Annotated in this window: 46 protein-coding genes and 1 pseudogene (1 of these 47 running past the window's edge); 28 read left to right on the forward strand and 19 right to left on the reverse strand. The window is 57.4% G+C overall.

The window, feature by feature from the left end; genetic code table 11:
• Positions 1 to 743 (reverse strand): TniQ family protein (locus YA0848_RS25820; protein WP_198731451.1); only part of this gene is annotated, 743 nt, incomplete at its 3' end.
• Between the two features lie 387 nt (positions 744 to 1130).
• Between YA0848_RS25820 and YA0848_RS25825 the strand changes: the two genes are divergently transcribed.
• Positions 1131 to 1334, forward strand: coding sequence for a hypothetical protein (locus tag YA0848_RS25825; RefSeq protein WP_184316050.1), 204 nt, complete (start codon positions 1131 to 1133; stop codon positions 1332 to 1334).
• A 587-nt stretch (positions 1335 to 1921) separates the two neighbouring features.
• Positions 1922 to 2041, forward strand: coding sequence for a transposase (locus tag YA0848_RS36770; RefSeq protein WP_184316056.1), 120 nt, complete (start codon positions 1922 to 1924; stop codon positions 2039 to 2041).
• Positions 2042 to 2303: 262 nt separating this feature from the next.
• On the opposite strand, the gene YA0848_RS25835 is transcribed toward YA0848_RS36770, so the two are convergent.
• Complete coding sequence (locus tag YA0848_RS25835) at positions 2304 to 3671, reverse strand: DNA-processing protein DprA (protein ID WP_184316054.1); 1368 nt, start codon at positions 3669 to 3671, stop codon at positions 2304 to 2306.
• A complete protein-coding gene (locus YA0848_RS25840) occupies positions 3671 to 5746 on the reverse strand; it encodes a RecQ family ATP-dependent DNA helicase (protein WP_184316048.1) in 2076 nt (691 codons plus the stop codon). Before YA0848_RS25840 ends, YA0848_RS25835 begins: the two co-directional genes overlap by 1 nt.
• A 646-nt stretch (positions 5747 to 6392) precedes the next feature.
• On the opposite strand from YA0848_RS25840, the gene YA0848_RS25845 reads away from it, so the two are divergent.
• Both YA0848_RS25845 and YA0848_RS25850 read left to right on the forward strand, forming a co-directional pair.
• On the forward strand, positions 6393 to 8246 hold the full coding sequence (locus YA0848_RS25845; protein ID WP_184316046.1) for a DEAD/DEAH box helicase: 1854 nt from the start codon (positions 6393 to 6395) through the stop codon (positions 8244 to 8246).
• Entirely contained in the window at positions 8243 to 8671 is a 429-nt protein-coding gene (locus tag YA0848_RS25850) for a hypothetical protein (protein ID WP_184316044.1), read from the forward strand. Before YA0848_RS25845 ends, YA0848_RS25850 begins: the two co-directional genes overlap by 4 nt.
• Positions 8672 to 9068: 397 nt before the next feature.
• Here YA0848_RS25850 and YA0848_RS25855 read toward each other — a convergent pair whose 3' ends face one another.
• Both YA0848_RS25855 and YA0848_RS25860 read right to left on the reverse strand, forming a co-directional pair.
• The gene (locus YA0848_RS25855; protein WP_184316042.1) at positions 9069 to 9935 is read right to left on the reverse strand and encodes an ImmA/IrrE family metallo-endopeptidase; all 867 of its coding nucleotides are present in this window, start codon (positions 9933 to 9935) and stop codon (positions 9069 to 9071) included.
• Between the two features lie 11 nt (positions 9936 to 9946).
• Positions 9947 to 10321, reverse strand: a complete 375-nt coding sequence (locus YA0848_RS25860; protein WP_130184101.1) for a helix-turn-helix domain-containing protein — start codon at positions 10319 to 10321, stop codon at positions 9947 to 9949.
• A gap of 214 nt (positions 10322 to 10535) precedes the next feature.
• On the opposite strand from YA0848_RS25860, the gene YA0848_RS25865 reads away from it, so the two are divergent.
• The 8 genes from YA0848_RS25865 (at position 10536) to YA0848_RS25900 (ending at position 17981) form a co-directional block, all read left to right on the forward strand.
• On the forward strand, positions 10536 to 11285 hold the full coding sequence (locus YA0848_RS25865) for a multiubiquitin domain-containing protein (RefSeq protein WP_184316040.1): 750 nt from the start codon (positions 10536 to 10538) through the stop codon (positions 11283 to 11285).
• A complete protein-coding gene (locus YA0848_RS25870) occupies positions 11260 to 12447 on the forward strand; it encodes a ThiF family adenylyltransferase (protein ID WP_184316038.1) in 1188 nt (395 codons plus the stop codon). The genes YA0848_RS25865 and YA0848_RS25870 overlap by 26 nt, the downstream gene beginning before the upstream one ends.
• Positions 12444 to 12887: a DUF6527 family protein gene (locus YA0848_RS25875; RefSeq protein ID WP_130184104.1), complete on the forward strand. Its 444-nt coding sequence runs from the start codon at positions 12444 to 12446 to the stop codon at positions 12885 to 12887. Before YA0848_RS25870 ends, YA0848_RS25875 begins: the two co-directional genes overlap by 4 nt.
• Positions 12888 to 13238: 351 nt before the next feature.
• Positions 13239 to 13835 carry a GNAT family N-acetyltransferase gene (locus YA0848_RS25880; RefSeq protein ID WP_184316036.1) on the forward strand — a complete coding sequence of 199 codons (597 nt, stop codon included), beginning with the start codon at positions 13239 to 13241 and terminating at the stop codon, positions 13833 to 13835.
• A gap of 40 nt (positions 13836 to 13875) precedes the next feature.
• Positions 13876 to 14688, forward strand: coding sequence for a hypothetical protein (locus tag YA0848_RS25885; RefSeq protein ID WP_130184106.1), 813 nt, complete (start codon positions 13876 to 13878; stop codon positions 14686 to 14688).
• A 351-nt stretch (positions 14689 to 15039) separates the two neighbouring features.
• A complete protein-coding gene (locus YA0848_RS25890; RefSeq protein WP_130184107.1) occupies positions 15040 to 15675 on the forward strand; it encodes a zinc ribbon domain-containing protein in 636 nt (211 codons plus the stop codon).
• A gap of 197 nt (positions 15676 to 15872) precedes the next feature.
• Positions 15873 to 16805: a hypothetical protein gene (locus tag YA0848_RS25895; protein ID WP_184316034.1), complete on the forward strand. Its 933-nt coding sequence runs from the start codon at positions 15873 to 15875 to the stop codon at positions 16803 to 16805.
• A 294-nt stretch (positions 16806 to 17099) separates the two neighbouring features.
• Positions 17100 to 17981: a hypothetical protein gene (locus YA0848_RS25900; protein ID WP_184316032.1), complete on the forward strand. Its 882-nt coding sequence runs from the start codon at positions 17100 to 17102 to the stop codon at positions 17979 to 17981.
• A gap of 295 nt (positions 17982 to 18276) precedes the next feature.
• Here the strand turns inward: YA0848_RS25900 and YA0848_RS25905 are convergent.
• A pseudogene (locus tag YA0848_RS25905) lies at positions 18277 to 18519 on the reverse strand (transposase); the annotation flags it as partial.
• A 632-nt stretch (positions 18520 to 19151) separates the two neighbouring features.
• On the opposite strand from YA0848_RS25905, the gene YA0848_RS25910 reads away from it, so the two are divergent.
• From YA0848_RS25910 to YA0848_RS25925, 4 genes are all read left to right on the forward strand, one after another.
• A complete protein-coding gene (locus YA0848_RS25910; protein ID WP_184316030.1) occupies positions 19152 to 20384 on the forward strand; it encodes a hypothetical protein in 1233 nt (410 codons plus the stop codon).
• A gap of 108 nt (positions 20385 to 20492) precedes the next feature.
• On the forward strand, positions 20493 to 21209 hold the full coding sequence (locus YA0848_RS25915) for a hypothetical protein (RefSeq protein ID WP_130184111.1): 717 nt from the start codon (positions 20493 to 20495) through the stop codon (positions 21207 to 21209).
• A 446-nt stretch (positions 21210 to 21655) separates the two neighbouring features.
• Positions 21656 to 22546, forward strand: coding sequence for an SIR2 family protein (locus YA0848_RS25920; RefSeq protein WP_184316028.1), 891 nt, complete (start codon positions 21656 to 21658; stop codon positions 22544 to 22546).
• Positions 22547 to 22839: 293 nt separating this feature from the next.
• Positions 22840 to 24051: an RES family NAD+ phosphorylase gene (locus YA0848_RS25925; RefSeq protein ID WP_184316026.1), complete on the forward strand. Its 1212-nt coding sequence runs from the start codon at positions 22840 to 22842 to the stop codon at positions 24049 to 24051.
• 814 nt (positions 24052 to 24865) lie between these two features.
• Here the strand turns inward: YA0848_RS25925 and pdxR are convergent.
• Entirely contained in the window at positions 24866 to 26362 is a 1497-nt protein-coding gene (pdxR, locus tag YA0848_RS25930; RefSeq protein WP_034101586.1) for a MocR-like pyridoxine biosynthesis transcription factor PdxR, read from the reverse strand.
• Positions 26363 to 26593: 231 nt separating this feature from the next.
• On the opposite strand from pdxR, the gene YA0848_RS25935 reads away from it, so the two are divergent.
• The 3 genes from YA0848_RS25935 (at position 26594) to glyA (ending at position 30094) form a co-directional block, all read left to right on the forward strand.
• Positions 26594 to 27847, forward strand: coding sequence for a benzoate/H(+) symporter BenE family transporter (locus YA0848_RS25935; protein WP_034101585.1), 1254 nt, complete (start codon positions 26594 to 26596; stop codon positions 27845 to 27847).
• A complete protein-coding gene (locus YA0848_RS25940) occupies positions 27847 to 28752 on the forward strand; it encodes a YggS family pyridoxal phosphate-dependent enzyme (protein WP_232925186.1) in 906 nt (301 codons plus the stop codon). The genes YA0848_RS25935 and YA0848_RS25940 overlap by 1 nt, the downstream gene beginning before the upstream one ends.
• Before the next feature lie 76 nt (positions 28753 to 28828).
• Positions 28829 to 30094 (forward strand): serine hydroxymethyltransferase, encoded by a 1266-nt coding sequence (gene glyA, locus YA0848_RS25945; RefSeq protein WP_034101584.1) that lies wholly within the window; start codon positions 28829 to 28831, stop codon positions 30092 to 30094.
• A gap of 75 nt (positions 30095 to 30169) precedes the next feature.
• Here the strand turns inward: glyA and pbpC are convergent, their stop codons facing one another.
• The 8 genes from pbpC to YA0848_RS25985 form a co-directional block, all read right to left on the reverse strand.
• Entirely contained in the window at positions 30170 to 32467 is a 2298-nt protein-coding gene (gene pbpC, locus YA0848_RS25950) for a penicillin-binding protein 1C (RefSeq protein WP_184316024.1), read from the reverse strand.
• On the reverse strand, positions 32448 to 38264 hold the full coding sequence (locus YA0848_RS25955; RefSeq protein WP_184316022.1) for an alpha-2-macroglobulin family protein: 5817 nt from the start codon (positions 38262 to 38264) through the stop codon (positions 32448 to 32450). The genes pbpC and YA0848_RS25955 overlap by 20 nt, the downstream gene beginning before the upstream one ends.
• A 112-nt stretch (positions 38265 to 38376) precedes the next feature.
• Positions 38377 to 39309, reverse strand: coding sequence for a phosphatidate cytidylyltransferase (locus YA0848_RS25960; RefSeq protein WP_034101582.1), 933 nt, complete (start codon positions 39307 to 39309; stop codon positions 38377 to 38379).
• Position 39310: 1 nt separating this feature from the next.
• Positions 39311 to 39931 carry a lysophospholipid acyltransferase family protein gene (locus YA0848_RS25965; protein WP_034101581.1) on the reverse strand — a complete coding sequence of 207 codons (621 nt, stop codon included), beginning with the start codon at positions 39929 to 39931 and terminating at the stop codon, positions 39311 to 39313.
• A 9-nt stretch (positions 39932 to 39940) separates the two neighbouring features.
• The gene (locus YA0848_RS25970) at positions 39941 to 40384 is read right to left on the reverse strand and encodes a hypothetical protein (protein WP_040266648.1); all 444 of its coding nucleotides are present in this window, start codon (positions 40382 to 40384) and stop codon (positions 39941 to 39943) included.
• Positions 40374 to 41672 (reverse strand): phosphatase PAP2/dual specificity phosphatase family protein, encoded by a 1299-nt coding sequence (locus YA0848_RS25975; protein ID WP_169902291.1) that lies wholly within the window; start codon positions 41670 to 41672, stop codon positions 40374 to 40376. The genes YA0848_RS25970 and YA0848_RS25975 overlap by 11 nt, the downstream gene beginning before the upstream one ends.
• Before the next feature lie 2 nt (positions 41673 to 41674).
• Positions 41675 to 43429 carry a bifunctional alpha/beta hydrolase/class I SAM-dependent methyltransferase gene (locus YA0848_RS25980; protein ID WP_198712240.1) on the reverse strand — a complete coding sequence of 585 codons (1755 nt, stop codon included), beginning with the start codon at positions 43427 to 43429 and terminating at the stop codon, positions 41675 to 41677.
• 11 nt (positions 43430 to 43440) lie between these two features.
• Positions 43441 to 44064: a CDP-alcohol phosphatidyltransferase family protein gene (locus YA0848_RS25985; protein ID WP_034101577.1), complete on the reverse strand. Its 624-nt coding sequence runs from the start codon at positions 44062 to 44064 to the stop codon at positions 43441 to 43443.
• Between the two features lie 269 nt (positions 44065 to 44333).
• Here YA0848_RS25985 and hflK (YA0848_RS25990) point away from each other — a divergent pair, with 269 nt between their 5' ends.
• The 8 genes from hflK (YA0848_RS25990) to cfaB all read left to right on the forward strand — a co-directional run bounded on the left by hflK (YA0848_RS25990) (position 44334) and on the right by cfaB (position 53505).
• Positions 44334 to 46259, forward strand: a complete 1926-nt coding sequence (gene hflK, locus YA0848_RS25990; RefSeq protein ID WP_169867656.1) for a protease modulator HflK — start codon at positions 44334 to 44336, stop codon at positions 46257 to 46259.
• Between the two features lie 9 nt (positions 46260 to 46268).
• The gene (gene hflC, locus YA0848_RS25995) at positions 46269 to 47261 is read left to right on the forward strand and encodes a protease modulator HflC (protein ID WP_198712243.1); all 993 of its coding nucleotides are present in this window, start codon (positions 46269 to 46271) and stop codon (positions 47259 to 47261) included.
• Positions 47258 to 48292 (forward strand): protease modulator HflK, encoded by a 1035-nt coding sequence (gene hflK, locus YA0848_RS26000; protein ID WP_034115497.1) that lies wholly within the window; start codon positions 47258 to 47260, stop codon positions 48290 to 48292. The genes hflC and hflK (YA0848_RS26000) overlap by 4 nt, the downstream gene beginning before the upstream one ends.
• The gene (locus YA0848_RS26005; protein ID WP_047882293.1) at positions 48289 to 50175 is read left to right on the forward strand and encodes a cation-translocating P-type ATPase; all 1887 of its coding nucleotides are present in this window, start codon (positions 48289 to 48291) and stop codon (positions 50173 to 50175) included. Before hflK (YA0848_RS26000) ends, YA0848_RS26005 begins: the two co-directional genes overlap by 4 nt.
• Before the next feature lie 117 nt (positions 50176 to 50292).
• Positions 50293 to 50544, forward strand: a complete 252-nt coding sequence (bufA2, locus tag YA0848_RS26010) for a BufA2 family periplasmic bufferin-type metallophore (protein ID WP_034101572.1) — start codon at positions 50293 to 50295, stop codon at positions 50542 to 50544.
• Positions 50545 to 50610: 66 nt separating this feature from the next.
• A complete protein-coding gene (gene bufB / locus YA0848_RS26015; protein ID WP_169867655.1) occupies positions 50611 to 51456 on the forward strand; it encodes an MNIO family bufferin maturase in 846 nt (281 codons plus the stop codon).
• Positions 51447 to 52235, forward strand: a complete 789-nt coding sequence (locus YA0848_RS26020) for an HvfC/BufC N-terminal domain-containing protein (RefSeq protein WP_169867654.1) — start codon at positions 51447 to 51449, stop codon at positions 52233 to 52235. The genes bufB and YA0848_RS26020 overlap by 10 nt, the downstream gene beginning before the upstream one ends.
• Before the next feature lie 85 nt (positions 52236 to 52320).
• A complete protein-coding gene (cfaB, locus tag YA0848_RS26025; RefSeq protein WP_040266664.1) occupies positions 52321 to 53505 on the forward strand; it encodes a C17 cyclopropane fatty acid synthase CfaB in 1185 nt (394 codons plus the stop codon).
• 61 nt (positions 53506 to 53566) lie between these two features.
• Here the strand turns inward: cfaB and cls are convergent, their stop codons facing one another.
• The gene (cls, locus tag YA0848_RS26030; protein WP_034101568.1) at positions 53567 to 55006 is read right to left on the reverse strand and encodes a cardiolipin synthase; all 1440 of its coding nucleotides are present in this window, start codon (positions 55004 to 55006) and stop codon (positions 53567 to 53569) included.
• 131 nt (positions 55007 to 55137) lie between these two features.
• Here cls and YA0848_RS26035 point away from each other — a divergent pair, with 131 nt between their 5' ends.
• Positions 55138 to 55659, forward strand: coding sequence for a DUF3617 domain-containing protein (locus tag YA0848_RS26035; protein WP_034101567.1), 522 nt, complete (start codon positions 55138 to 55140; stop codon positions 55657 to 55659).
• On the opposite strand, the gene YA0848_RS26040 is transcribed toward YA0848_RS26035, so the two are convergent.
• The 3 genes in view from YA0848_RS26040 to YA0848_RS26050 are tightly spaced (at most 3 nt apart) and all read right to left on the reverse strand, a layout consistent with a single transcriptional unit that may run on beyond the window.
• Positions 55656 to 56993, reverse strand: a complete 1338-nt coding sequence (locus YA0848_RS26040; protein ID WP_047882291.1) for a dihydroorotase — start codon at positions 56991 to 56993, stop codon at positions 55656 to 55658. The genes YA0848_RS26035 and YA0848_RS26040 overlap by 4 nt on opposite strands.
• A 3-nt stretch (positions 56994 to 56996) precedes the next feature.
• Positions 56997 to 57557, reverse strand: coding sequence for a gamma carbonic anhydrase family protein (locus YA0848_RS26045; protein WP_169902293.1), 561 nt, complete (start codon positions 57555 to 57557; stop codon positions 56997 to 56999).
• Positions 57554 to 57671, reverse strand: partial view of a metal ABC transporter substrate-binding protein gene (locus tag YA0848_RS26050; protein ID WP_034101564.1) — the 3' portion only. Its footprint extends 761 nt past the window's final position; 118 of the gene's 879 nt are visible here — the last part of the coding sequence; its start codon lies beyond the right edge, outside the window — the gene reads right to left on this strand; the stop codon is at positions 57554 to 57556. Before YA0848_RS26050 ends, YA0848_RS26045 begins: the two co-directional genes overlap by 4 nt.

Genomic DNA, 57671 nt, shown 5'->3' on the forward strand with positions numbered 1-57671 from the left:
GTGTAATTGTTGTCTGAATAGGTCCTAGCAGGATGTTTGACGTCTACGCCAAACTCACTTTTTATAAAATTGGGGATGAACTCATCATCTTGTCTTATTTCGTTTCCATATTTTAAACGAATACTGCTAAAAATCGCCCAGTCGGCCTGATGCGACGTAGTGGTGGGTCCATCATATTTCAATAAATCGGCTATAAACTTTGAATAAGCTAGGCTAAACGAGTCAGATCCCACGAACATAAACTGATATTTTCGGCTGCACACCCCGAGTTTTGAAAGCTGATGATTATTCATAGGCATTGAGCATGTGGTACATGTATCCATCAGTTTTAGATTATGAATGCTGCAGACTCGAACGGACGCGGGGACATGCCTACGGTGAACGTATGCTGTGCCATAGCTTTCAAAATCCTCTAATACGCAACTTGGACAAATTTTCTTCCACTCCCGTGGGGTCACAACTATATCTGCTCTGGTGCGCCCAAGTGCTGTAGTCAGGGGGTATAAAGTGAAGTTCTGAAGAACTTCTTCAGAAACGTGTCGTTCTGTGAAGAAGTGAGGGAATTGAAAGATGGCATGGTTTCGCCATTCACATTTATCCCCAAGGGCGTAACCGAATCCTTTTCTCGGCACTGGTTTTATGTAGAAATCTTTCTCCGTCAGATTTTTGAGGCCCAGCATCTCATTCCCTCTCTGCAGTGCCGACGCTACGTACTCTCCAGGGAAAGGTGTGAAAATCTTCATCAATTATTCCGTAATCGGCCTTCCGTGTCAGTGCTGCAGGCGCATAAGCTGGCTATTCACCTTGATCGTTATCCGTTTGCTCATTTACCTGATTTTACTAGACTACTGCCCGGTCGGTCAGCGGTCTCATTTTGGGATGATGCCGCCGGTGGTGAGTTTTTTAGATGGCGATTTTGGTACGCATCATATTTTGAGGCTGCCAATACACGCTATTTCTAGGCTACGACGCCGTTCTGCTCTGGGTTTCTTCTTGAGTTTAGAATGCCTTTGAAAATTCATCCTTCAACGATCTTGGTATCGTTGTCAGAGATGGCTTCTTCAGGACTCTGGTGGATGTCTTAGGCGGATGATAAGCGGCATCAGTGAACCTGACTTGCGAGGATGCAAATGAAGGGACGTCGTAAGGCTAAAACTGACAAATGGCGTATGCGCGATCAGTTCATTCGCGAGGCCCGGACCATACTGGCTTCAAAACCGGACGCCGGCCAGCGTTTTCTGCGTGTCGCGGCGCAGACGGAGCTTGAGGAGCCTGTCGGACTACTTGCTGGTAGCCTCGAGGCACCGGAAGGAATTCCAACAAAAAAACACTAGCTCGTTAACTGAGATGTAGCAGTTACCCGAGCCAAAAACCTATTCTGGTTAGCGGTCCTCAGTTCCTATCTCAAAGGGATGCGCAAGCAGCTGATTGCAGCTTATTTTACCGAGCGTCCAGTTCTGAAATAGTTGTCCTCAGGTTTCAGGTCTTCATGCTATGACGAGATAGGGGGCATGTCGGAGCTACCCGATGACCACAAACTCGCTCGCGGCAGCTACCTGAGTAGCGATACCTGACTTGCTGCCTTTCATCTCAGGATTAAACGCTGGCCGCTAAACTGCTCTGCCATTACCACCAGAGTTGATTGCACGAGCGCACTATGACGGTGTGGCGCGATCCTTGGCTCGTGAACGCAAGCGTAGCGTTGCAGTGCTGATGCTTAGCTACCAGCGCAAATATCCAAATATATCCTGTTGACTATAATTTATAGTCGACAGGATATATTTGGATATGCGCAGGCGTTCCGGGAACACACCTTCCGCACTCCAGCATTAGGGACGATGATGTCCGCGTATTTCTACGCGGACGCGATCGCCCTATCGCCTGGATTTTCATGCGCCAACGACGCTCTTAGCCGAAACCGATCAAAGCCCAGGTCGTTCAGGAATGCCTGCAACCCGGCGCGACCCTCTCCAGCGTTGCCATCGCCCATGACATCAATGCTAATGTCATCTGCAAATGGATGCCGCTCTACCGGGATTAGCCAGCTGCAGCGCCGCCTGCGTTTGTTCCGTCGAAGGCTTCGCCTAAACGGCGGACTAGGGCAGTGGCGGTCATTGAGATACTCGTTGGCGAACTATCAATCACGGTCAAATGACAAATTTACCATCCTGAGTGATGCGCACGCTTTGTGCGTGAGCTTGCCAAATAATCCGCATCGACGCCATCTGGTTCGCCATTGAGCCCATGGATAAGCTCGCCGGCACAAAGACCGAGTTGGCTAGGGTGCATAACCACCTACAACGCTACTTAAACAACTCAGATCGCTTAACCACGTAGCCCACAGGCTTTTTTTGCTTTTCGATAACACCCTCTTCAACAAGGCGCTGAAGCCATGCCTTTGCCTGCCCATTTGTCACGTCTAAAGCCGCAGCAATATCAGCATCTTTTGTCGGGGTTATCAGTAGCTTTTTAATCAGATCTCTTACCGTAGCAAAAAGTAAATCCGCGTGATCCACTTGTACCCTTGGGAAGGAATCCATTACTTCAGACACAACTTTCAACGTTGGCTCAACAGCATCTCTGCCGACGCAATTACTTATAGGAAGTAGAGGTTCACAAGACGCTTCTAACGAAGTCTGCGACTCTGTCATTGGCTCAGACACCGACAAGCTCTCTATTTCATCAGCGGACGATAATGAGAGTTTTGGTTGCTGAGGCGCGTCTGTGCTAGAAACCTTGATCGCAAATATTTGGTTAAAGGCTTCGACATCCTGAGGATTCGGCCAAAGTATCGCCCCCCGATTACCCAAAGCATCAAGGCCGGTAGAGGGCTCACCCGTTGATCGAATAAATACAGGCACATACTGGAGCTTATCCAGCTGCTCCACAGCACCAGCCCATGTCCCGCCTTTGTTATGGTCCGTGTTCACGACCAAGGATGCATCGGCCAGCGCATAAATGAGTTTATTACGCTGCATAGCATGACCAACGTTGAAGCCGGCATTAGGATCATAAGCAGAAACTAGAACTAATTTTCCATCACGCAAGGAATTCCTTTCCTCACGACTCATGGCAGTTCGCTCTAAGTTTTCCGCTAGAACACCAATGACCTTGCCACCCGACTGCAATGCACCCCGCATTGCAGCCAGATCAGCCCCCCTAGCCCCTCCCGATATAAGTGTTCTGTTGGCACAAGCTGCCAGCCCTCCGATGGACATGGTGTAGTCGACTAATGCGTCGTCGATTTTCCTCGACCCGACGACAGCGAGCCCACCCGATTCAAGCAGCGAAATATCTCCACACCCGTAGAGCACTGCTGGCGCATCAGCACGAAGACGAGCTTTGAGACGTCGCGGATACTCAGGGTCAGCTCGACTAATGACCCAGATAGCCCGTGTCTGCCACCGCTCGACTACCTGGCTCAACAAGAAGCCCCGTCCCAGCAGCCGTTGTAGTCGACTTTCATCTGCTATTGGCCGACATAAACGAAGAATCTCAGTGGATTCCGCGGTAAGAAGATCGGCAGGTTGTTTCTGGATCTGGTGTAAATGACTAGCTAAACGCTTGTATTCGGCAGGCGATAGTAGGTCTGGCGATTGCACGCCACGTCCAACAATTAGTGGTGCCGTAAGCAACAGTATCGCCTGCGTATTGGGTGAAAGAGGTGACATCATTCATCGTGGCCAGTTAGTGAAAGGGCCATAGGCCAAACCTCATCGCAACCGGCCTCTCGTAACAGCCAAGCTGCGACAGTTAGAGTCCATCGAGAATTGACGATGTCGTCAACCAAGAGCACCGGTCCCGCGTGAATTATCTGATCGATTTTAAGCGACCCATCAATGTTGCGGGCCTGCTGAGTAGAGTTTGCCATGGTTTTTTGCTCCGGCCTGTCCTCCGTCTTCGCGAGAACATTGTAAAAAGGTAGGCCTAACGCACTGGCTAGCCTTTTTGCAAAATTGGGTACGATCTCTGGATGCTTCAGAGACGGAATCGCAGCAACCCATTCCGGAGCGGGAGTTGGCCCCCAGTTTTTAATCATTTCGACACATGCCTGAACAAGCTCATCGGAAAAATAGCCGTCAAGATATCTATTATCTCGCACAATTCTGCCCCAACCGGCGTCTCCCCATATACAAAGAGCCTTACCGGGCTGGGCTTGACGATTGGCCGGAATAAGCCCCCTTACGCCATACAGCGGCATTCCGCCGTCAGGCCACTTTTTGCGAGGCTCGATGGGAAGACTCGTACGCCGCAGGAAGGCGACCGCAGCTTTGACCAAACCAACGCTCACTGTACTGGGCAATGGAGGTAGAGCTGGCTTCTTGACCGTACCGGGGACTCCGTCCAGTGCATCAATCAAAAACGCCATATGTTGGCCGAATGGTAATCCGACATAGTCCCTCATTTGCTGGTGCTCACCCTGTCGCAGCGAAGTAAGCCGCTCTGCGCGATCCCAAAAGCTTTGATTAAGGTTTGCCGCGGTAAGCTGCCACTTAGCACCTTGTTTAGCTATAGGCGCTGGCGCCTCCAGCGAAAGCAACGCCACAGTTTTTTCGACCCGGCCCTTACTCAAATTGACTTTGCTGAGCAGTTCCGGGACAGATAAACCATCAGGTGCATCTTCAAGCGCACCTAGAACCTCCGCGACCTCCTCTTGCGTCGGGAAAGCGCTACGGATAAACCAATCGGTGATTTCAGTCTCCTCCTCACCACTGAGTAGCACACCGTAGGCAGCATCTAACGCACGCCCCGCACGACCAACTTGCTGGTAGTAGGCGACCACGGAACCTGGCATTTGATAATGGATCACAAATGCTAGATCGGGCTTGTCATAACCCATGCCCAACGCCTGTGTCGCGACAAGAGCCTTGACTTCATTGTTAGACAGGGCAAGCTCAAATTCCTCCCGACGATCACCAGTCTGCCCTGTATAGGCTTCGACGTTAAAGCCTTGAGATTTCAACCATCCCGCTACTAGCAGAGCATCTCGCACAGTCAATGTGTAAATAATGCCGTGCCCATTCAATGCGGCCAACCTTTCAGCAAGCCACGCAAGACGCTCTTCTTGGCGAGGAAGGCGGATGGTTTGTAACGAAAGCGGTGCACGATTGAGATCTCCACAGACAACCTCAATGTTGGGACCAAGCACCGCCTTTAAGTCATCCATAACCCGATTGTTTGCCGTGGCGGTGGTAGCAAGCAAACGAAGGTTGGGGGGCATAATTTTGACCATCCGCTCCAGCAATCGATAGTGTGGGCGGAAGTCGTGCCCCCAATCGGAGATGCAATGCGCCTCATCGATAACTAGCAGGGAGATTCGTGCAGCGACCAGCGCCAGAACCTGGGTACGGAAACGCTCATTAGCGAGGCGTTCGGGCGATATCAGGAGGATATCAATGCCACCAGCAATAAGCTGGCCTTCAATCGCAGCCCAATCCTCCCTGTTGTCTGAGTTAATCGTGGCCGCTCGCACACCCATTCGCTCTGCCGCTACAACCTGATTTCGCATCAAAGCTAGTAATGGCGAGATCAGTAACGCGGGTCCAGCGCCAGCCTCCCTTAGCAGCTTAGTAGCAATGAAATATACGAAGCTCTTACCCCAGCCGGTTTTCTGAACGACTAACAAGCGCTCCTTACCTTCGACGATGTGGCGTATAGCTTCTTCTTGGCCATCCCGGAAGGCAGCATCGAGTCGTCCCGAACCTAAACGCAGGAGCTCCAAAGCACGCGCTGCATTATATTCCATGGTATTGCTCTCCATTTACCGTCAGATAGGTGATTGCTGATCCGCTGAGCAAGGTTCGAGTCATCCACTTTTCTCAATCCGCTAACTCGCAACGGACGGAGGGCAGGAGCCCCTCACCGCCTCGCATACCCTATCAGAGCGTGTCGGACGGTGCAGGCCACTTCGAGCAGCATTTTTTTGCGAGGAATGCCTGCATGCCGAATGCGGTACCGAACCCATGCTAGAAGGCGTCTGACCTCTCCCTAAAAAGCCCGCAACCACTGGAATTTTCATTGGAGGGGTCGCGGTAGGGACGGCAGTTACCTGCCGCACCCCGCACAGATCCGAACGTGCGGAACTACCGCAACGGCTCCTGCCTGGGTACGGGACGCGGAGCGATCCTCGGGATATGGCTGTGCATTTCTGTGGCTTGGTATATAGAGGTCGGCAAGGCATCCGTAGCGTGACCACTGAAGTCGGTTACAATGCTTAACAGCCCAAATGCTCTGCTGTCAGAAGCCTGATGACGGCGAGCTCGAAATATGGATATTTCAATGCTCTGCTCTGTTGCATCTAAATCCCTCATACCTCTGTTCGCCTGTCACCGAGCATTTGCTCAGTATGCGGGCACTTTGGCGCGCGCCGCCGATAGGAATCGCGACTGGCTATGAATTACTTTTTCGAAACGGCGGCTAACATTCTTGGCAACACCAAGCTGCGTACGCCCCAAATTGAGGCATACATCAAGGCACAGGATCACTTCGCTAGCTCTGGCGAAGATGCGCTGATTGTGCTGCCCACCGGAACCGGGAAAAGTGGGCTGATCTCCATCGTACCCTTTGGGCTGGCCAACGGCAGGGTATTGATCGTAACGCCTAATCTCGTAACGAAGCAGAGCATCCGCAAGACCCAAGAGCTTCTGGAAGACAATTTCTGGATCAATCAGGACATTATTTTCAGTGCTGATGATCTTCCAGTTATCTGTGAGTACAACTCCAAGACTCTCTCCTCTAGCTTGGAGCAGAGCCATTTCGTCTTCTCAAACATTCAGCAGATCCATAGCGAGCGGGCGGGGTGCTTAACCAAGCGCGTGTCGCGAGACTTCTTCGATCTCATCATCATCGATGAGGGTCACCATGCCCCGGCCGAGACGTGGCAAAGAACGCTTGGATATTTCGCGAAGGCCAAAAAGATTTTCATCACTGGCACCCCTTTCCGTGGTGACAAACAAGAAGTCCCAGGAAAGCTGATCCACGAAACGCCTCTCTCCGAAGTCATGCGGGATCGGTACGTCAAGTGGTTGAGGAAAGAGACCGTCAATGCGCACGAACTCTACTTTACCTTGGCAGAGCAGCCGGATGTTCGCCTGTCTAAGGATGAGGTTCTTGCCTTGAAGGACAAGGAGTGGCTAGAACGAAGCGTAGCGCTCTCACCTGAATGCTCTATGGATGTGATTGAGCGAAGCATAGCCAATCTTAGCGAGCTACGTAAGGTATCGCCAAAAGTGCCGCATAAGATCCTTGCTGTTGGGTGCAGCATTTCACATGCGGTAGACCTCCAGACCTGGTACGAGTCCAAGAGCCTGACTGCGGCTATCGTGCACAGCGATATGGAGCAGTCAGATCTTGATGCAGCCTTCCGGGCGATCGACAACCACGAGTGCGACGTTGTCATTTCCGTGAACATGCTCATGGAGGGCTATGACCATCGCTACCTCACAGTGCTTGCCTTGTTCCGTCCCTATCGCAGCATCAACGCGTTTGCGCAGATCGTCGGCCGTGTGCTTCGTGCAATCCCGGCTGAAGAGATCACAGCCTTTGAGGTGGACAACAATGCGGTAGTGATTTATCACGAGGAAACTGGTCTGGATTCGATGTGGGGCTCTTTCCAGAAAGAAGTCGACCGTGCCCAGCATCAACGAACGCGCGAGTACACCATCACCGACACAGAGTACACGAGGAAAGAACATTCCTTAGCCGGCGTCACCTCATCTGATGCGTTCGTGAGCGATCAAGACTCCTACCTAGATGACCTCGATTTCAACAAGATTTTTTTCGAAAAACGGGCTGAAATCGACTCCATCGCGACCCAAAAGCTGCAGGCCATGTCTGCGCTTGCAGATTACGATGAAGCCACCTTGGCGCAGTTCAAGAGCCTCATCATCAATGCTGAAACCAGGAAGGCTGCTCAGACGATTGACCCCAATCTTGTGGCAAAACGACCTGAAATCGCCCGAAAGCAACTACGCGAGATACTCACAAAAAAGGCCCAAGATGAAGTCGCGACGCTGCTCAGCGACCTCGGGATCGACGAGAAAGCGTCTACTCTTTATCCGAAATTCAGCCGCCACCTAGTGGGAATTCAATCCACCATGCCCAACGACGGTATACTGGTGAGATTTATTAATGCCAAGCTCGTGAAAAAATTCGGTAAGGTCGGTGAACGGGACACAAATGCGCTGTCCAGGTCCATTGAGCATGTCGAGGTAATCATGGCTGAACTGAGGGGTATGTTGAAATGAGTCTCGAATCCATCAAATCGCTTGTTGACGAGCTCACGACCCTCCACGTAACCCGTGGCGTTCAGCCCAGTGAGCTGGTCGACAACCTCTTTGAGGATGAGTATGTCGAGTCATCCGCACGCAAGACCTCTGACGGGCTGATCTTCGAGCTGACCTTCACGGAGGCGGTCGAGGAGGAATCGCCGAGCAAAGTCACGATGCGCTATACCTACGACTGCAACCGGCATCTTGTACGCGTAGAGCAGAAAGTAGCGACTAAGAGATTCTGCGTTCAGTGGGATCGGGCTCGGGCAGTCCAAGAGCGTATTGAGAAGCTGGAAGTGTTGCTTTCTGGCAAGCTTCTTCATGCACGGGTAGCTCGAATACTGGCGACTATACCCAAAGACTACCTTGCGCTCGCCCCTCGGCTTCAACTAGTCGCGTAAACATCCTGCCTTCCTCTCACTGCGGCTGACTCCACCGGTCATGATCTCGCCGCAGTGAACGTCCGCTTCCGAGGGCGCCAGGCAGGGGCCATCACGGAAAAGTCATCGTTCGTGACCAGCCCGAAGTCGTCATATTGTTGCCGCTGATGCTGAGCTGACCCAGCTGCCGAAATTTCGCTGACCTAAGTGTCTACTTCGTAAAGCATCAGCAAGTCTGACTTTGGGCTGAATACTTATGGGGCAACGCCAAGTCGGCAGATGGATCAATTCTGCATCAGCTATAACGCGATGATGGGCACCGGCTCACAATTGGCGTGCACTAGTAGCGCTATCATAGGTGGATTGCTAGCCCTCGGTCGCTGTCGAGGCAGAGCTTGTGGAAGCGTTCAAGCTACTATCAATACTTAGACCAACCCGGGCGGCCATCAAGTTCTTCCAGAAACCCGTCATCGTCATGGACCGCCCGATAGCCGCTCGACACTGGACGGTGATCAAGCTCATCGAAAATGAGGATGGACTGAGTTTGCTTGGTCGGTAGGTGATAGGTGGCTTGCTCGAAGCAAGCGAACCGACAAGCATCATCACTATGGCTCCAATCAGTGCCCTCGGTATCCGCCTCATACAGGCCACCGATCCCAGCTCTGAACGCCTTGGCTGCGGCGGAATTTTGAGGAAGCGGAATACCCCGGTTGATCCACACTCTCGATTCACGAAGGGCCTTCGAACCGATGGAATATTTGACCACGCCATCTTCTGCGACGACGAATGCTACGTGACCATTCGAGGCTTGAGCAAATCTGGAGGCAATGCATGATCGGGAGGCCTGGAACTGCTCGGCCAAATCGGCAAGATGCTCCAAGCTGAAGTCCTTTTCCTCCGCAAGTGGTTGGATCAACCCCCAAGGAACCAAGCACTCCGCAGCGAAGATGTCACAGAGCACCTCCTCCTCGTGGCGCCCCGTGAAGCGCTCCAATTCATCAGCTGGAACTCTCTCGCCATGCTTGGATGGGAGCTCAAGAACGTGGTGCGCGATCTCGTGCAGGATAGTGAAGCGCTGGCGCAGTAAGCTGTCTCTTTCGTTTACCCATATGAATTTCTTTTCGCCGCGCTTGAACGTGCTACCTGCTTCACCATCCTCCAAGTCTTTGCGAGAAACTTTGAAGCCTAGGGATTGGGCGAGCGCCTCTACATCTACTGGCGCTGAAGTGACGCTCGCATCTCTAAGCAGTTTACGAGCTCGAGCCACTACAACAGTTTCGTCCATGAAATCCCTCTCTAGTCCATTTCCAAGAGCATATTGATTCGCTTGAGCCAGGCTTCTTTCGTGGTGGGACGCTCGCCTCGGAAGCTCATTGATGCGGCGTCCTCCAGGACATCCCACGGGAGATCTACGCGGGAAGTCATCAAGTCATAGAGCGCATCGTCGACGGTTACTGACTTAGCCAAGAGACGAAACACCTCACCCTCTCGCTCATCTAGCTCGAGCGCATGGCTCAGGCGCGCGACGACTTCGTCTGAAGGCGCTGCCCGATCTCCTTTCTCCAATCTCCAGATGTAAGCGTGATCCAAGTCGCCTGCACGCTTTTCCAAGTCCCGAAAACTCAGCTCTTTTCGTTCACGCATGGTAGCGATGAACCCGGCCAAATCCATTTTTTTCTCCAACCTATTGCAATGCCCAGACGGGCGGGAGTAGTCTGTTGCCTAGACAGACAACAGCTCGCGATTCATCACTCATGATAAGCGGCTTTTTTTTGAAGTCCACTGTTGTCTGGTTGGACAACGACTCCCGGGTCGTTTTTTAAGATCGGTGGTGTTGTCTGTCTAGGCAACAGCTCATTTGGTTCGGATACGAGGATTTTTCCCTATGTCACAGTTGAACGATTTTGAGGTTGAGGACGTGGCCGCCGCCGTCTTGGCGGGCCGCGCGGTACGGGATCACGGCCCGTACAAAATCGAGCTCGGAAATGATGCTCTGGAATACCGGCCACTGGTGATCGCTGATCCTGTTCCAACCGGGCAGCAAGTATTGGAGGCTGCGGAGCTCCGTCCGGTGGACGAGTACCTGCTGTTTCAGGTTCTCACCAACGGCCACTTGGAGCTGCTCAGCCCTAGTGAAACCAGTGACTTGCGCCTGGCCGGCATCGAGAAGTTCCTGGCATTCAAGAGCGACCGTACCTTCCGCTTCTTCATCGATGGACGTGCGCAGGACTGGGGCGCTCAGCGCATTTCTGGTCGCACCTTGAAGCAGTTGGCAGGCGTGGATGCTCAGAAATACGACATCTTCCTGGTCATCCCGGGCGATGACGATGAACTGATTGAGGATCGTGATCTGTTCGACTTGGCGCGCCCTGGTGTCGAGCACTTCGCAGCGGTGGAGATCAACATCAAGGTCTTCGTCAACACGCTGCCTGTGTTCATCCACTCCCGCAGCCTCACCTACTGGGAAGTAGTGCGGCTTGCCTACCCGGAAGCTGAGCCAGGCCCGAATGCCCATTTCACCGTGACCTTTGCCAAGGGGCACGAAGGGAATTCTCTCACCAACCTGGTCGATGGCCAACACGTCCGTATCAAGAAGGGGATGCACTTCAATGTCACACCAACTGATAAGTCGTAGTCCTTACCTCCTGCGCTTGCGCAATGAAGGGTACAACTTGGACACCAAGGAGGGTTACCTCTTGGTTCGGGACGTGCCCTACGTAAATGCTCAGCGCCAGGTTTGCAAAGGCGTGTTGGTCATGGCGCTGAATCTGGTGGCTGATGTTGCGGGCCAACCGAGCGACCATACTGCACATTTCATTGGTGACTGCCCTTGCGATTCGCAAGGGCGTCCCCTCGAGCAAATTATCAACAACAGCAATCTGAATTCGCTGTTGCCAGATCTGGTCGTGAACCATTATTTCTCGGCCAAGCCCCGCAGTGGCAACTACGCCGATTACTACGAGAAGGTCTCGATCTACGTCTCGATTCTGAGTGGCCAGGCGGAAGCGCTCGATAACTGTGTTACCGCGAAAACCTTCGCGCCTATTCGGTCGGAGGTTGAAGAGACTGTGTTCACTTACACCGACACGGCGTCAGCACGTGCCGGCATCGGAACGCCTACTGAGAAGTTCAAAGGACTGAAGGTCGCAATCGTCGGACTCGGAGGTACCGGTGCTTACATCCTGGATCAGGTTGCGAAAACGCCGGTGGCAGAAATCCATCTCTTCGATGGTGATGCACTCCATCAGCACAACGCGTTCCGCTACCCAGGCGCTGTCACCTTCGCCAATCTCGAACGGGGGATGATGAAGGTAGAGTACCTGCACGAGGTGTACGGTGAGATGCATCGCAATGTCGTTCCTCATGTGTGCATGATCACAGCAGGAAATATCGCTGAGCTCCGAGCCTTCGACTACGTGTTCCTCAGCGTCGACAACACGGCGGTTCGTGAGCTGGTGGTGCGGGAGCTTCGTGGTACTGGCACCTCACTGCTAGATGTTGGAATGGGCGTTCACTTGGTAGGAGAAACGCATCAGGTTTGGGGCACTTGCCGAGTCACGACACTCACACCTGGGCATCATGACCACGCCAATCGCACCATGCCGCTGACCGAGAACGCTGGGGAGGATGTCTACCGCTCGAACATTCAGATTGCTGATCTGAATGCCCTCAACGCGGTACTGGCGATTGGTACCTGGAAACGGCTGTGTGGTTTCTACGTCGACAACGTCCAGGCTGATCACTTCACCTACTCGACCAACCTGAACGAGATGGGCAACAGCGAGGAGCGCCCATGAGCATTAAGAGCCTCACGCCTCAATTCGTTGAGCATTTTCCGGAGAGGCTAGAGCCGGGTGAGCTCTACTTGGCAATGGAGTTCGCGACTGCAGCACACCTGTGTGCCTGTGGTTGCGGCAACAAGGTGATCACACCGTTCTCTCCAACCGACTGGCAGATGTCATTCGATGGCCAAACGGTGTCGCTCAAGCCTTCTATTGGCAATTGGACGTTCAAGTGCCGCTCACACTACTGGGTTCGCTCTGGCAGCATCGAGTGGTCAGGTGATATGTCCCAAGATGCAATCGATGCAGGGCGCAGACGTGACAAGCAGGCGAAGGCACGACTGCAAGCAAATCGACCTAGTGATGATGCAATCCGTCAACCAACTCCAGTCGTCCAAGCGCAACTCCAAGCTCCATCGCTGCTCGGAAAGCTGAGGAAGTGGCTGAGAATCTGATGATTTTAGCGAGCGTCCCGATCTGATAACAAAGGAGGGCTTAGTCAATAAGGCGTGAGCCCCATTCCTTTAACAGCTCGTTTGCCATGCCTACGCCGACACAGTGAGTTGAGGGGTGTGAAAATAGGCCCGGCTCAACGCCAGGACTATTTTCCATTGGTCGTCACGAATGCCGTGCCCGAAAATCAAACTAGCTCAGCTAAGTGGCTTTCATAGCCGGGTATCCAAGCCGCAACATGTTGGATGACAAACTCTCACAGTGGCAGGTACGCTCGGCGCTCTACCCTAGGACAACTGGTATCGCCCATTCGAAACGAGCAGGCTATCCAGTCAAAGCAGGAGCGCTTATCCATGCTAGACACCACTCTTTCTGATCAACAACTGATCGACACCTTCCTTCTCCAGATCTTGGAAAACGAAGCCAAAGGCGTGCTTCAGGATCTGCTCGCTCAGCCCACTCTAGCCATGCAGTTTCTTTTCTTTTCAGAAGAAGCAACCCGAAAGGCCATCAAGCATGTAGTTGGAATATTTGACGAGTGCTACCGAGCAGGGCAACTGAAGGTTGCCATGAGCCATGAAAATGGCTGCCTTTACGGTTATGCGTTGCTGTTCGTTCATCCAGACCCAAACGTTCCACGCTATTGTCACAAAATCTTTGTTTTCCCAGATTTTCGCGGCCACGGTATTGGCTCACAGATTCTCAATGCGCTAATCGACGATCCGCGCGATACCGCCCTGTTGTGCGGCTATGACCTGGTAGATTTTTACGAGAATGCTGGACTTGAGCAAAAAGGCGCATTCGTGGCTCCTGGGAAGCAGCAAGGATTTGCCCTAACTCAAGGAATGTACGCAGACCTGGTTGTGATGGGCACACCAGGAGCAAGTGTGGCGGCAGGTGTATTCATGCTCAACGATGACGACGTAAAGGCCCTATTGGCCTGCGCGTGACTCACCTAAGCCAGCCTGTAAAAAAGCGCCACCCCATGCAATGCATGAACTGCTGATCAAAGCAGGCATCAGAGATGCCTCCAAACGTGACACTCGTGCCAATGAGAGATTGCTGAACCTAATGAAGTACATCCTGTTTTTCGTTGCTGCCGCATCGACTTTATGGCAGCTGAGTTTCCAAAACCACTCTTGGTGGAGTTTTTTTCTGCTGTCAGCGATATCCGTCTCATGGATTCTCGGTACGGTATACACCTATGACTGTATTCAAGCTTTGACTGGACGAAGCTCCCCCTATTACAGGGAATTTTATGGTGAGCTAAAGAAAGATTTCTGTATAGCACTACTCAGTGGCTTATCACTTACATTCATTATAAACATCTCTTCGGCTGTTTACAGCCTGTCAAGCATTGACATAGCTTTTGCTGGCTTTCCATTTTTATTGTTAAGCGTGTATGACAGCTTTGCGTTGCAAAAACGAAAGATCGTCGGTGTTCGACTTCCTAAGGCTATGACTCGCTCCATGATTGGGCTTCAGCTTTTCATCATAGGCATATTTATCTATTACCTAATACAGATCAGCTCCAGTGCATTCGCGCCCGGAGAATCCCTGTGGATTCAGATAACGCTCTTATTGACTGCCCTATGTCTTTGTGTGTTTTCACACCAGATGGTCTTCATTCTTACAAAACAGAGAATGGAGATCTCCCCTGCAATACTTGGAATATTTGAAAGTATTAAAATGAGCAAAGGCATTTATAGGCAGGCTGGTGTAATGGCAGAGCAGTGGAACAAAATTGTATTTGATAAGAAGCTAGAGCAGCGTAAGAAAAAAGCTAAAAAGCACAAGCGCTGAAATATCCGGGCTGCTGTGCACCCACCAAGTAATGGCCGTAGCCACTGACCTGTTTCTCATGGGGACCGGCCACCGCTTTGTCCAATACTCCGCTCCCGAGAAAATCCCGTTTAGCGGATTCCATTGGAAATGGACTGCTCCGCGAAAGCATTCAGCGATGTCCCTCATCCACGACGGGAGACCGTAACTGAGCAGCCTTATGGGCAATCTTCACGCTCTGCGTTAGGGACCATGACTAACTGCCCTCAGTTGGATTGCAATTTCAGAGGTGTCCGAAGAGCATAAGGAGATAACCGGTGAGAGCCTGCCCTTGCCTCCCCCGATGTCTTTCAGCCACATATGGAGCAACAAATGTACTGCACCCATTGCAGCGCATCCCACAGCGAGCTTGATCGGTTCTGCAGTCAGTGTGGAAAAAGCCTTGCTGACTCGACCCAGCACTACATATCCACTACCGGCGACCGCAGCTTCAACTCTGGTCAACATAACGTCTTTACCGGAAATACGATCAATCTGGAAACCAGTCGAAGTGATCCCGAGCCGCAGGCCTACATTGATCGAGTCAAAACTCGCCCTCTGACGGTTGCAGGGCATCCGATCAAAGCCGCTTGGATAACGTTCTCAGGCGCCCTTGGAATGGTGGGAAGTGTCGCCAGTATCTGGAGCGTATGGCAGTCGACAACCCAGTACTTCTTGATATTCCTGATGGCATTCAGCATGGTAACTCTAGTGGTGGGCATGGGTCTGAGCCGTCAGCGTTTTACACGACTGTCTCAATTTCTCACTATCGAGTCGAACAAAGCAGGCGATGTGTTTCTGACCAAAATCGAGGGCAAATGTCCCAAATGCGACGGCGTTTTGAAGCTGCGGGATATTGGAGAAAAAGAGCCGCGAGCGACAATCGTGCGATGTACTCGAAATCCTGATCACTCCTGGCTGTTCGACCCGACAGTTCTGGGTGAGCCTGGCGTCGAAGACTCTCATTAGTCGAAGTGAGTGGCTTAACCCATGACGGCTGTTCATAGTCGAAAAGATCAAATGGCCAGCGCGTATGAATAACCATGATGTCTTAGCCTGTGCCTTTTTACTTCAAGAGCAGCGACGATGGGCCCCAAGGTGCATATTCACGCTTGCGCGGAGCTGAGCGAGGCGGTGACAACCCAACCAGCTCAGGCAGAGGACGTATGAATCAATACCAAGGAGCAGTATTTTTCGTGGATATGCTGGGGGTCGGCGCGCTGACGCAGAACCAGGTGACCCTAGGTGAGGGTGATTTCAAAGCCTGGGGAATGAGCCCATCCATTTCTCCATCAGCGAATCTATTCTGCGGGCAGCTACTTACCACATTTCGATCTTGCTTAGCAGCAGTCAGGACATCCCATAAGCAGGTCAAGATTGCTCAGCTATCTGACTGCGCATACATCTGGTCCGAGAATGTTCTCGCGGTTTTGGATGCGGCTCGCGCATTCATGTGGGAGTCAGTCAACGCAGGCCTGCTCTCTAGAGGTGGAATTTCATATGGGGAGATTGTAGAGCCAGACAAGATCAATCGCGCGATCGGCCATTTCATTTTAGGCGGTGCAGTTACTCGGGCCGTAGGGCTGGAAAAAGCGGGAAAAGGATGCAGAGTTTTTGTTGATGATTTGATCCATCTCCAGATACAAAAATCCGATGCTGTTCGCTTCAAAGATGAAGCTTTTAGCTCACTTAAGAACCCGCTTGACGGAACAGTTGTTAGAGAGTTCTGCTGGTATGCAACAGGTGGAAGCGTGGCAGATTGGTCGAACGAACCACATGTTGCCGCGACAAAGCTGATCACCATTCTGACTAAGCTGCAATTTTCTCCACGCTTCAGCTGGAACCAGGCTAATCAGCATGGCCGGATTCAGCTAGCTTGCAGCGTTGACTTCATCTCCGCCGCCACACCCACCTTCATCGGCAATGGAAATTACATGCTGAAGGGGGAGGAGTATCTTCTGCAGCTAGAAGCTAATAATGATCGTTTCGCGTCGAATTTCCAGCAAGTTTTAAGCGCGCGGCTGGCAGACATCGAAAGATTTTTCGTCGATGGGATTCAGAAAGACCCAATGCAGCGATGGATTGAGCGACACAGCTAAGACCCGAGATTGCGATGAGACTTACTCCTCGCCTACCCAAAGCTGCTTTCGGCGGTGAAAGCCACCTAGCCATGCTTACGCGTCGGTCCGTTATTTTTCGCTCTACTTGATCTTCCCAATCTGAATGGATAATTTGGTGCCGTCCTACCTGCGACTGGGCGAGTAGCTAACCGGGACACGATCGCTGTTTTACCAAACCTGCATCTTGGCTTTCTAAATCAAGGCTGACAGTAAATATAAAATCTAGCCTGCGTGTAGCGCGCTGACTGTCTCCTGACTTAAGGAAGCTTCGCCATGCCCGATGTTATTGACCAAGCTGTAGCGTTTTTGCGTGCGTATTATGCCGAGCAAGGCATTCTCATCCGCTCTGCTCATGCGCACGCAGCGGTGGCAAATTATCTTGGCTTCAATTCCAAAATTGCACTCAAGAGTGATCACGATTTTGACTCGCACGATCAGAACCTGATCGCCTACCGCAACACGACACTGAAACTCCTCCACCAGCACATCCCCAAGATGAAGCCCACGCCACTCCAGTCATTGGACGTAACTGAGCTTGGGCTAGTCATCCGTGCCGGGTTGATGCCCCCTTGCCAGGCTTGTGCGGTTAGGGCACCCACTGTGCGGCACTTTGTCGGTGGTGCCGATCATCCGCATGGCTGGCTTTGCCACCAGTGTTCTGACGATTTTGACATCAACTTCACATTCAAATGGTTGGAGCATGCGCCAGCGTTTCCTGAACGCGTAGCGCATGTGAAGATTAGCGTTACACCTCCGCGCAATTTGCCCGAAGAAACCCTCCAGCGCATGGTGTTTGTGCTTCCAGAGTTCTTCGAAACTCCGCCAGATGGCTATGAATCCGAACCTATGCGTGTCGACTCGGCCTATTTCAATCGTGTCACTGCAGTCGAGCAAGTGGTCGATAGACGCAAAAGCCAGCGTCATGTACTGAGCTATCACCTCGTACAGAACGCATGGCTGGGTACCGTTTTCCACTACCGCGGCACTGTCGATCGGCAACAGTACGAGGCAAAGATCAAGGCAAAAATGCGCGAAAACATCATTGGTACCGTGGTGCGTTATTTGGCTGGCAGCCTGCCTGACTCTCGCTTGCTCAGCAAAGAAACACACCGTCATTATGTAGACTCTCTGCCTACTCATATCCCCGAAATCTGAATGTAGATTCAGTTAACCAAGTGCCTGCGAGGATGGGAGGTACAGCATTCATCTCCAACCACTCAGCCACAGCTACCTAGCCATAATGGCCAGGTAGCTGCGTGAGCGCTCGGATCGTTCTCGCACTCAAGCGAAGCGGTCGACGGCGTTATCTGAGTGAAGGGTGAGAGCGAGCCCAAGTTGCACCATCCCGGCCGGCGCAGCGTCTAGAAAAAGTACCTTGGGGGTGAGCCTTTGCATGACGACTTCAACCAGAGAGATCGAGCGAGCGAGAACGAGCTCGGTGGGCCAATGCTTCGCACAGCCGCCGCTCTGAGCGAATGCCGTAGCAATAGCCCATGATCAGCATGCGGATCATCAGTTCAGGATCAATCGACGGACGCCCGATAGGGCTATAGAAATCGGCGAGGTAATGGCGCAGGTCACTCAGATCGAGACACTGATCAATGCTGCGCAGAAGATGATTGGCTGGGATGTGATCCTCAAGGTTGAACGAGTAAAACAGTCGCTCCTGCCCACTCGATAACTGTCCCATCATGCTCTGTGATCCCCCGCCGGCCAATGAAGCAATTTTGCCGCAGGTCAAACAGGGGAGCTACTTTTTCAACAGAATCGGCCAATAGCTGCCATTGGTTAAGAGATTTGTAAGCCGGACATTTAGCCGTGATTTGTCCAAAGACTACTTTTAATTTTGTTTCGGCTATGCCATAGGACGACTGCGGGGGGCGCAATACTGAAGAGCATTGCGAGCTGCCAATGGGCGGGGTACTCATCGAACTTCGGTCACCACTCATTGAGCGCCGGTATCAAGTGGCCCTCACTGATGTATGGGCCACATCAGGACCAGTGGCACAGAGGCCAAGACCCAGTCTGCACATCGGCCTCACCGCCAGCCAACTGCAGCGAAGAACGGGATGTTCACGGTTCGTGACGAGCTTGAGATGGCACAATGGGTGAGCGAGGCGCTCCGGAACCATCTGAGGGGCAACCTGTCGGTACCCAAGGCCATTTTCAGCCAGCACAAAATTGCTAGGTGAAGAGACGCCCAGCGTCGCGACACCTGCCACTGTTTATGGTGATTAGGTCAGTGCGAGCCTATTCTAAGTCAGTAACCATTCCTTGCAGGCTTCTGTGCTATAAAAGCGATACGAATGTGGGAGCCTGATCGTCATGCCGGCTAATGAAACGCAAAACTCCGCAAAGCCAAGAACGACAAAGAAGAACAGAACAAATGATTTGTGTGTAGCCTATCTTCAAACTAAGTGGCGGGCTATATTAACCACAAGATTTTCCTATTTTTTTGATAAGTCTCCGCAAAGTGGTCAGCGCATGGAGCTGATAATAGACTGTATGATAAAAAGTCTAGAGTCCCTCTTCTTGAGGTTTTCGAATTTAAAGGATACTCAGTTCAATACGCAAGTCATGCTGCCTGATGTAGGTGCATATTCCCAGCGAATGGCGGAGATGCTATTTTACTACAGGCTTTTGGGGATGGGCTTCGGCGACATTAAAAGCAAGGATGCTGGGCCAGACTTTGTTGCCACGAAAAATGGTGAGACTTTTTGTTTTGAAGTGGTCACGCCAACCCCGCAAGATTCTATCAGAGAACTTATTGGGCGAAGCAAATTAGCGCCTGAGGAGCGGGATTTAGTATTTCGTGAGCGTTTGTTATCAGTCACATCAGCTATCAAAGACAAATTGGAGAAGTTCGAAGCTCATAAGTCGGCCGGACACGTACCAGAAGGTGCCCATTACATAATCGTTGTCAATGATTCACTGCTGCTACCCTATGACCAGCCCTGGCATGGAGTGCAAGCTGAGCTTTGCTTTGGTGACAGTACTCTACCGATTGCCGTGGATGCGACGCTTGGTTCTGGAGACATCGATTTCACTGATATTCTCGGTGAAGAACTTTCGGAGGATGATGGCGACGAGTTTCAAAACCTCGTAATGAGGAGCAATTACGGAGTTTCTATCAATGGAGGAGCGCCGGCTACTCCAGGGGACTCTTTGTTACGTGTAAAAATCAGGAAGAAAATCCCAAGCAGAAAGAGCACCGGCACCGTCATGGTCGATATAGCTGAGTCTGTAGGTGTAGCGGGGATTTATCAGATAACATTGCGGGAGGACCTGATGTTCTACCATTCTTTTAGGTCTGGTCAGGCCATAATGCCCGCTTCCGCACTGATCAGCTCGGTGAAAAATAAACAGCTGGTCAGAAATTCAATATTTTTCACATCAACATATGCTAAGGATGAGGATCTAGTTCAACCTCTTATGTCTCCTGCGCGTATGTTAGGCTACGAACCACACGATTTTAACAACCAGGCTGTTTATGACAAATTTTTCAAACCTGTTTTGGAAGGTGGTGAGTTTTATAGGTCGCCTGAATCTCAAGGTTAGTCGGCAATTGAAGCTCACGGCAGCGTTGATGTTGCAGGAATCAGGGATGCAAGTTGTGACAATTGCATTTCCTAACCAATTACTAGCAGTCACGGATGATATTACATCATGCAGATGCATATAGCCCGACGCATATCTGAAGCCATTGGTAGTTGGCTACACATGGAATTTTGCTGTTATAGAGCAGGACTGCTTTCCGAAAGTTCGTTGAAAGCCGCAGTGGGCCAGGTTCTTAGTTCATTCCCAATACTAGTGAAAGGTGAGCGTGTTCACGCAGATTTTCCTCACGCACTCTTGAATCCTACTGCTCAATCCGGCCGTAAGAGAGAGCTCGACTTTGCACTAGTTCTTGCTGGTAGGGGGCTGCCAAAACGAAATGCCCAAATTGCCGTAGAAGCAAAGTGGGCAGGTTCGTCGCATTGCACTCCATCGAATATCGTTCAGGATTTTTTGCGACTCTCTGAAATTAAACGGGGAGATCCCGATACTGTTTGTATTTTCGTGCTAGCAGGATCGCATCTGCAGGTATTTAAACTACTGAGTGGGATGCCCTTTGCGACGTCGGGCAACATAAATACCGGGGTAGGCTCATCCGGCAACGAGAGAAGACTGAAACCTAATCATACAAACATGGATCATCGAAATTGCTTCTCTGAACCAATTAAGAAATTGTCCTCTGCTGGCTTTACTATTCCGGAGTCGTTTGTTTGCCAATCACACGGCATACACCCGCTTCAAACAGCTGGCGGTACCGTGGATTTTCAAGCGATAGCCTGGGAAATAAAGTCTGTTTCTGCAGCCAATCTCAATATCAAAGTTTGGTAGAAAACGCCTTACCATTCGTTCAAGTCGACCCGCGAAAGCGGGCGGCTGAATGCCTACGTCAAGAAATGAGCACTTTTGGCCGATTTCTGCCTGTCATGACTGGCAGAAATCGACCTAAGGCTGTCATCCCAAAGTCTACGAAAGCGGGTGGGATGCTGTACGTCCCTGACGGACTACGTTGGATATCACGATATCCAATCGGTAGCACGCTACATCAAGAGTTACACACCACTTGGCAATTGTTCGCGCCGTGCGTACAAAGAGAGCATTAGAACCAATTCAGGCCGTTTGTAGTACAACAGCTCGCGGCGAAAAATGATAGGCATCGGCCAGTTGAAGCTTGAGCAGGCTGCCTTTACATTCGGCTCGGATGTATTACTCTTGCGCTGGGCTTCAGGAAATCTAGAACTCCTCAGGCTTAAGCTTAGTAAATATGAGGGTTGGGAATGACTAATACAGTTCTTTATGGGAATGGTCTAAACAGACTTTCAAGTAATGCCGTTAGTTGGGACGACTTACTGGATGAACTAAAGGGTTCGAATGGTTTTGATAACGGTCGACTGCCATATACCATGGTGTATGAAAGAATCTTTATGGGGATGCACAAGGCGGACGAGAAAGATAAATTCGATGAATTGGATCTAAAAATAAAAATCGCTAACTCTCTCGCGGAGCAGGAGTCGAATGAAATTTTCGAATTGCTAGCGAATATGAATTTTGAAAACTATCTTACGACAAATTATGACTATGCTTTCGAAAAGGCGCTCGGTGTCCTGCCGGAAATATTAAGCACTGAAGACATCTACAGCTTGCGAAGGAAACGTAGATATAAGATTGGTGATGACGTAAAACAACTTTGGAATATTCATGGGGAGATTGATAACCCCAAGTCAATTATGCTTGGCTTAGATCACTACTGCGGGTCCTTAAGCAAAATAGATTCGTATGTCAAAGGAACGTACAAGCACTTTGTTGACGGGAAACCGGTCCAAGTTGCGCCAATGAGAGATAAGCTGAGGGATCAGGAGTTCTGTCACGCCTCTTGGGTAGATTTATTTTTTTCCTCAGATGTTCATATGATCGGTTTCGGCATGGATTATAGCGAGACAGATCTATGGTGGCTTTTAAATAAAAGAGCTCGGTTCGCTGCCGAAAAGCTTGTAAAAAATGAAATATATTTCTACTCAAACTACTTGGATAATGAGAAGAAAGGTTTGCTGGAGTCCTTTGGTGTTAATTTTGTACTCGCAGAGATTAGTAGTGGCGATTATAAGAGTATGTATAGGGCCACCATTGAAAAAATGCTTCCTTTATCGGTCTCGGTGCGAGCGGCATAGTAATCATGGGCACCAACTTCCTTAGGGTCAACTATTAAGTATCGAATTAGATTACTATCGATTACCACCCGGTCTCTAACAGAGATATGCTGACGAGATCGGTCGAGGGGGGGATGGTAATGATGCAGGGTCTTTATAAGAGCCCTAACGTACTGAATGTTCTTGATTTTTGCATTGTCCGCGCAAACTAGGCTTTTCTATTGCGTGCATATGTTGGCGTCATTGCGCCACTGTTTATAGCGTAGACTTTTTTTGCGTGGCCCTAGATTAATAGATTCTTAAGAGATACCCAAATGGTCGACAAGACGCACATCTGTGAGCTTTGTGCTAGTGATAACGAATTGAGATTAGAGATTCAAGAGAGGGGCGTCCCTGCTAAAATTTGCCCGACTTGTAAGAGAAAATGTGTCCGAACCCTTAGTGCAGAGGATAGAAGGGTCAAGCAAATAGTTAGAGCTCTAATTAGAGTCAATTATTCCGAATGGCATTACAATGATCATATTGGAGGAAGTTCGCTCTACAGCCTGATATCTAAGAATGAAGTGGTATTTAGTTTTGACAAAAATCTTAAATGCCCTCTTCCTGATGAAGTTTGGGGAGCAATTGAGCAGGATCTAGGATGGTATCCAGAGTCTGAAGAAGATATTACTCTAGGAGGCGGCTATTGGAATGGTAGTATTCTTGATGCGATACGTGGAAATCATAGTGGTTTTGTGAATGGACTGGTAAATAAGGCATTGCAAAATAACTATTTTGAAGTAGAGCCAGCAGTAAGAGAGAAGATCAAGACTCTTTCTTCTTACCTTGTTCAGACTATTCCCGCAGGAGCAGAATATTTTCGAGGTCGTGTTGGTGTTCGCTCGCGGCTTTCCCCTGTTTTTATAGAACCTGGCTATCCGCCAGAATATAAGTATCAGGCTTACCAATCAACGGATATTGATCGCCCACCGTTGCATCTGGCAACTGAAGGACGATTCAATCGCACTAGAGTTTCGATTTTGTACTTGGCGTCTGACTCCAATACTGCTGTGTCTGAACTTCGCCCAAATCCTGGGCATCTTGTTTCAATTTCAAAATTTCGTTCCGTTCGCGACCTTAAGATCGCAAATTTTTCAAGTTTTGATGTGCGTAATTTTCTTAGTGATAGCAAGCTTGAGCAGTTGAGGGAAATACTGTCTATTGCTGATATATTGAATGTGCCAGTACTGCCTGAGCATCGGTATCTTTACAGCCTTACTCAGCTATTTGGTGATGCTCTGCGGCTTGAAGGATTTGATGGCTTGACATATAAAAGCAGTGTCGGGGAGGGGGTAAATTTAACTTGTTTTGTTGCTGACGCTTTCATTCCCATTGCTGGCAGTGAAGCTGTTTATGAGATTTCCTCTCTGCGGTATGATGTGAAGAGCATGCCAGTAATTGGTGAAAGTTATGATAAGTTTGAGTACCAGCATGATGAAGATAGTCCACTTTCAACGCTTTTGCATAGTATAGCCAAAAAGAGATAATGCACTTTGATCTTCTGACTCCAGAAAGTTCTGTGGAGAAGTTCACGCTCCGGCACGGAAAAGATTATGGCTTAACATGTTCAATTAAAGTAATATTTTCTCCTTGCCCATTGTTGACAAAGCTCCGTTGAATAGCGTTATAAAATTTGGCTAGCGCTATCTGGCAGCGCTTTTTGGTTTAACAACATCCGAGTGATAGTGTCGAACGGAGCAGGAACGCACTCTGCCTATGAGGGCCGGTTCGATCTGCCATAGGCCTTGGTAAAATTCTTTGGCGCGACAAGCAGCAATCTGGCGCTGGCTGTGCGTTCTAGGCAGATGTTGTTGGCGCCGATGTTGAATTGACCCAGTTGCCGAGATTTCACTGACCTAGTCTGATTCGTCGAGAACTATTGACTATGGCGGGTTTTTGCCTATTTGGAGGTGGGTCAGTCTTGCGTCGGCATATAGTTCGATTCGGTATCGGCCTCAACAATGCCGCTCTGTCGAGGCCAGCCCGCACCAACGTCGCTACCAGCCTTTGTCCCGCTGAAGGCTGCACCTAAACGGCCATCCGACGCTTCTATCTGACGAGCAAGCCTTACACAAGTACGTAGGTCGGCGTCGCGTCAACATCTGTGACAATCTTTATTGTTTGCAGCTGAACCATTTATTTGGAAATTTGAAGATTTGTGACAAGCTTTATTTGCAAAGTGTTATTTGAGTAATGCCCTACAGGCTTCGGATTAAGCAGGGTGCTGTGACAATCTTTATTGTTTCGTCACAGGATGGCTGTCCAGGCCGAGCAGTTGCTGATGAAGTATGCGCTGGGCCATTAGATTTTCAGGGCGTTGGCCAGGCGCAACATAGCTGCTTCGATTTCATACGCAGTCAGGGAGGAGTAGCCCAGCAGCCAGCCCTGTTGTTTCGGTTCGCCCGCGTATAAGCCACTGAGGCCGGACAGTTGCACGCCGGCAGTGGCGGCTTGACGGATGGTTTTTTCCTCGGACCATCCGGCTTTCAGCAAGCAGGGGATTTGCAACCCGCCCGGTGGCAATTCGGCGGTGACCACCGTGCTCAAGTACTTGTCGATGGCGTCGTACATGATCGACCGGCGTCCGGCATACAGCTTGCGCATGGCCCGGACATGCGCGTTGTAATGGCCGTCCTCCATAAAGCGCGCGAGCGTCAGTTGCAGTGTTTGCGGCGTGTGGCCATCCATCATGCTGCGCGCATAGGCAAAGGGCTTGACCAGCTCGGAGGGCAGCACCATGTACCCCATGCGCAGGCCGGGGTAGAGGGTCTTGCTGAACGTGCCGATGTAGAGCGTGCGCTGATACTTGTCCAGGCCCTGCACGCATGCCGTGGGTTGCCCGTCGTAATGGAACTCGCTGTCGTAGTCATCCTCGATGATCCATTTGCCTTTTTGCGCCGCCCAATTGATTAACTCAAGACGCCGCTCCAGCGGCAACGTAGCACCGGTGGGGTACTGGTGCGAGGGCGTGACATACACGCAATTGGCGCCGCTACGGTCGGCGTATAGCAGGTCGGTACGGATGCCCCGTTCATCGACATCAATCGGCAGCACCTTGGTTTCGGCGATTTCGAAAGCCTTGCGCGCGCCGTAATAGCCAGGGTTTTCCAGCAGGATCGGCTTGCCGGCGTCCACCAGCAATTGCGCGCACAGATACAGCGCCTGACGCGTACTGCTCAGTACCAGCACCTGGTCGGGGGTGCACTTGGCGCCGCGTTCGAGGTTCAGGTAGGTGGCAATCGCTTTGCGCAAGGGCTCGGCCCCTTGTGGATCGCCATGCAGCAGCACGCTCGCGCGATAGTCCTTCATGACCTGGCGCTGCAAACGCTCCCAGACATCCGTCGGGAAGCTGCGGGTTTCCGGCAGACCGGTGGCGAATGCCTTGATGACTTGCTGATCGCGCACGCCGCCGGTGTCGAAGATCATCCGCCCGCGTTGGCTGAGTTCGGCGCCCGGTGCGGCGACGCTGCTCTTGGCTTCCTGAGCCCTGAGGCGTCGGCGGCCAGCACCACGCAATTCAGCGCCCACTGTGTCGCAGACATAACTGCCGGCGCCTTCGCGGCGCACGATAAACCCGTCCCGATGCAACTGCACATAAGCGTTCTCAACGGTGTCGCGGGCGCAGCCCAGTGACTTGGACAGCACCCGTGTAGCGGGCAATTTCAAGCCGGGGCCGAGGGCGCCGTCGAGAATCAGCGCACGTAATGCGCGCTGGATGCGCTGGTGCAGATCCAGCAGCTGAAACTCGGCATCGTTGAGGCGCATCCTCAGCGTTTCCAACTCGAAGGTCTTTGCCATGTGGTCTGCTCTCTTTCCATGAAATGGCAGGTAAAGCAGGCCAGTCTATCCGTAGACTCTGGCCCTCGCCAACCCAGGGCTTTACCTCGGAGATGGCGCGCATGACCGAGCCGAGCATTCAAAGTGGTCTGGTCTGCTGTCTTAAAGCGTAGGGGTAAACCAGCCACTCAACGGCTATAAATGACCGCTTACCAGCGGCCGGATTCATCATCCAGCAAGGAGCCAAGACCTATGTCACCTACTGAACCCCTCTCGTCCCTGCGTCTGCGGGACCTGCTGCACCCGGTGGTTGCTGGGTTGATTTCGGTGATCGTCAATTACGGCGGCACCTTCATCCTGGTGTTTCAGGCCGCCAAGGTCGCAGGGCTCAGCCCTGAATTGACGGCATCATGGGTGTGGTCGGTGTCGATCGGGGTAGGGGTGACCGGGCTGTTCCTCAGTTGGGTGAGCCGCGAGCCGATCATCACCGCCTGGTCGACCCCGGCGGCGGCTTTTTTGATCGTCGCTCTGGCGACCACGCCTTATGCCGAGGCCATCGGCGCTTACATGATTTCGGCGGCAGCGTTCGTGCTGCTGGGCGTGTCCGGCTACTTTGAAAAAGCCGTTCGGTTGATCCCGCCCGGTGTGGCAGCGGGCTTGTTGGGCGGCATCCTGTTGCAGTTCGGCATCGGTGCGTTCGCCAGCATGAGTATCGACCCGTTATTGGTCGGGGTGTTGATCGGCGCCTATATCGTGTTCAAGCGCTTGAGTGCGCGCTATGCGGTGGTCGGCATTCTGGTGCTGGGGCTTGGCTTTCTGCTGATGCAGGGACGCGTGGATTTCACGGGACTGGCGCTGGAGTTTGCGACACCGGTGTTCACGCCCCCCGAGTTCTCGGTCAATGCGTTGTTGAGCGTGGCGTTGCCGCTGTTTCTGATCACCCTCACGGGGCAGTACATGCCGGGCATGCTGGTGCTGCGCAATGACGGGTTCCACACCAGTGCCAACCCCATCCTCAGCGTGACCGGGCTGGGTTCTTTGCTGATGGCGCCGTTCGGTTCCCATGCCTTAAATATCGCGGCCATTACCGCCGCCATCTGCACCGGCAAGGAAGCCTCTGAAGATCCGTCCAAGCGCTGGATCGCAGGCGTGGCCGCGGGCATCTTCTACATCCTGGTGGGGATTTTCGGCGTGACCTTGGCAGCGGTGTTCATGGCCTTCCCGGCGCCCTTTATCACCACCCTGGCCGGGCTGGCCCTGTTGGGCACCCTCGGCGCGAGCCTGGCCAATGCCATGGCGGACGTGAAATCGCGGGAAGCGTCGCTGATCACGTTTCTTGCCTGCGCGGCCAATATCACTCTGCTGGGCATCGGCGGCGCGTTCTGGGGACTGGTCATCGGTCTGGCGGCCTATGCCGTGCTCAATGGGCAGTTACCACGTCGTGAAAAGGTTGCTGTCCCACAGGCCGAACCGGTTGCAGCGCCCACCGAAGGAGTAGCCAACTGATGCCTGATCAAACCGAAGACCTCAACGTCCTGCATGCGCATCATGGTCGTTATCCACAGGCCGACAGTGTCGAAGACTTTCGCCGCAACCTGGCCGCCGTGCAGCAACGCATTGTCGAGGCGTGCCGTCGGGTAGGACGGGACCCGGCCGAGGTGCGCGTGCTGCCGGTCAGCAAAACCTTTGATGAAGCTCATTTGCGCCTGGCCTATGCCGCCGGTTGCCGCCTGTTGGGCGAAAACAAGGTGCAGGAAGCACAGCGCAAGTGGGAAGCCATGAGCGACCTGCAAGACTTGCAATGGTCGGTGATCGGCCATTTGCAGACCAATAAGGCCAAGCAGGTCGCACGCTTTGCCAGCGAGTTCCAGGCCCTGGACAGCCTGCGGGTGGCCGAGGCGCTGGACCGTCGCCTGCGCATCGAAGGTCGGCAAATGAATGTGTTCGTCCAGGTCAATACTTCCGGCGAAGCCAGCAAGTACGGGCTGGCGCCCGATGACGTGGCGGCTTTTCTCGAGACCATGCCCGCGTTTCCGACACTGCGGGTTCGCGGATTGATGACACTGGCGCTGTTCTCGGCCGACGCGGTGCGGGGGCGCCCATGCTTCGTCCGGCTGCGTGAATTGCGCGACCGCTTGCGCCAATGCGCCCCTGATGGGGTGTCGCTGCAAGAGCTGTCGATGGGGATGTCGGGTGACTTTGAAATCGCCATTGAAGAGGGCGCGACCGTGGTGCGCGTCGGACAGGCGATCTTCGGCGCCCGAGCCATGCCGGATGCGTACTACTGGCCGACCGCCGATGCCAGCTCTCGGGCATGCAACGCGCTCTGCAACTCCGGAACGGAGGCCAGCGAAGCTGCGCTCAAACTGGCCCGTCTGCATGCCAACGCCCGGCAGGTGGCCCGGCCGTAAATGTTGGACATCGCCGCACGCATTACACGCCTGCTGTCACCCGCCGCTTGAATTCTCGACCAAGGACACTCTGCATATGTACGACTCGACGCTGACCCTCAACGCTTTCGATCCTGAGCTGTATGAATCGATTCACAACGAAGAGCATCGCCAGGAAGACCATATCGAGCTGATCGCCTCGGAAAACTACGCCAGCCCACTGGTGATGAAAACCCAGAGCACAGTGCTCACCAACAAGTACGCCGAAGGCTACCCCGGCAAGCGCTATTACAGCGGCTGCGAATACGTCGATGTGGCCGAACGGTTGGCCATCGAGCGGGTCAAGGCCCTGTTCGACTGCGACTACGCCAACGTGCAACCCCATGCGGGCGCCCAGGCCAACGCGGCGGTCTTCCTCGCACTGATCAACCCCGGTGATACGGTGATGGGCATGAACTTGGCCCAGGGCGGTCACCTTACCCACGGCAACCCGGCCAACTTTTCGGGGCGTCACTACACCATCGTGCCTTACGGACTGGACCCGAAAACCGGCTTTCTCGACTATGACGAGATGGAGCGAATCGCACTGCAGACACGCCCCAAAATGTTGATCGGCGGCTTTTCCGCGTATTCGCGGTACAAGGACTGGGCATGCATGCGCAGCATTGCCGACAAGGTCGGGGCTATCTTCTGGGTCGATATGGCCCACGTCGCCGGGCTGGTCGCCGCGGGCGAATACCCGGACCCGCTTCCCCATGCGCATGTGGTCACCAGCACTACGCACAAAACCCTGCGCGGACCACGGGGCGGTTTGATTTTGTCCAAAGGGCAGGATGAAGCCTTTTACAAAAAGCTCGATTCTGCAGTGTTTCCCGGGGTGCAGGGCGGGCCGCTGATGCACCAGATCGCGGCGAAGGCCGTGGCCTTCAAGGAAGCGCTTGCGCCGGAATTCAGCCTCTACCAGACCCAAGTAGTCGCTAACGCCCGGGCCATGGCTGGGGTGTTGCAAAAGCGCGGGTACAAGATCGTTTCGGGCGGCACCGACAACCACATGATGCTGATCGACCTCTCCGACAAACCCTACACCGGCAAGGATGCCGACGCGGCCCTGAGCAGTGCCTATATCACCGCCAACAAAAACTCGGTGCCGAATGACCCGCGTTCACCGTTTGTAACATCCGGCCTTCGTATCGGTACCCCGGCGGTGACCACTCGTGGGTTTGATGTGGAAGCCTGCGAGCAAGTGGCCGGCTGGTTGTGCGACGTACTGGATGCCCTGGAAAACGGAGGCAGCGCCGAGGTCGGACACCACGTGCGCGAACAGGTTGTGGCGCTGTGTCGTCGTTTTCCGGTCTACCGCTGAGTCAGGCCCGGCCACTGTCTATCGGGTGGTGGCCGGGTGTGCGGCTGTTTTATCAGGCGATCCCCTCTGCCATGCCTAAGGCACAAACTCCACCCGCAAGCCCCGACTCGCACTGCGGCCCTGATCGTCACTGACCCGCAACCGATAATCCCCCGACTTTCCCGGTCGCCAATTCAGCGTGGCCTGTGGCGGGCCCTGGCCGATCAACGTTTGGTCAGCAAACCAGTACAGGGTCACCGCGTCGCTGGCCGCGTTCGCGTTCAGCGGGATGCTTTCCTGGGGCTGGGACAGGCGCAGTTGGTAACTCACTTGGGTCAACGGCGAACGAATCTGCGGCGCTTCGCTCTGGTCGCTGATGCGGTTGGGCTGGCAGTTCTTCATCACGTTGGGCGGTGTGCGGCGCGGCAGGCCGGCGGCGCGGTACAGGCGTTGTACGTCGCTGGGCCAGAATTCGAAGACTTCCTCGCGGGTGTATTGCGCCTCGAACGGTGGGCAAGCGGCTTTGCCGGTGCGAGTGTCGATAAGTACCGGGCGGTGCAGGTTGGACACGCGAATCGGTGAGACGCCTGGGATGTACCAGGTCTTGCGGGTTTGCGGGCACCAGCGGTTGGGCAGTTCGCCGGAGGCGGCGCAGACGTCGATGCGTACCAGCCCGGCGGGCGGTTTGTCGGGTTTGATCACCACGTTGGGCAAGGCCAGGGGCAAGGCGTCGGCGATACGGAAGAACAGCGGCGCGGCGGTCTTGGCGCCGATAAACGCCGGGTTCGGGCGACCGTCGAAGTTACCTACCCACACCACCAACACATACGGACCCACCAGGCCGGCGCTCCACGCATCATGAAAGCCCCAGGACGTGCCGGTTTTCCATGCGGTGCGCCAATGGCGCGCGGGCAGGCCATCCGGACGCGGGTTGCGGCGCAGCATATCGCGCACCATGAAGGCGGCCTGAGGGGTGAGCAATTGCGCCCCTGTGGATGGCGCTTGTTCCTGCACATAGCGCAACGCCCGCAGATGCCCGTCGCCCGCTAGCATCACGTACAGCCGCGCCAACTCTTCCGGAGTCATTTCGCCGCCGCCAAGGGCGAGGGCCAGGCCGTAATGGCTCTCATCGCGCAGGCCTTTGATGCCGGCGCGTTGCAGCAAACCATACAACGACGGCGACTTGACCTGGCTGGCCAGCCACACCGCCGGGATATTGCGACTACGGATCAAAGCATCCCGCGCCGTCAGCGGGCCGACAAAACTGCCGTCGAAATTTTCCGGCTGGAAGTAGCCGAAGTTACTGGGCAAATCCTTGAGGATACTCATGGGATGGATAATCCCTTGGTCCAGCGCCAGCCCGTATAGAAACGGCTTGAGCGTCGACCCCGGCGAGCGTCGCGACAACACGCCATTGACCTGGCCGTGGATGCCTGTGGATAAGTAATCCGCCGAGCCCACCAGCGCCTTGACGCTCTGGTCGCGGCTGTCGATCAGGATGGCCGTGGCGTTTTCCACGCCGGTGCTGCGGCGCTCGGCGATAAAACCGCTGATCAGACGTTCCAGCAATTGCTGGAGCGGCAGGTTGAGGGTGCTGTTGATGTGCGTGCCGGTCTCGGAGGCCAGCAGCTGTTCGCTCAGGTGCGGCGCCAGAAACGGGATCTGCTGGCGATTGCGCGCCTCCAGCGGCAGGTCGAGCAGACTGTCGTTGCGCGGGTCTTGTGGATAAGTCTCGCGCCAGTCGGCCATCAAGCGCAGCCGTGCGTTTTGTAGCGGCGGCCCGAAACGCGCACGCCGCCCCGGTTGCTGCGGAATCACCGCCAGCGCCAGCGCTTCGGATAGTGACAACTGCGCCGCCGATTTACCGAAGTAGATACGACTGGCCGCCTCGGCCCCCTCGATATTGCCGCCCATGGGCGCCAGGTTGAGGTAGGCCTCAAGGATGTCGTGCTTGCTGTAGCGCGCCTCCAGCCACAGCGCCAAGGCCATCTGCTGCAACTTGCCCGGTACCTGGCGAGTGTTCAGGTCCCACAGGCGCCGCGCCAGTTGCATGCTCAGGGTCGACCCACCCTGGCGCTGGCCGCCACTGTAGGTAGCAAGGGCCGCGCGCAGCAATGCCGGGGGATTGATCCCCGGGTGCCAGTAGAAGTTGCGATCCTCCTTGAGCAATAAGGCTTCGATCAATGAAGGCGATATCCGCTCCAGCGGTAGCCATAGACGGTATTGGCCGTCATCCGCCAAGGTCATGCGCAGTAGCACGCCGTCGTCGGCCAGCACCACCCGCGATGAGGTGACGGCCTGTTCCAGCGGGGCATGGGGCCACAGGCGCAGCCCCGCCAGCACCACCGCCGCTGCGAGCAGCGGCGTCAGGCGCTTAAGGCTTGGTAATTTCAAGCTGGCCTACTTTGCCGCGCCCTTGCAGGGTGGTTTCGTACATGCCTTCGGCGTAGGCCGGCGGGGTATTGAAGGTCCCCGCGTTGGTGGCGCGCACGCGGTACACGAAGGTGCCTGCGTCACGCAGCGCAGTGCCGTACAACACCACTCGATCATCGCGTACGTCCACATAATCCGGCTGCCAGTTACTCAGCTCGGTTTCGCCGATGGGGGCTTGCCACGTGTCCGCCTCTTGGCTGTCTTCACTGGTTTCGACGTACTCGGCGTCGTCACCTTCGCCTTCACTTTCCTCAGTGCTCGCCGATTCCGGCTCCGGCGGCAAGTTATACACAGGCTCGACGCCGCCAGGCAGCAGATCGACCACCGCCACTTGCTGCACTTGGTCACGGTCAGTGGCACGCAGACGCAGGCGCACCAAGAATTCATCGCCCACGGCCACCTTGCTTACGGGCTCGCCCTTGAGATCGAGGTACTCGTGGATGATTTCCAGGCCATTGTTGATTGGCTTGAGCTTGGCACCCTTGTCGAAACCGGCTTCGCTGAGCATGTAAAACGCCGCCGGGCCGTCAGACTTCTCCATCACCAGCTTCTTCGTGGCCGCCGGCACGGCAGCCCGCGGCGGCTGGCCGGCCATCTCCAACAGTTGTTGCTGCTTGTCGCTCAACCAGGCGCTGGCCTTGAGGGTCATGTCGCTTTGCGCCCGCTGGCCGTAGTTGTCCAAGGCGCGCAGCAGCAGGGCGGCCGACAGCGAGTTGTAGCGCTGTTCGTTGAGGCGCTTGCCGAGTTTATCCAGCAACGCTGTCGGTACGTCGTCCAGCATTTGCGGGAAGTGCCGGGCCAGCAGGTGCAGGTGTTCAGCATCGTGTACCAGCGGGTCGTAATAAAGGCCGTCGCTGTCCCACTTATCCACAAGGGCGCGCCATGGGATTTTGCGGAACAAGGCATCGGCCTGACGATCCTGTTTGAGCAACTTGTAGCTGGCGGCCAAGTAAGCTGCGCCCAGGTCGTTCTGCCAGGTGTCTTTGAAGTAGCTTTCGTAACGTTCGCGGATATCGCTCAAGGCGCCGCTGACCAGAATCCCCTGACGGCTCAAGAGGTAACTGGCGTAGGCGCGATTGCGCAATTCCGACAGGCCCTCGCTAGGACCATTGGCCAGGTCTGTCAGATAAGCATTCGAGCGAACCAACAGGTCTTCCGGTACCGGCAGCCCGCGCTCCTTGGCTTCGATCAGGAAGTCGGTGGCGTATAGGCTGGCGTACGGCGCCACGTCGGGGTTGGCAGCCCACAAACCGAAGCCACCGGCCTGGTTCTGGCGCTGGCGCAGCATGCGTACCGCACTGCCGAAGGCTTGCTCAGCCTCCGGTGCCGTGCGGCCCCAAATCAACGCCGGCATGGCCTTGGACACCAATTGCTCGGTGCAGGCATAGCCGTAGTCATCCAAGTAATGCTTGAGGCCGTTGGCCCATACCAGCGGCGAAGCAGCCACGCCCAGTTGCACGTCGCGCAGTTGGCCGAACAGTTCGCGGGTCGGTTTCAGTTCTTTGCTGGCGCTGTCGAAGCGACCCAGGCTCAGGGCCACGCGATGCTCGCTCAGAGGACGGACCGACGTGGTTTCGGCCACTTGAATACGTTTGCCGTCCGGCAGCACCGCGACAAAGCGCAGGTCTGCCGAACCCAGGGTTTCGCCGACCTTGATCTTGAATTCGGCGGTGCCTTCCTTGCGCGGTTGCAAGGACAACGTGCTGCCCTTGTCACCCTGTACCACCAGACCGGTGCTGGTTTGCAGTTCAAACTTCACGTCCGCCGCCGCGTCGAGATTGCTGAACACCCCGGCGCTGACATTGAACACGTCACCCGGCGCCACGAAGGCGGGTACGTTTGGCGTGATCACGATGGGGCCGCGCACTTCGGTGTTGGCTTCGCTGACGCCAACGCTGTCGCTGTCCACCGCTACCGCGAACAGGTGCAACTTACCGTTGAAGCTGTCCGGCACCTGGTAGTGCAGCATGGTTTCACCGGCCGGCAAATCCACCAGGCCGGACCACCAGGCCACTGGTGGCTGGTGTTTGCGCTTGAACGGGTTGAGATGATTGGCCAGGGCGCCTTCCGTATCGCCACCGGGCGCCGCGCCACTGAGCAGGCGGCTGAATTCCGGCAGGATAAGGTCAAGGATCTGACTGGTGCCGACCTCCAACGCGCGCTTCTGGAAGAAGAACCCCAGCGGGTCCGGCGTCTGATAGCGCGCCACCTGCAAGATGCCTTCGTCCACCGCGTACACCACTGCACGGCCCGGCCGATCGGTGCTGACTTTGATGTCCAATGTCTGCCCCGGCTCGATCTTCGCTGGGCCTTCCACTTTCAACGCCATGCGCCGTGCATCCAGGTTGATGCTGAACGGCACCACCCCGTAGGACAACGGGCTCATGTACACCTCCGGCGAGCCCATATCGCGTACGAACTGCACGTTAACGTAGGCATTGCCCTCGAGGCCCGCAGGCACGCGGACATGTTGCACGCTGGTGGTGCTGTCGGCCTTGAACCACTGCTGGGTGTAGACCTTGTCGCGTTCGATGGTGATCAGACCCGCCCCGGTGTACGGCGCCCGCAGGCTGATAGCGATCTCGTCACCGGTGGCATAGCTGCGTTTATCCAGGCGCAATTGCAGTTCGGCGTTGCGCTCCAGAGAGCGTGAGGTATTGCCATGGCCAGCGACGCTGTAGTCGATCTGGTTGAGCAGGTTGCCGTTGGCGTCCTTGACTTGCAGGGTGAAGTCGCCCGGTGTCGCGGTGTTCAACGTCTGTGTGGCGCCGTCCTTGGTCATCGCCAGCGGTGAGGCCGGCTGGCTGATGTTCTTGATGCGCGACTCGTACTTGTAGGTACCGTTGGATTGTTTCACCAGCACCGAGACATAGCGGTGCTCGACCACTTCGCTGGTCAGGCCATCCACCGCCAGCGGCGTGAGGTCCGGTGCCACCGCCAGCCATTGCACCTGGCGCGGCGCATCCTTGGCGACGTACGACAGCGAATCCTGACTTTTCACACCCACCAGGTAGGGCGCGGACGACACCAGCAAGGCACTCTGCGCTGCCACATTGCGACCGCCCTCGGCTTCATACACCTGGGTCATCACTTGCAGGCGGTAAGTGCTGTTGGCGAAACGTTGCAGGTTGAGGTCGAGCACGGCTTGGCCGTTGTCGTCGAGTGTGCTTTCGGCGAGGTCTTCGGTGCTTGCGTCTTCCAGAGAGTCGTTAAGACGGAAGCGGTAATCGGGGTAGCGATCAAAGGCCGCGAGCGTCGGGCTCAGGGACATTTTGCCGGTGACGCGACGGTCCGCCGCCGGCGCGCCGAACAGGTGCATGGCAGTGACCTTGGCCACCACTTGGTCCGGCGCAATCCAACCCGCTACCGGGGTGTCGTGCAGGCTCAGGCTGACTTTCATGCGGTCCGGTTCGAAGTCACGCACCTTGAAGTTGACGCTGCCCAGGTCGGTGCGCGTCTGTTTCTGGCCGATCAGCTGCAGCGTTGCGGTGTAATCCCCGGCGGGGGCGACTTCGCTGCTGGGGAAATCAAAACTCTCAAAACCGCTGGCGGACAGCTTCAGCGGCTGGCGGATCACTTCCAGGCCGCGTGGATCGGTGATTTGCAGTTCCACCGGCAAGCCTTGCAGGGCGCCTTTCCAGTTATCACTGCGCACGATCATGCCCAGGTGCGCGGTTTCGCCGGGCCGGTACAGGCCACGGTCGGTGAACAGGTAAGCGCTGAGGCGATCGATCGCACCGTCTTCTTCCAACCCGCCTACATCAAAACGCGATAAATCCAGTTGTTGGGACTGACGGGCAATGGGCAGGAAGGACTGGTCATTGCCGCGAGTGACCACATACATCAGCGGCGTTTTCTCACGGCGCAGTTCATCGAGCTTGGCGAAATGCGCGTGGCCTTCGGCATCCGAATGGCCACTGGCGACCGGCAGGCCGTTGCGACCAATGATGTCGACCTGCGCATCGGCCACCGGAGAACCGTTGCCGATGGATTGCACATACACATCGTGGCTGCCATCGCTGGAACGTTTGGCGATGATGCCCAGGTCGGTCACCACGATAAACCGCAGGTCGCGGGTGCCGCTGCGGTCATAGTCGAAGGTGCGTTCGGCCTGTTCATCCTGGGGGCTGAGCTTAAGTACAAAAATACCGCGCCGGCCGCCGTTGGCGGTGAGGTAGTGGCTCAGGTCCACATTGTCGTAGACGGTTTTGGCCGGGTCATTGGACGACAGGGGAATGTCCAGAGCCTGACGCTCGACCATGCGATCGAAGTACTCATTACCAAAATTAGGGCGGGCGAAGCTGCCGCTGCTCTGGTCCACCAGGTGCTGCAGTTGATTAGGCAGCAGGCGCGCAATTTCCACATGGGCGCCGGGCACGCCACGGGCCATGAAGCCCAAGCGCTTTTCGCCGTTGAGGCTGAGCAACGCGCCGTCGGACAGAAACTGCAACGTGCGCGGATACGCCGGCATGCTTATCAGGGACGCCGTGGGATTTTTCGCCAAGTAGCCGCCGATAGCTTCCAAATTGGCGGGTACGCGCACATAAAGGGCCCGGCCGGCCGGGGCCTTGAACTTGAACGCGTGCAGGGTGTTCAGCGGTTCCACGCTGGGCACGTGGGTGAGGCTGACTTTGGTGCTACGGGCGAGCAGGGCATCGTCGATGTCGACGGTGGTGTAGGGACGGGTATCGTCCTCGGCTTTTTCCGGCAACAGCCAGGCCTGCACCTTACCGGCGATGGTGTCATCGGCTACGGCGCTGGAACTGCTGAACATCAGCACCGGCTCCGGCTCGCCGCGTGCGTTATCCACAAAGCTTACTTCGGCACCGGTAAACGTCAGGCGATAACGCCCGGGCACGGTCACTTCCGCTACCAGCGGTGCAGTGCTGGCGTTGCCACCGTCGCGGGCCTTGATGCCTTCATCCAACTTGGCACTGACGGGCGTGCTTTCCAGCGGCGTGGCCAGTGCGGCGGAGCGCACATAGGCGTTGAGTTTGTGCTCGTCGAAGGTGATTTCCGGGCGATTGGGCAGCTGCGCATCACGGTACGCCAGGCCTTTGCCGAGGATGACCGACACGCGCTTACGTAGGCTGTCTTCATCTACCGGGTGGGAAAAATGGAAGGTGGCTACCAGCTGTTTTAGCGTCGGGTTGGACGGGTCTTGATACAGCTCGTTTTGCGCCAAGGTGGCGCGGAAGGGCTGGGTGGAAAACTGGCTGCTATATTGGCTGAGCAATACGCCATCGGCCAGCAGGTTTTTCTTGGCTAGGTCCAGGGTGTAACCCGCGTCTACAGGCCAGTCTTTCTCCGGTACGAACAACAAGGTGTGGTCATCGGCCCAGCGCCAGGTGCCGGCCACGGCAGGTTTGAGGCTGATGCCTTCGCTCACCGTTTTGCCGATGGCCGGCAACGGGGCCACCGATTCGGCAAAACGCACCTGCAAGTTATCCACAACGGGGGATGGCTGTGTGTAGTCGGTCAAATTAGGTTTGTGCAGTGAATAGCCCACGGTGTGCGGCTGCGGCAGGTTGGAATACCACTGCCAACCATAAAAGCCCATGGCCGCCAGCAGCATCAGGCCCAAAACCCCAGCACCGGCTTGGCGTGGATAAGCACGCGCCCTGTGGCCCAGATTCGCCAGGCCATGGCCAATAGCACGCAGCCAGCGCGGCGGATGCCACTGGCCAAACACGGCCCCCACCAGAGTCAGAAACACGCCCACAACACGGCGGCTGATGGCTTTAAGCGAATCGAACATGGTGAGCATCCCTGGCTGAGTGCGGCGTATCTTACACGGGTCTTTGTAACAAAAAGTGGGAGGGTTTTACCCCTCCCACTTTTTGATCATTGGCTGTTTAAGTGCGGTGATGTCAGGTCCACCAGTAGCGCACCAGATGAAAGAAAATCGGCGCCGCAAAACACACCGAATCCAGCCGATCCAGCATACCGCCATGACCTTCGATCATATGCCCCCAGTCCTTCACCCCCCGGTCGCGTTTGATCGCCGACATCACAATCCCGCCGGCGAAGCCGAGCAGATTGATCAGCAAGGCGATCAGGAATGACTGCCACGGGTTGAACGGCGTGGTCCACCACAACGCCGCGCCGATCAGGGAGGACAGCAGAATCCCGCCGACAAAGCCTTCCACGGTTTTGGACGGCGACAGGTTGGGCGCGATCTTACGTTTGCCGAATAACTTGCCGCACACGTACTGCAGCACGTCTGACAGTTGCACCACGATCACCAGGTAGGCGATCAGCAGCAAGTTGCGGCCTTCGTAGCCGGGAATGTCGAGGGTCAATAGCGCTGGCACGAACGACACGCAGAACACCGCGATCATCAGCCCCCACTGCACTTTCGACGCGCGCTCCAGAAAGTGCGTACTGTCGCCGCCCAGGGACGCGAGGATCGGCAGCAGCAGGAACACGTACACCGGGATAAAGATCGAGAACAAGCCGTACCAGTCCGAGTAAATCAGCAGGTATTGCAGCGGCAGCGCCAGGTAGAACGCGGCCACCAGCGCGGGGTAGTCGCTGCGTCGGGTGGGCGTGAGGGTCAGGAATTCGCGCAGGGCATAGAACGACACGGCGTAGAACAACAGGATCACCGCGCCGGTGCCGAGCCAGAAGGCAATGCCGATCACCACCACCATCACCCACCAGGCATTGATGCGTGCGTTGAGGTTGTCGATCACCGCGTTTGGCGTGCCACGGGTGCGCAGTTTGAGGATCAGCCCGATCAACGACGCCAGCACCAGGATCGCGCCGATCCCGCCGAACAACATCAGGGTTTGGCTAGGCATATCAGAAATGCTCCGGAGCGAGGGCGAGCAAGGCATCGCGGGTACGGGCGAGGAACGTGGCTTTGTCTTCGCCGTCCTCCAGGTGCAGCGGTGCGCCGAAGCTGGTGGTACACAGCAGCGGCAGCGGCAGAACGCGGCCCTTGGGCATGACCCGGTTGAGGTTGGCTATCCACACCGGCACCAGCTCGGCCTGTGGGTAACTTTTTGCCAGGTGGTAGAGGCCGCTTTTGAATGGCAGCAGTCCGTCTTCCAGATTGCGCGTGCCTTCGGGAAAAATGATCAGTGAATCGCCGCCCTCAAGGGCATCGAGCATCGGCTGCAAGGGGTTATCCACAGGCTCTTTGCGCTCCCGATCAATCAGCACGCCATTGAATACGCGGTTGATGATGTAGCGACGCAGGGCGCTCTTGTTCCAGTAGTCGCTACCGGCCACTGGGCGCGTGAATGCGCGCAGATTTTGCGGCAGCGAGGCCCACAGCAGCACAAAGTCGCCGTGGCTGCTGTGGTTGGCGAAGTAGATACGTTGCACCGGCACCGGCGCGCAACCCAGCCACAGGCTGCGGGCGCCGGTGACGGTGCGGGCCATGGAGGTAATCAGCGTGGCAACCACAGGTTCGAACATGGGAATTCCTTATCCGGCAAAAGGCAGCCAAGGGCTGGCGAGGATCACGGCCAGGGTCAGCAGGGCCTGCGCGCCTAGCAACCAGGCTTGTTTGCGCAGCAGTTTGAGGGCGCCGCGACGGCGCTCGGCCCAAGGCCGGCCGGCGCGCTTGGCCGATTGCAGGCCAAGGCTTTGCAGTGCTTGGTCGAGGTCGGCGGTGCGTTCGGTGTCGCGGGCCAGCAACGCAAACAGGTCTGCATCGAAGGCCACGCGCAGCGCCCAATACTTTTGCAGCAAGCCAAGAATAATCATCCACAGGCTGAGCAACAGGCAGATCGGCGACACGCTGGCCATCAGCAACTGAGCGAGGCCGAACAATACACCGACCAGCGTAAGGCCTGTGGATAACTGATCCAGCGAGCGGCCGCGGCGCAGCAGGCTGGCGACGATCTGGAGTTCCATATCAGCGGGCATGGGGCAAACCCTCCAGGGCTAAACGGTGAGCAGGATGCAGGACCACTTCGGCCCGCGCTGTACGAATCATAGCCAGCGCCTCATCCACCGTTGCGGCGCGCCCGCTGTTTAGCAACCAGGCGGCGATGGCGGTGGCGCTGCGCGAATAACCCAGGGCGCAGCACACCAGCAATGGGCCGTCGTCGTGCAAACGCTCGATGGCCTGGGCCGCTTGCAGGCATTCGGCGGGTGTGGGCGTGGTCAGGTCCAACACCGGAATGCACTGATAGGCACGGCCCTGTGGATGAATCGGTAACTCTGCGCATAGATCGACGATGGCGTTGAAGGAAGTTTGCTCGCCAGTTGCGGGAATTCGCCCGAGCCAGACGTTATCCACAATCAGATCCGGCTGGGGATGTTTGCGTGTCCATAGCCGCGAATTTATCCACGCCCCGGCCAGGTAAGGGGCGTACAGCCAGCGAGCGGCTGGCGTCAGTCGACCATCGCTGCGTTTTTGAAAACCGGCAGCGCCCAGCACGCAATAGTTCGTACTGACCAACCCCAGCGACACCGCCGGCCACAGCAGCCATAACCAGCCGCCGCCAAACGCCAATGCCAGTATTGCCAGGGCCACGGCCATCAGCCCGTAGCGCAACCCTAAATGCCAGCGCTTAGGGTCGCGGGCCAGGTGGGCATTCAGCAGCGGGCTCGGGTGCTCCACCGGCCACAACCACACGCACAGCCAGCCGGCAAGGGCGCCTGTGGGTAAGTCGATAAAGTGATGTTGATAAGTAGTCAGTACGGAAATACCGATCAAGGCAAACCAGCCATGTACCACCCAGCGCCACACGCCTTGAGCGTGCCGCTGGTACATCACCCACAGAATCACCAGCAGCGCGATATGCAGCGAGGGCGCCTGGTTGAAGGGTTTGTCGAAGCCCGCCAGTACGGCAAACAACCAGCCGAATACGCCGTCCAGTTCGGGCCGCTCGAAGGTGAAGCGCAGCGGCCAGATCAAAAAGCAGCTGACAGCGATGACCTGGGCGGACAGCAAGCGCAGGGCGTGTTGTTTCAATTCATGGCGGCTGTTGGGCAGCAGCAGGGAGAAGCCATACAGCAGGTCAATGGACCAGTAGGGCACGATGGTCCAGGCCCAAAAAGGCATATGGCTTTCCCAATCGAACACCAGTGTGCCGACATCGCTGCGCTGGCTGGTGACCCAGGTGGCAAAGCCGTAGGTGCTGAAAAACAGCGGTGCCAACAGTAGCAGCCACAGAATGGCAGGCTTTAACAGGCCGGGTTCGCGCATGATCAGATCTTCTGGGCCAGGGACACGGTGAAAATGCCCCACTCATCCACGCGCTGGGTAATTTTGCGGAAACCGGCGGCTTCCACCAGCTGGTCCATTTCCGCCTGGCTGCGCCGACGCATGACCCAGGCCTGACCCTGGCGATGGCTGGTCAGCGCGCGGGCGATCAGCTCCAGCTGCGGGTGCCATGGCTGGCTGGTGTAGACCAGATAACCGCCAGGCTCCACCGCCTCGGCCAAGCCTGCCAGCGAGCCGCCGACCATGGCGTTATCGGCGAACAATTCGTACAGCCCGGACACCACCGCCAGGGTCGGCTTGGGGTCCAGCGCCGCCAAATCCTGGCGGTCAAACGCGTCGCCTTTGACGAACTGCGCGATATCCCCCAGGCCCTTTTCGCGGATCAGCGCGCCACCGTCGCGCACATTGATGTCGCTGTAGTCGCGCAGCAGGATTGATTCCGGCAGCGGTGTCACCCCTTGCAACGCCTCCAGAATGTAACGGCCATGGCCGGCGGCGATGTCGACGATGCGCACCGCGCGCTGTTCATCGCGCAACCTGGCCATGGCCAGGCGCAGCAGTTCTTCGACGTTCAACTTGCGTTGGCGAATGCCGCGCCAGCCGATGGAGTTGAGGTAATTGGTGTCGATCATCCGCCCCAGGGCGCCTTTGCCGGTGGGGGTGTTGCGGTATACGTAATCCAGGGTGCTGCCCGAGTCGAAACCGGTGTCGAAGCCCAGTTTGACCCCTTCGGACAGGTTCTTGCCCAGGCCCATGCTGGCGCGGGTCATGCGCCAGTAAAGGTCACGCAGGGAGTTGCGCGGCAGCGGTGCGGCGAGGGCTTCGGACTCGGCGCAGGTGGCGCCCAGTTTGTCGGCGTCCAGCAGCGAAGCGCGGTCCAGCGGTTGGGTGAAGTTCTGCAGAATAAACCGCCGTGCGCTGCTCACCGCCACCGCGCGGTCGCGTTCGCCGAGGGTGTCGTGAAAGAAACCGGGGAGGATATGCAGTTCTTTTTTCAGGCTGCCGAGGCGGTCGAAAAACTGCTGCTGGGGTTTGCGGTGCACCACGAAGTCGGCGCCAGACACCAGCAACTGAGTCGGCACCTGGATCGCCTGGGCGTCGGCTACTACCCGGTCGGCAGCTTCGTACAGGCCCAGCAGTACGTTGACCGAAATGGCCTTGGTGATCAGCGGGTCGCTGTCGTAGGACGCCACGCGCTCCGGGTCGTGGCTGAGGAACTTGGCCTTCACATAGCTGTTGACGAAAAAGTTGCCGCGAAACTTGCGCATCAAGGCCAGGCCCGGTCGCGCGAACGGCACATACAGCTTGACCTTGAACGCCGGAGAGGCGAGCACCAGCGAGCGGATTTTCGGCGCGTAATCATGTACCCAGGTGGCAGCGATCACCGCGCCGACACTTTGGGCGACCACGGCGAAGTTCTCTTGCTCGATGCCGTAGGTGACGCCGATATGGTCGCAAAAGGTCTGCACATCGCGAGCACTGGTAGCAAAACTGGGGCTGTCGCCGCGTTCGCCGGGTGACTGACCATGGCCACGGGCGTCCCAGGCGAAGAAGTCGAACTGAGGCAGGTCGAGTTCGTCGACCAAATGCGCGATACGCCCCGAATGCTCATGGCCGCGATGGAACAACACGATTGCCTTACGCGGCTCGCCGCCCGCTGGGGCGGTGGCCGGCCAGTGCCGATAGAAAAGCCCGACGTCATCATGGGTACTGAAGGTGTGCTCTTGCTGTTCGCGCATCGCAGAATCCTTTATGCAGAAGGGGAGGTGGTTTGAGCTTCTTTAATGCCTTGGCGTACCCGGTTGACCAGGGTGTAGGCCAGCAGCGCGGCGACCAGCCACATCACCGTGTCGACCCAAACGGCCCCCAACCAGCCGAGCGCCACACCGGTGGCCAACACGCCCAGCACAAAGGCCCGGTCGCTTTTGCCCATCGGCCCGTCGTAGCGGCGCGATGCACCGACCATCGGGCCCAGCACGCCGGCGTATTCGCTGAACACCGCCAGCAACGCCACCAGCAACACCGGCGCCAGGCTGACGCCGGGGATCAGCGCAAACGGCAGGATCAGCGCGCTGTCGGCGATCACGTCGCACAGTTCATTGAGGTACGCACCCAGGCGCGACTGCTGGCCGAATTCCCGCGCGAGCATGCCGTCGATGGCATTGAGCGCCATGCGCAGGATCATCCACAACGGGATCAACGCAAACAGCCACAAGTGTTGGGCAAAGCCGGCGATCAACAGGCCGACCAGCAGTGAAATAACACCGGCCAGCACGGTGATCTGGTTGGCGGTGGTGCCGTTGTCGTAGAGGCGCTGCACGAGGGGACGCAGCAGGTTTTGAAACCGCGGTTTGAGCTGATAGATCGAAATCATGGGAGGTGACGCTTCCTTGTCCGTGAGCCCGCTGGAGTGTGCCGATTATTCCGGGCCTGCACCAGTGATAGCGCGTGTTTATGGGGGTTTAATCACGCTCTTGACTGACACTCAACGGTGGGAGGGGGCTTGCCTCCGATAGCTGCCTGGCAGTCGATGCATGTGTAGGCTGACCCAACCTCATCGGGGGCAAGCCCCTCCCAAAGCGAACAAAAATTTCACGCTCTGTGTTATATCGTAACGAATTGTGTACGAGCAGGCGTGTTGGGATGCAAGTGGATCTAGAAGCTGACGGCGCCTCGGTGGAGGGCCTGCCGCGTTTTCAGCAGGGGCTGTTCCATGCCCGTCGATTGCGCCAGGCCGGTATCAGCCTGACGGTGCTGGCGGTGACCGGCTGGGTGCTGGCGTTGTTTGTCGCGCTGTTTGCGCCGCTGTCGATCTGGCCGGTGGTGTTGATCAATTGCGCTTCGGCGTTGCTGGTGCTGGTGGCTGGGTTGCAATCGGCATGGTGGGTGGCGGATTGGCGCGCGCAGGCGCTGGAGCCGACGACAGCTGAGCCCATCGCCTCCTCCGAGGCGCCCAACGGCTGGTCGGCGCGGCTGTTCGAGCGCTTCGGTAGCGGGCTACTGGCGCAGGTCGGTACGCCGGTGTTGTGGCTGTGCGGTTGGTCGCTGCTGGCGCTGATCAGCGTGGTGGAGTTCTGGAACCTGACGTTGCCGGCCGCCCAAGTCGGCCAATCCGCCAGTATCGGCGCAGCGCTGGCCTTGGCCCTGGCATTTGGCGTGCTGGTGTTCGAGCGTCGGTTGGCTCAGGAAACCGCCGCGCAATGGCCAGAAGCCGCGCAGCTGGCGCAATTGTGCCGGGTGGCGATCGGTTGCCTGGTGATCAGTGCGGTTTGCCTGCTGTTTGCCAGTGAGGCATCGGTGTGGCCGCTGCGTCTGGCGACCCTTATTGGGTTGTTGCCGGCGCTGGTGGCGCTGGAGTTTTTGCTCAGGGCCGTGCTGTCGCTGTTCAGCCCGCGCCAGCCACGGCTGGAACCGCGCCTGCTGGCGCAGAGCTTTATCGCCGATCTGCTGCGTTGGCCGCCGCGCCCGTTGCTGGCGCTGCAGCACGAATTGCACAACCGCTTCGGCATCGATCTGCGCCAGATCTGGGCATTTACCTATATGCGCCGCGCGTTTTTACCGGTGTTACTGGTGGTGCTGGCGATTGGTTGGGCGTTGACCGGTGTGCATGAAGTCCCGCTGCAAGGCCGTGGGATTTATGAGCGCTTCGGTAAACCGGTCGAGGTGTTCGGCCCCGGGCTGCACGCCGGATTGCCCTGGCCATTAGGGCGTGTGTTGCCGGTGGAAAACGGCGTGGTGCATGAGCTGGCGACCAGCGCCAGCGACGCCGCTGCCCCGGCACTGGCGCCCGCCGAAGGGCCGCCGCCGCTGATTGCCAATCGTCTTTGGGACGCCAGCCATGTGAACGACAAATCCCAGGTCATCGCCAGCCGTCGGGGCGACACCCAGGGCTTTCAGATCGTCAATATGGACGTGCGTTTCGTCTACCGCATCGGCCTCAGCGACCAGGCTGCGCTCGCCGCTACCTATAACAGCGCGGATGTGCCGACGCTGATCCGTAGCACCGCCAGCCGCATCCTCGTGCATGAGTTTGCCTCGCGCACCCTTGATGAATTGCTCGGTGAGCAGCGCACCCGCCTGGCGGATGAAATCGGCCGCGCCGTGCAAGCAGATTTGCAGCGTCTGAACAGCGGGGTGGAAATCCTTGCCACGGTGGTGGAAGCCATCCACCCGCCGGCCGGCGCCGCCAACGCCTACCACGCCGTACAGGCCGCGCAGATCGGAGCCCAGGCCCTGATTGCCCGCGAACGCGGCGCCGCCAGCGAGCAGACCAACCAGGCCCAACTGCAAGCCAGCACCGCCCGTGACCAGGCCCAGGCCAGCGCCCGTGAAGTGAATGCCGCCGCACAGGCTGCGGACCTGCGTTTCACGGCCGAACAAAAGGCCTATGCCACGGCGGGCCGGGCGTTTGTGCTGGAGCAGTATTTCAGCCAGCTCAGCCAGGGCCTGGCTCACGCCAAGTTGCTCATTCTGGATCACCGTCTGGGCGCCGATGGCGCGCCGACCATCGATCTGCGTTCTTTCACTTTGCCGGCCGACCCCATGGCGCCGCGTAAAGCCGTGCAATAAGGAGTCTGTCTGTTGAGCGCTCATTCCCACGATCACGGTCATCACCACGGCCATCATCACCACCATCACCATGGCGAGGAACACGCCGCCGGCCCGTTCCCTTGGCGGCGCATGGACTGGGCCGCGTTGCTGGTGCTGTTTGCGCTGGCGGCGGCAAGCCTGGTGCAGGTGCGTTCCGGCGAGGCCACGGTGATCACCCGCTTCGGCAACCCGTCGCGGGTATTGCTGGAACCTGGCCTGGGCTGGCGCTGGCCGGCGCCGTTCGAAGCGGCGATCCCGGTGGACCTGCGCCTGCGCACCACTTCCAGCGGTTTGCAGGATGTGGGTACGCGCGATGGCCTGCGCATCATCGTGCAGGCCTACGTGGCCTGGCAGGTGCAGGGTGACGCCGAGCATGTGCAGCGCTTTATGCGCGCGGTGCAGAACCAACCGGATGAAGCCGCGCGGCAGATTCGTACGTTTGTCGGTTCGGCGCTGGAAACCACCGCCGCCAGTTTCGACCTGTCCAGCCTGGTCAACACCGACGCCGGCCAGGTGCGCATCGCCGATTTCGAGGCGCAGTTGCGCCAGCAGATCGATCAACAATTGCTCGCCACGTACGGCGTGCGCGTCGCGCAGGTGGGGGTCGAACGGCTGACCTTGCCGTCGGTGACCCTCACCGCCACCGTCGACCGCATGCGCGCCGAGCGTGAAACCATCGCCACCGAACGTACCGCCGTGGGCAAGCGTGAAGCGGCGCAGATCCGTTCGGCCGCCGAGCGTGACGCACGGATCGTGCAAGCGGATGCCACGGTCAAGGCCGCCGATATCGAAGCCCAATCGCGGGTCGAAGCGGCGCAGATCTACGGGCGCGCCTACGCCAGCAATCCGCAGCTATATAACCTGCTGCGTTCTCTCGACACCCTGGGCACGGTGGTCACGCCGGGCAGCAAAATTATCCTGCGCACCGATGCCGCGCCTTTTCGCGCGCTGGTGGACGGGCCCAAGGATGTTCAGCCATGACCGAGCGTGGCAGCCCGGACAGCCCCTGGATCCAGGCCGGGCGCTTGACCTTTATGGCGCTGTACGCGGTGACGGTGCTGGCGGCGTTGGCCTGGGCGTTTTCCAATGTGCGTCAGATCGACCCGCAGAATCGCGCGGTGGTGTTGCACTTCGGCGCGCTGGACCGCATCCAGAATGCCGGGTTGTTGCTGGCCTGGCCGCAGCCGTTCGAACAGGTGGTGTTGCTGCCGGCGGCGGATCGCGTGATCGAGCGTCGGGTGGAAGGGTTGTTGCGCTCAGACGCGGCAATCCAGGCCGACCGCGTGGCCAGTTTCGCCACGCCGCTCAGCGACGCCCTGGCCGGTTCCGGTTATCTGTTGACCGGCGATGCCGGCGTGGTGCAACTGGATGTGCGGGTGTTCTACAAGGTCACCGAACCCTATGCCTTTGTATTGCAGGGCGAACATGTGCTGCCCGCGCTGGATCGCCTGGTGACCCGCAGCGCGGTGGCGCTGACGGCGGCGCGGGATCTGGACACGATCCTGGTGGCCCGCCCGGAATTGATCGGCAGTGACAACGGCGCCGCCGAACGCCGCGAGCGCTTGCGCGGCGATTTGGTGCAAGGCATCAACAAACGCCTGGCCGAGTTGACCGCCAGCGGGCTAGGCCTGGGTATCGAAGTCACCCGTGTGGACGTGCAATCGAGCCTGCCGGGCCCGGCGGTCAATGCCTTCAACGCGGTGCTCACCGCGAGCCAACAGGCCGATAAAGCCGTGGCGAATGCGCGCACCGAAGCCGAGAAACTCACCCAGGCTGCCACTCAGCAAGCCGACCGGTTGGTGCAAGTGGCCCACGCCCAGGCCAGCGAACGCTTGGCCAATGCCCAGGCGCAAACCGCTACGGTGGCCAGCCTGGCCCAGGTCAAAGATCCTGGCCTGCTGTTGCGCCTGTACCGCGAGCGTCTGCCGAAAATACTTGGCCAGGCCGGCTCCGTGACCACGGTCGATCCTAAAGACGATTCCCGCTTGATCATCCAGGGAGCCGAACAATGAGCGCACCCATGCTGACGTCCGCCGAGCAGCGCAGCGCAGCGCGGCAATTGACCCTGGCGATGCTGGCGCTGGGCTTATTGATCCTGGGCTTGGTGTGGCGCTGGCTGGCGCCGGACCAGAGCGGGGTGAGCCAGTTGCTGCTGGGCGTGGCCTCGCTGCTGGTGGCGGTGCCGGTGATGCGTTCGGCCTGGTACAGCCTGCGTTTTCCCAGCCTGCATGGCATCACCGACCAACTGATCGCCTTGGCGATGCTCGGCGCCTGGGCCACCGGCGATCTGCTGACCGCGGCGTTGCTGCCGATCATCATGATTTTCGGCCATGTGTTGGAAGAACGCAGCGTGATCGGCTCCCAAGAGGCGATCCACGCCCTGGGCAAGCTGACCCGCAGCCACGCGCGGCTTGTGCAGGCCGACGGCAGCATTCAGGAAGTGGACAACGGCACGCTGAACACCGGCGATATCGTCGAAGTGCGCGCGGGCGACCGGGTGCCAGCCGATGGCGTGGTGCTGTCGGGCCAGGCCAGCCTGGACACGGCGCCCATCACCGGTGAATCGGTGCCACTGGAGGCCAGCGCCGGTGTGCAGGTGTTTGGCGGGGCGATCAATCTAGATGGCTTGTTGCGTCTTGAAGTGACGCGTACCGGTCATGAGTCGACCTTGGGCAAAGTCATTGCATTGATGCAGAACGCGGAACGCTCCAAGCCGCCGATCACGCGGCTGCTGGAGCGCTATGCGGGCAGTTACATGGTGCTGGTGTTGCTGTTGGCAGCGGTCACTTGGTTTGTGACCAACGACGCCCAGGCGATGCTCGCCGTGCTGGTGGCGGCGTGCCCGTGTGCGTTGGTGTTGTCGGCACCGGCCACGGCGATTGCCGGGATTGCCGTGGCGGCGCGCCATGGAATTTTGATTCGCAGCTCGGCATTTCTAGAGGAATTGGCGGACCTGACGTCCCTGGTGGTCGACAAGACCGGCACCCTGACCTTTGGCACCCTGCGCCTGCAATCCATCGAAACCACTGCGCCCGATCGGCAGGTGTTGCTGAACCTGGCAGCCAGCCTGGGCTCGGCCAGCAGCCATCCGGTCAGCCGGGCGTTGGCGGGGTTGGCGACGCAGGAACAGATGTGGGTGTTGACCGACATCCGCGAACGCCAGGGCCTGGGCGTGGTGGCACAGACCGAGGAGGGCGAAGCGGCTTTGGGACGCCCTGAGTTGTTCGAGCAATTGGGCATCGTGACCACCGCAGTGCCGACCCATGACGGCCCGATTGCTGGGTTGGCGCTGAACGGGCAATTTTTGGCCTGGCTGCTGCTGGCCGACAGCGTGAAACCGGAGGCCCGCCAGGCCCTGCAAGAGCTGCGCGAGCTGGGCCTGGGGCGTCAGTTGCTGCTAACGGGCGATCGCCAGAGTGTCGCCGACAGCCTGGCGTTGGAGGTGGGCATCAGTGATGTCGCCGCCCAGGCGTTGCCCGAGGACAAGCTCAACCGCGTGCTGGCCGAGATCGATAGCGGCTTCCGGCCGATGGTGGTGGGTGACGGCATCAACGACAGCCTGGCGCTCAAGGCCGGGGTGGTCGGCGTGGCCATGGGCGCGGGCGGGGCGGATATCGCGCTGGCCTCGGCGGACGTGGTGCTGATCGGCAGCGATCTGCGGCGCTTGGGCACCTGTGTGCGCTTGAGTCGCCAGTGCCGGCAGACGTTGCAGGTCAATGTGATCATCGGCCTGGGCTGGACGCTGGCCATCGTCGTTTTCGCGGCCTTCGGCTGGCTGGGCGCAGCGGGGGCGATGATTGCGGCGCTGTTGCATAACCTCAGCACGCTACTGGTACTGGGTAATGCCGGGCGTTTGCTGCGGTTTCAGGAGCCGCTGCTGAAACCGGAAGAATAAATTTTCAGAAATACATGCGAGCGGCTGTAACGCCGATGGGGGGCCTCACTCTAGTGGCATGTCAGGACCGAGCGCAGTGCTCGGCCGACTTCCCAACTGAACAATGAGGATGACCCCATGAATATCAAACAAGCCGTTTCCGGTGCTGCCCTGGCGATCGCCGCCGCTTCGATGTTTGCCGGTGTCGCCACCCAGGCACAAGCGGCTGATGCTCAGGTGCATTGCTACGGCGTCACGTCTTGCAAAGGCATGAACGACTGCAAGACCGCGGAAAACGCCTGCAAAGGCCAGGCGGTGTGCAAAGGCCACGGTTTCAAGGCCATGACCAAGGCGGAATGCGATAAGGCGGGCGGCAAAGTCGGCGAATAAACGCAAGCCAAGTGCTCCCGCAGCGTGTTTTGCGACCGCTGCGGACACTTTTTTCCGGAGTCCATGATGCCCACCTCTCTTCCCTTCCTGGGTTACGGCCTGGGTCTACGCAACGAATATTACGAACAGATTCTTGAGCAATCCCCTGCGGTGGATTGGTTTGAAGTGATCTCCGAGAATTACCTGGTGCAGGGTGGCAAAGCCTTGTATTACCTGGACGCCATCGCTGAGCGCTACCCATTGGTGATGCACGGCGTGTCCCTGTCCATCGGTGGGCCCCATGCCCTCGATTTCGATTATCTGAAGCAGATCAAACAGCTCGCCGAGCGCATCCAGCCGGCATGGGTGTCCGACCATTTGTGCTGGAGCCGCGGCAACGCGCACCAGTTGCATGACCTGTTGCCGTTGCCCTACACCGAAGAAAGCCTCTATTACGTGGCCGGCCGCGTTCGTCAGGTGCAGGACGTATTGCAGCGGCCTTTGGTGTTGGAAAACGTCTCCAGCTATGTGCGTGCCAAAGCCGATGAGTTCAGCGAGTGGGAATTCCTCAATGCCCTGGCCCATTTGTCGGGGTGCCAATTGCTGCTGGACGTGAACAACGTCTATGTCAGCGCGCGTAACCATGGGTTCGACCCGTGGACCTTTATCCGTAACCTGCCGCCGCAGAGCATCCGCCAATTGCACCTGGCCGGGCACCGCGATTACGGCGATTACGTGCTCGATACCCATGACCACCCGGTGTGTGATCCGGTGTGGGCGCTGTATCAACAAACCCTCGCGCACATCGGGCCGGTGTCGACCTTATTGGAACGCGATGACCATTTCCCGCCGTTTCAGGAACTGCTCGACGAATTGGCTAAGGCGCGCCAATTAGGCGCATCCGCCTTGGCCGGGAGGGCCTTATGCGCCTGACCGACTGGCAGCTGGCGTTCGAGGCGCACCTGCTCAACGACGCGCCAGCGCTCGACCAAGGGTTTGCCGCGACATTGCGCGGCGGGCCGAGCCTGGATGTGGACACGGGCTTGGCGATCTACCACAACGCTTATCGCGCGCGCCTGCTGGACGTGCTGCGGCATGATTTCAGCGCCGTGCGCTACTGGTTAGGGGATGATGAGTTTGCCGCGCTGGCCGGCGCTTATGTGCGGCGTTATCCGTCCGAGCATTACAGTTTGCGCTGGCTCGGTGAGCGGTTCGCGAGGTTTATCCTTGAGCACCTGGCGCAAGAACACGGCGCGCCGCTGGCCGAACTGGCCCGTTTGGAATGGGCGTTTACTCTGGCCTTCGATGCGCCCCATGGCGAGCCGTTGACCCTGGCGGACATGGCCGAGCTACCGCCGCAGGCGTGGCCGGGGCTGCAAGTGGCGTGGGTTCCGTCGGTGCAGCAACTGGATTGCCATTTCAATTCCCTGGCAATCTGGCGCGCGGCCAAAGATAACGGTGACTTTCCGGGCAGCCATGCTGTGGAACCTGCGCAGGTCTGCCTGGTATGGCGCCATGAACAGGTGTGTCGCTACCGCACGCTGGAGCCGGCGGAAGCCAGCGCCCTGGCGGCCATGGTGACGACCGGTGGGTGTTTTGCAGAACTGTGTGCCCAACTGGCAGTCACTTATGCAGAGGGTGCCCCATTGCAGGCTGTTACATGGCTGAAACAGTGGGTCCAGGACGGTTTGCTGCAGTATCGAGCGGCATAGTCAGGCGCTATTAATCGATAGCCTCCTACGCGTCTTGAGATGGTCTACCCTCACAGCAGACGTCTGAAACAAGGGGGGACTACTCATGCTCGCGCAACTTCCACCGGCCTTACAGAATCTTCAGCTGCCGCTGCGTCTTCGACTCTGGGATGGCCATGAATTCAACTTGGGCCCAGAGCCCAGCGTCACCATCGTGGTCAAGGACCCCACGGTCGTGTCTCAGCTTTCCCATCCCACGCTCGATACCTTGGGCGAAGCCTTTGTGGTGGGCAAATTGGAGCTTGAAGGCTCCATCACCGAAGTGATCCGGGTGTGCGACGAGTTAAGTCACGCCTTGGTCGATGACGACGAAGGCAGTCGTCCGGTGCGCTCGATCCACGACAAGGCCACAGACGCAGCGGCCATTTCCTACCATTACGACCTGTCCAACGCCTTCTATCAGCTGTGGCTCGATCAGGACATGGCGTACTCCTGCGGTTATTTCGAAACCGGCAGCGAATCCATCGACCAGGCCCAGCAGGACAAATTCCGCCACCTATGCCGCAAGCTGCGGTTGCAACCGGGCGAATACCTGCTGGATGTCGGTTGCGGCTGGGGTGGGCTGGCACGGTTTGCGGCGCGGGAGTTTGGGGTCAAGGTGTTCGGCATCACCCTGAGCAAAGAGCAATTGCAACTGGCCAGGGAGCGGGTCAAGGCCGAGGGTTTGCAGGGTCAGGTTGACCTGCAACTGCTCGACTACCGCGATCTGCCCCAGGATGGCCGCTTCGACAAAGTGGTCAGCGTGGGCATGTTCGAACACGTTGGCCACGCCAACCTGGCGCAATACTGCAAGACCTTGTTCGGCGCCGTGCGTGAAGGCGGCCTGGTTATGAACCACGGCATCACCGCCAAGCACACCGACGGCCGCCCGGTCGGGCGTGGCGCGGGTGATTTTATCGAGCGCTACGTGTTCCCCAATGGCGAGCTGCCGCATCTGGCGATGATGACCGCCGAGCTCAGCGAAGTGGGGCTGGAAGTGGTCGATGTCGAGAGCCTGCGCCTGCACTACGCGCGCACGCTGGACCACTGGAGCGAGCGCCTGGAAGACAACCTGGAAGCCGCAGCCAAAATGGTGCCGGAACAGGCACTGCGTATCTGGCGGCTGTACCTGGCGGGCTGTGCTTATGCGTTCGCCCGGGGTTGGATCAACCTGCACCAGATCCTGGCGGTCAAACCCCATGCCGATGGCAGTCATGAACTGCCGTGGACGCGGGAAGATATCTACCGCTGAACCGGTGATACAGAGGGGGGAGGGGGCAAGCCCCTCCCACCATTTTCTACCGTGTTGGCAGTTAGAGAATCGGTGAGATCAAGCGCGCGACGCGCATTCCCAAATGCTGCAACTGGCGGGTTTCGCGGCTTTCTTCCTGGCTGACTTCATGGGCTTGGGCGAAATCGTCGAGCAACATCTGCTCCACCTGCTGGGCGAAGGCTTCGTCGACGGTCAGCAGCATCACTTCAAAATTCAGGCGGAACGAACGGTTGTCCATATTCGCACTGCCGATGGCGCTGATTTCGCCATCCACCAGTACCACTTTCTGATGCAGAAAACCGGGGGTATAGCGGAACACGCGCACCCCGGCGCGCACGGCTTCAATCGCGTACAGGCTAGAGGCGGCGTAGACGATGCGATGGTCGGGGCGCGATGGCAGCAGCAGGCGCACATCCACGCCGCGCAACACCGCCAGGCGCAGGGCGGCGAACACGGCCTCGTCGGGGATGAAATACGGACTGGTGATCCACACCCGTTCGGTGGCGGCGTGAATCGCCTCGACGAAAAACAGTGAGCAGGTTTCGTACGGGTCGGCCGGACCGCTGGACAGCAGTTGGCAGAGCACGCCGTCCTCGGGATAGGTATCCGGCAGGATCAGCGGCGGCAGTTCCCGCGCGGCCCAGAACCAGTCCTCGGCAAACGATTCCTGTAGGCACGCCACCACCGGGCCGGTGACTTGCACATGGGTGTCACGCCACGGTGCCAGCGGCGGTTTTTTGCCCAAGTACTCGTCCCCCACGTTGTGCCCGCCGACAAACCCCGTGATGCCGTCCACTACCACGATCTTGCGATGGTTGCGGAAGTTGACCTGGAAGCGGTTGAGCCAGCCGCTGCGGGTGGCGAAGGCTTTGATCTGCACGCCCGCGTCACGCAGTGATTGCACGTAGTGATGGGGCAGGGCGTGGCTGCCGATGCGGTCGTACAGCACATGAATGGCCACACCTTGCGCGGACTTTTCCTTCAACAGGGCGTGCAATTGCCGGCCAAGTTCGTCGTCATGAATGATGAAAAACTGGAACAGCACAGCGGACTTGGCGTTGCGGATGGCGTCGAAGATCGCGCTGAAAGTGGCATCCCCATTGACCAGCAGTTGTACTTGGTTATTGGCCAGGCACGGCATGCGGCCCAGTTTGGGCATGGCGCGCAATGAGCCGTAGGCGTTGGAGTGACGCGCGGCCAGTGCTTCCTCGACCCACGGGCGCCAGTTGAGCGCGGCGATGGCGCTGTGCATTTCCTGGTTGGCCTGGCGGCGCGCCTGGATATACGCATCGAAGGTGCTGCGGCCGAAAATCAGGTAAGGGATCAGGGTCAGGTACGGCATGAACATCAGCGACAAGGCCCAGGCGATGGAGCCTTGGGCGGTCCGGACGGTCAGCACCGCATGGATCGCGGCGAGGGTGCCGAAGAAGTGCAGGGTGGCGATAAAGTACGCCAGCAGGTGCGGGCCAAAAAAATCCATGGACGACGTTACTCCAGGCAATCCAGTGCCTAACAGACCATGTTCGGCCACGAATGTCGCTATTTTATTTGCCGTGCAACACTGGCTGTTTTGCGGCGTCTAACGCTCCACCTTTACCCAGGAGTTACCCGATGAATGCTCGTCTGCTGTGTATGACCATGGTTGTTGGTTTGTCGTTGCCCGTGGCGGCGCAGGCCCAGATGTTGGCGCCGGGCTTGTGGGAAGTGACCACCAGCAATATGAAAGTCGATAACCAGGAACTGCCGGATCTGTCGCTGATCCTCGGCCAGCTCAAGCAACAGATGACCCCCGAACAGCGCGCCATGCTGGAAAAACAGGGCATCACCATGGCCGGTAAAGGCGTGCAGGTGTGTCTGACGCCGGCGCAGGTGGCGTCCGATTCGATCCCCCTGACCGACCCACAATCGGGCTGCCGCCAGGAAGTGACCGACAAGACCGGCAACCAGTGGAAATTCCGCTTCAGTTGCCCCAAAGCCCAGGGTACGGGCGTGGCCACCTTCCAGAGCCAGAAAGAATTCACCACCACCGTCAATGGCACTTTCAATGCCACCGGCGTGCAACAAAAGGGCAGCCTGGACAGCCATGCCCAATGGCTGGGCAACGACTGCGGCACCGTCAAGCCGCGCGCCTAACGCTGGAAGTACAGCGGCAAGCCTTGGCAACTGTCGACCACCTGGCCGTTGTGCCACGCCAGGTGGCCGGAGACTAACGTGGTACTGACGCTGTGGCGAAAGCGGCGCTCGGCGAAGGGCGTCCAGCCGCAGCGGGCCAGGATCGGTTCCTCACTGACCGGCTTGCCTTGTGGCTCAGGTTTGATCAGCACCAAGTCGGCCCAATAGCCTTCACGCACATAGCCTCGATCCGGGATGGCGAAAAGATCGGCCACTCGGTGGCTGGTTTTGGCCACTAGCGTGGTCAACGGCAATAGCCCATCGGCCACCAATTCCATCAACGCCGGCAGCGCATGCTGCACCAGAGGCAAGCCCGCCGGCGCCTCGCGATAACCCAACTGTTTTTGTGCCCAGGTATGCGGCGCATGGTCACTGCCAATCACATCCAGACGATCACTGAGTAAGGCCTGGCGCAGTGCGTCGCGGTCGGCGCGAGTCTTGATCGCTGGGTTGCATTTGATCTGATGGCCGAGGCGGTGATAGTCGCGGTCATCAAATAGCAGATGGTGCAGGCATACTTCGGCGGTGATGCGTTTTTCGGTCAGGGGTTTGTCTTCGAACAACGCCAGCTCGCGGGCGCTGGTCAGGTGCAGCACATGTAGCCGCGTGCCGTACCGCCTGGCCAGCTCCACCGCATAAGACGACGAGCGATAGCACGCCTCGGCATCGCGGATCAGCGGGTGCGCCACCGCTGGGATCCCATCGCCGAAGCGTGCGCGCAGGCGCTGCTCATTGGCCTGGATGCTGGGGCTGTGTTCGCAATGGGCGAGCAGAAGAGTCGGCACTTCGGCGAACAGCCGCTCCAGAATCCGCGGGTCGTCCACCAGCATATTGCCCGTTGAGGCACCCATAAACACTTTGACCCCGGCGACCTCGCGCGGGTCGAGAGCGGCGACCTTATCGAGGTTGTCGTGGCTGACGCCAAAGTGAAAGCCATAGTTGGCCACCGAATGCAGCCCCGCGCGGCGCTTTTTGTCGGCCAGGGCCGCCAGGTTCAAGGTGGCGGGGGAGGTGTTGGGCATGTCCATAAAGCTGGTGATACCCCCGGCCACCGCCGCCCGCGATTCACTGTAGAAACTACCTTTGTCCGGCGCACCGGGGTCACGGAAATGCACCTGGTCATCGATCATGCCGGGCAGCAGCCACTGGCCCTGCGCGTCGATCGCCACGGCGGCGTTACAGCCGGTGATGCTGTTGGCGATCTTTTCGATGCGGCCGTTGGCGACCAGCACATCGGCGTCTCGGACCTGGCCTTCGTTGACCAAGCGTGCGTTGCGAATCAGCAGCCGGCTCATGGTTCAGAACTCGTTTTGCAGGGCTTTGTAGCCGCGCACCAGATCGACATTGGTGCGCGCCACGTCTTCGGAAAATTCCGAGGCACTGATGCTGACCGGCGGGAACTGCGACAGGTCGGTGTGCGGGCCGATGCGGGTGGTGGAGGGTACGTAGAAGGCGTCCGGTAAATCGCGGCCGTCGACCACCGAGTTATGCCGCACCACGCAGCCGTCACCCACTGCGCAGTTGAACAACACGCTGTTGAAGCCGATGAACACGCGGTCGCCCACGGTGCAAGGCCCGTGGACGATGGAGCGGTGGGCGATGGAGGTGAACTCGCCGATGGTCACCGCCGCGCCGGACTTGGAGTGGATCACCACCCCGTCCTGGATATTGGAGTTGGCGCCGATGGTGATCGGGTCCATGGCGCCGCTGGCGTCGACCTCATCGGCGCGGATCACGGCGTAAGGGCCGACGAATACGTTCTCGCCGATGTTCACCTTGCCGCAGATGATCGCGGTTTTATCCACGTAGGCCGATTCGGCAATCACCGGCAGATCGCCTGAAGGGTTCTTACGGATCATGGCTTGTCCAATGTGTTGCACAGGGTGTTGAGGTTGTATTCGAACAGCCCGATGAAGGTGCTGGCCGGGCCTTCGGCGGCGAGGGCGTCGGAGTACAGCGTCCCGCCGATCTGT

The sequence above is a fragment of the Pseudomonas sp. S4_EA_1b genome (assembly GCF_016307435.1).
Classification (GTDB): Bacteria; Pseudomonadota; Gammaproteobacteria; order Pseudomonadales; family Pseudomonadaceae; genus Aquipseudomonas; species Aquipseudomonas rhodesiae.

Bases quoted from the DNA above. Each gene is read 5' to 3' on its own strand.
- YA0848_RS25825 (WP_184316050.1), top strand. From the start codon at position 1,131: ATGAAGGGACGTCGTAAGGCTAAAACTGACAAATGGCGTATGCGCGAT.
- YA0848_RS25835 (WP_184316054.1), bottom strand. From the start codon at position 3,671: ATGTCACCTCTTTCACCCAATACGCAGGCGATACTGTTGCTTACGGCA.
- YA0848_RS25840 (WP_184316048.1), bottom strand. From the start codon at position 5,746: ATGGAATATAATGCAGCGCGTGCTTTGGAGCTCCTGCGTTTAGGTTCG.
- YA0848_RS25845 (WP_184316046.1), top strand. From the start codon at position 6,393: ATGAATTACTTTTTCGAAACGGCGGCTAACATTCTTGGCAACACCAAG.
- YA0848_RS25850 (WP_184316044.1), top strand. From the start codon at position 8,243: ATGAGTCTCGAATCCATCAAATCGCTTGTTGACGAGCTCACGACCCTC.
- YA0848_RS25855 (WP_184316042.1), bottom strand. From the start codon at position 9,935: ATGGACGAAACTGTTGTAGTGGCTCGAGCTCGTAAACTGCTTAGAGAT.
- YA0848_RS25860 (WP_130184101.1), bottom strand. From the start codon at position 10,321: ATGGATTTGGCCGGGTTCATCGCTACCATGCGTGAACGAAAAGAGCTG.
- YA0848_RS25865 (WP_184316040.1), top strand. From the start codon at position 10,536: ATGTCACAGTTGAACGATTTTGAGGTTGAGGACGTGGCCGCCGCCGTC.
- YA0848_RS25870 (WP_184316038.1), top strand. From the start codon at position 11,260: ATGTCACACCAACTGATAAGTCGTAGTCCTTACCTCCTGCGCTTGCGC.
- YA0848_RS25875 (WP_130184104.1), top strand. From the start codon at position 12,444: ATGAGCATTAAGAGCCTCACGCCTCAATTCGTTGAGCATTTTCCGGAG.
- YA0848_RS25880 (WP_184316036.1), top strand. From the start codon at position 13,239: ATGCTAGACACCACTCTTTCTGATCAACAACTGATCGACACCTTCCTT.
- YA0848_RS25885 (WP_130184106.1), top strand. From the start codon at position 13,876: ATGCATGAACTGCTGATCAAAGCAGGCATCAGAGATGCCTCCAAACGT.
- YA0848_RS25890 (WP_130184107.1), top strand. From the start codon at position 15,040: ATGTACTGCACCCATTGCAGCGCATCCCACAGCGAGCTTGATCGGTTC.
- YA0848_RS25895 (WP_184316034.1), top strand. From the start codon at position 15,873: ATGAATCAATACCAAGGAGCAGTATTTTTCGTGGATATGCTGGGGGTC.
- YA0848_RS25900 (WP_184316032.1), top strand. From the start codon at position 17,100: ATGCCCGATGTTATTGACCAAGCTGTAGCGTTTTTGCGTGCGTATTAT.
- YA0848_RS25910 (WP_184316030.1), top strand. From the start codon at position 19,152: ATGCCGGCTAATGAAACGCAAAACTCCGCAAAGCCAAGAACGACAAAG.
- YA0848_RS25915 (WP_130184111.1), top strand. From the start codon at position 20,493: ATGCAGATGCATATAGCCCGACGCATATCTGAAGCCATTGGTAGTTGG.
- YA0848_RS25920 (WP_184316028.1), top strand. From the start codon at position 21,656: ATGACTAATACAGTTCTTTATGGGAATGGTCTAAACAGACTTTCAAGT.
- YA0848_RS25925 (WP_184316026.1), top strand. From the start codon at position 22,840: ATGGTCGACAAGACGCACATCTGTGAGCTTTGTGCTAGTGATAACGAA.
- pdxR (WP_034101586.1), bottom strand. From the start codon at position 26,362: ATGGCAAAGACCTTCGAGTTGGAAACGCTGAGGATGCGCCTCAACGAT.
- YA0848_RS25935 (WP_034101585.1), top strand. From the start codon at position 26,594: ATGTCACCTACTGAACCCCTCTCGTCCCTGCGTCTGCGGGACCTGCTG.
- YA0848_RS25940 (WP_232925186.1), top strand. From the start codon at position 27,847: ATGCCTGATCAAACCGAAGACCTCAACGTCCTGCATGCGCATCATGGT.
- glyA (WP_034101584.1), top strand. From the start codon at position 28,829: ATGTACGACTCGACGCTGACCCTCAACGCTTTCGATCCTGAGCTGTAT.
- YA0848_RS25955 (WP_184316022.1), bottom strand. From the start codon at position 38,264: ATGTTCGATTCGCTTAAAGCCATCAGCCGCCGTGTTGTGGGCGTGTTT.
- YA0848_RS25960 (WP_034101582.1), bottom strand. From the start codon at position 39,309: ATGCCTAGCCAAACCCTGATGTTGTTCGGCGGGATCGGCGCGATCCTG.
- YA0848_RS25965 (WP_034101581.1), bottom strand. From the start codon at position 39,931: ATGTTCGAACCTGTGGTTGCCACGCTGATTACCTCCATGGCCCGCACC.
- YA0848_RS25970 (WP_040266648.1), bottom strand. From the start codon at position 40,384: ATGCCCGCTGATATGGAACTCCAGATCGTCGCCAGCCTGCTGCGCCGC.
- YA0848_RS25975 (WP_169902291.1), bottom strand. From the start codon at position 41,672: ATGCGCGAACCCGGCCTGTTAAAGCCTGCCATTCTGTGGCTGCTACTG.
- YA0848_RS25980 (WP_198712240.1), bottom strand. From the start codon at position 43,429: ATGCGCGAACAGCAAGAGCACACCTTCAGTACCCATGATGACGTCGGG.
- YA0848_RS25985 (WP_034101577.1), bottom strand. From the start codon at position 44,064: ATGATTTCGATCTATCAGCTCAAACCGCGGTTTCAAAACCTGCTGCGT.
- hflK (WP_169867656.1), top strand. From the start codon at position 44,334: ATGCAAGTGGATCTAGAAGCTGACGGCGCCTCGGTGGAGGGCCTGCCG.
- hflK (WP_034115497.1), top strand. From the start codon at position 47,258: ATGACCGAGCGTGGCAGCCCGGACAGCCCCTGGATCCAGGCCGGGCGC.
- YA0848_RS26005 (WP_047882293.1), top strand. From the start codon at position 48,289: ATGAGCGCACCCATGCTGACGTCCGCCGAGCAGCGCAGCGCAGCGCGG.
- bufA2 (WP_034101572.1), top strand. From the start codon at position 50,293: ATGAATATCAAACAAGCCGTTTCCGGTGCTGCCCTGGCGATCGCCGCC.
- bufB (WP_169867655.1), top strand. From the start codon at position 50,611: ATGCCCACCTCTCTTCCCTTCCTGGGTTACGGCCTGGGTCTACGCAAC.
- YA0848_RS26020 (WP_169867654.1), top strand. From the start codon at position 51,447: ATGCGCCTGACCGACTGGCAGCTGGCGTTCGAGGCGCACCTGCTCAAC.
- cfaB (WP_040266664.1), top strand. From the start codon at position 52,321: ATGCTCGCGCAACTTCCACCGGCCTTACAGAATCTTCAGCTGCCGCTG.
- cls (WP_034101568.1), bottom strand. From the start codon at position 55,006: ATGGATTTTTTTGGCCCGCACCTGCTGGCGTACTTTATCGCCACCCTG.
- YA0848_RS26035 (WP_034101567.1), top strand. From the start codon at position 55,138: ATGAATGCTCGTCTGCTGTGTATGACCATGGTTGTTGGTTTGTCGTTG.
- YA0848_RS26040 (WP_047882291.1), bottom strand. From the start codon at position 56,993: ATGAGCCGGCTGCTGATTCGCAACGCACGCTTGGTCAACGAAGGCCAG.
- YA0848_RS26045 (WP_169902293.1), bottom strand. From the start codon at position 57,557: ATGATCCGTAAGAACCCTTCAGGCGATCTGCCGGTGATTGCCGAATCG.